This window comes from Lactobacillus sp. ESL0684, from assembly GCF_029392675.1.
GTDB lineage: Bacteria > Bacillota > Bacilli > Lactobacillales > Lactobacillaceae > Lactobacillus.
Map to the genome: position 1 here is coordinate 1145757 of NZ_CP113941.1, position 57671 is coordinate 1203427.

Annotated in this window: 58 protein-coding genes, 1 other RNA gene, 1 pseudogene and 1 CRISPR repeat array (1 of these 61 only partly in view); of the genes and pseudogenes, 17 read left to right on the forward strand and 43 right to left on the reverse strand. The window is 37.4% G+C overall.

What is annotated here, in order from left to right:
• Window positions 1-519, forward strand: the 3' portion of a protein-coding gene (locus OZX56_RS05535) for a serine hydrolase domain-containing protein (RefSeq protein WP_277139194.1). Its footprint begins 489 nt before the window's first position; 519 of the gene's 1008 nt are visible here — the last part of the coding sequence; its start codon lies beyond the left edge, outside the window; its stop codon occupies window positions 517-519.
• Window positions 520-591: 72 nt separating this feature from the next.
• Here the strand turns inward: OZX56_RS05535 and OZX56_RS05540 are convergent, their stop codons facing one another.
• The 3 genes from OZX56_RS05540 to OZX56_RS05550 form a co-directional block, all read right to left on the reverse strand.
• A complete protein-coding gene (locus OZX56_RS05540; RefSeq protein ID WP_277126305.1) occupies window positions 592-768 on the reverse strand; it encodes a hypothetical protein in 177 nt (58 codons plus the stop codon).
• A 285-nt stretch (window positions 769-1053) separates the two neighbouring features.
• On the reverse strand, window positions 1054-2400 hold the full coding sequence (locus OZX56_RS05545; protein ID WP_277139195.1) for a glucose-6-phosphate isomerase: 1347 nt from the start codon (window positions 2398-2400) through the stop codon (window positions 1054-1056).
• A 102-nt stretch (window positions 2401-2502) separates the two neighbouring features.
• The gene (locus OZX56_RS05550) at window positions 2503-3114 is read right to left on the reverse strand and encodes a VanZ family protein (protein WP_277139196.1); all 612 of its coding nucleotides are present in this window, start codon (window positions 3112-3114) and stop codon (window positions 2503-2505) included.
• A 143-nt stretch (window positions 3115-3257) separates the two neighbouring features.
• On the opposite strand from OZX56_RS05550, the gene OZX56_RS05555 reads away from it, so the two are divergent.
• Together OZX56_RS05555 and OZX56_RS05560 are read left to right on the forward strand one after the other, a co-directional pair.
• Entirely contained in the window at window positions 3258-5441 is a 2184-nt protein-coding gene (locus tag OZX56_RS05555; protein WP_277139197.1) for an LTA synthase family protein, read from the forward strand.
• Between the two features lie 59 nt (window positions 5442-5500).
• A complete protein-coding gene (locus OZX56_RS05560) occupies window positions 5501-6361 on the forward strand; it encodes an SPFH domain-containing protein (RefSeq protein WP_277139198.1) in 861 nt (286 codons plus the stop codon).
• A gap of 40 nt (window positions 6362-6401) precedes the next feature.
• Here OZX56_RS05560 and OZX56_RS05565 read toward each other — a convergent pair whose 3' ends face one another.
• The 5 genes from OZX56_RS05565 to glpK form a co-directional block, all read right to left on the reverse strand.
• Window positions 6402-7853: a HAMP domain-containing sensor histidine kinase gene (locus OZX56_RS05565; RefSeq protein ID WP_277139199.1), complete on the reverse strand. Its 1452-nt coding sequence runs from the start codon at window positions 7851-7853 to the stop codon at window positions 6402-6404.
• A complete protein-coding gene (locus tag OZX56_RS05570; RefSeq protein ID WP_277139200.1) occupies window positions 7850-8581 on the reverse strand; it encodes a response regulator transcription factor in 732 nt (243 codons plus the stop codon). Before OZX56_RS05570 ends, OZX56_RS05565 begins: the two co-directional genes overlap by 4 nt.
• Window positions 8578-8973 carry a hypothetical protein gene (locus OZX56_RS05575; protein WP_277126298.1) on the reverse strand — a complete coding sequence of 132 codons (396 nt, stop codon included), beginning with the start codon at window positions 8971-8973 and terminating at the stop codon, window positions 8578-8580. The genes OZX56_RS05570 and OZX56_RS05575 overlap by 4 nt, the downstream gene beginning before the upstream one ends.
• A 187-nt stretch (window positions 8974-9160) precedes the next feature.
• Window positions 9161-10903, reverse strand: coding sequence for an FAD-dependent oxidoreductase (locus tag OZX56_RS05580; RefSeq protein WP_277139201.1), 1743 nt, complete (start codon window positions 10901-10903; stop codon window positions 9161-9163).
• A 32-nt stretch (window positions 10904-10935) separates the two neighbouring features.
• Complete coding sequence (glpK, locus tag OZX56_RS05585) at window positions 10936-12441, reverse strand: glycerol kinase GlpK (protein WP_277139202.1); 1506 nt, start codon at window positions 12439-12441, stop codon at window positions 10936-10938.
• Between the two features lie 149 nt (window positions 12442-12590).
• Here glpK and OZX56_RS05590 point away from each other — a divergent pair, with 149 nt between their 5' ends.
• Window positions 12591-13466, forward strand: coding sequence for a LysR family transcriptional regulator (locus tag OZX56_RS05590; protein ID WP_277139203.1), 876 nt, complete (start codon window positions 12591-12593; stop codon window positions 13464-13466).
• A gap of 56 nt (window positions 13467-13522) precedes the next feature.
• On the opposite strand, the gene OZX56_RS05595 is transcribed toward OZX56_RS05590, so the two are convergent.
• The 11 genes from OZX56_RS05595 to OZX56_RS05645 all read right to left on the reverse strand — a co-directional run bounded on the left by OZX56_RS05595 (window position 13523) and on the right by OZX56_RS05645 (window position 23924).
• The gene (locus OZX56_RS05595) at window positions 13523-15169 is read right to left on the reverse strand and encodes a peptide ABC transporter substrate-binding protein (RefSeq protein ID WP_277139204.1); all 1647 of its coding nucleotides are present in this window, start codon (window positions 15167-15169) and stop codon (window positions 13523-13525) included.
• Between the two features lie 102 nt (window positions 15170-15271).
• Window positions 15272-16514: direct repeats of the CRISPR family, unit length 22 nt; unit sequence CCCCCACATACGTGGGGAATAC.
• A 252-nt stretch (window positions 16515-16766) separates the two neighbouring features.
• Window positions 16767-17133, reverse strand: a transfer-messenger RNA (tmRNA) gene (gene ssrA, locus OZX56_RS05600).
• 61 nt (window positions 17134-17194) lie between these two features.
• A complete protein-coding gene (locus OZX56_RS05605; protein ID WP_277139205.1) occupies window positions 17195-18379 on the reverse strand; it encodes an acetate kinase in 1185 nt (394 codons plus the stop codon).
• 44 nt (window positions 18380-18423) lie between these two features.
• The gene (locus OZX56_RS05610) at window positions 18424-19425 is read right to left on the reverse strand and encodes a class I SAM-dependent methyltransferase (RefSeq protein WP_277139206.1); all 1002 of its coding nucleotides are present in this window, start codon (window positions 19423-19425) and stop codon (window positions 18424-18426) included.
• A 181-nt stretch (window positions 19426-19606) separates the two neighbouring features.
• Entirely contained in the window at window positions 19607-20137 is a 531-nt protein-coding gene (locus OZX56_RS05615; RefSeq protein WP_277139207.1) for a ComGF family competence protein, read from the reverse strand.
• Window positions 20097-20372 (reverse strand): hypothetical protein, encoded by a 276-nt coding sequence (locus OZX56_RS05620; protein WP_277139208.1) that lies wholly within the window; start codon window positions 20370-20372, stop codon window positions 20097-20099. Before OZX56_RS05620 ends, OZX56_RS05615 begins: the two co-directional genes overlap by 41 nt.
• Entirely contained in the window at window positions 20359-20790 is a 432-nt protein-coding gene (locus OZX56_RS05625; RefSeq protein ID WP_277139209.1) for a Prepilin-type cleavage/methylation protein, read from the reverse strand. The genes OZX56_RS05620 and OZX56_RS05625 overlap by 14 nt, the downstream gene beginning before the upstream one ends.
• Window positions 20774-21121, reverse strand: a complete 348-nt coding sequence (gene comGC, locus OZX56_RS05630) for a competence type IV pilus major pilin ComGC (RefSeq protein WP_277139210.1) — start codon at window positions 21119-21121, stop codon at window positions 20774-20776. The genes OZX56_RS05625 and comGC overlap by 17 nt, the downstream gene beginning before the upstream one ends.
• A gap of 13 nt (window positions 21122-21134) precedes the next feature.
• Entirely contained in the window at window positions 21135-22094 is a 960-nt protein-coding gene (locus OZX56_RS05635; RefSeq protein ID WP_277139211.1) for a type II secretion system F family protein, read from the reverse strand.
• 10 nt (window positions 22095-22104) lie between these two features.
• Complete coding sequence (gene comGA, locus OZX56_RS05640; RefSeq protein ID WP_277139212.1) at window positions 22105-23079, reverse strand: competence type IV pilus ATPase ComGA; 975 nt, start codon at window positions 23077-23079, stop codon at window positions 22105-22107.
• Between the two features lie 116 nt (window positions 23080-23195).
• Window positions 23196-23924 (reverse strand): YebC/PmpR family DNA-binding transcriptional regulator, encoded by a 729-nt coding sequence (locus tag OZX56_RS05645; protein WP_277126282.1) that lies wholly within the window; start codon window positions 23922-23924, stop codon window positions 23196-23198.
• Between the two features lie 212 nt (window positions 23925-24136).
• On the opposite strand from OZX56_RS05645, the gene OZX56_RS05650 reads away from it, so the two are divergent.
• From OZX56_RS05650 to OZX56_RS05670, 5 genes are all read left to right on the forward strand, one after another.
• Complete coding sequence (locus OZX56_RS05650) at window positions 24137-25798, forward strand: amino acid permease (protein ID WP_277139213.1); 1662 nt, start codon at window positions 24137-24139, stop codon at window positions 25796-25798.
• A 138-nt stretch (window positions 25799-25936) separates the two neighbouring features.
• Window positions 25937-26500 carry a signal peptidase I gene (gene lepB, locus OZX56_RS05655; RefSeq protein WP_277139214.1) on the forward strand — a complete coding sequence of 188 codons (564 nt, stop codon included), beginning with the start codon at window positions 25937-25939 and terminating at the stop codon, window positions 26498-26500.
• 226 nt (window positions 26501-26726) lie between these two features.
• Entirely contained in the window at window positions 26727-27539 is an 813-nt protein-coding gene (locus tag OZX56_RS05660; protein WP_277139215.1) for a Cof-type HAD-IIB family hydrolase, read from the forward strand.
• Window positions 27540-27574: 35 nt separating this feature from the next.
• Window positions 27575-28276: an ABC transporter ATP-binding protein gene (locus OZX56_RS05665; RefSeq protein ID WP_277139216.1), complete on the forward strand. Its 702-nt coding sequence runs from the start codon at window positions 27575-27577 to the stop codon at window positions 28274-28276.
• 14 nt (window positions 28277-28290) lie between these two features.
• Window positions 28291-31059, forward strand: a complete 2769-nt coding sequence (locus OZX56_RS05670; RefSeq protein WP_277139217.1) for an FtsX-like permease family protein — start codon at window positions 28291-28293, stop codon at window positions 31057-31059.
• Window positions 31060-31090: 31 nt separating this feature from the next.
• Here OZX56_RS05670 and OZX56_RS05675 read toward each other — a convergent pair whose 3' ends face one another.
• Window positions 31091-31657, reverse strand: a complete 567-nt coding sequence (locus tag OZX56_RS05675) for a GrpB family protein (protein ID WP_277139218.1) — start codon at window positions 31655-31657, stop codon at window positions 31091-31093.
• Between the two features lie 213 nt (window positions 31658-31870).
• On the opposite strand from OZX56_RS05675, the gene OZX56_RS05680 reads away from it, so the two are divergent.
• From OZX56_RS05680 to OZX56_RS05690, 3 genes are read left to right on the forward strand one after another with little or no spacing between them, the layout of a single operon-like run.
• On the forward strand, window positions 31871-32635 hold the full coding sequence (locus tag OZX56_RS05680) for an ABC transporter ATP-binding protein (protein WP_277139219.1): 765 nt from the start codon (window positions 31871-31873) through the stop codon (window positions 32633-32635).
• Window positions 32636-32637: 2 nt separating this feature from the next.
• The gene (locus tag OZX56_RS05685) at window positions 32638-33369 is read left to right on the forward strand and encodes a multidrug ABC transporter permease (protein WP_277126274.1); all 732 of its coding nucleotides are present in this window, start codon (window positions 32638-32640) and stop codon (window positions 33367-33369) included.
• Complete coding sequence (locus tag OZX56_RS05690) at window positions 33369-34088, forward strand: antibiotic transporter permease (RefSeq protein WP_277139220.1); 720 nt, start codon at window positions 33369-33371, stop codon at window positions 34086-34088. Before OZX56_RS05685 ends, OZX56_RS05690 begins: the two co-directional genes overlap by 1 nt.
• Before the next feature lie 61 nt (window positions 34089-34149).
• Here OZX56_RS05690 and OZX56_RS05695 read toward each other — a convergent pair whose 3' ends face one another.
• Together OZX56_RS05695 and OZX56_RS05700 are read right to left on the reverse strand one after the other, a co-directional pair.
• Window positions 34150-35193: a zinc-dependent alcohol dehydrogenase family protein gene (locus tag OZX56_RS05695; RefSeq protein ID WP_277139221.1), complete on the reverse strand. Its 1044-nt coding sequence runs from the start codon at window positions 35191-35193 to the stop codon at window positions 34150-34152.
• 36 nt (window positions 35194-35229) lie between these two features.
• Window positions 35230-35955, reverse strand: coding sequence for a carboxymuconolactone decarboxylase family protein (locus OZX56_RS05700; protein WP_277139222.1), 726 nt, complete (start codon window positions 35953-35955; stop codon window positions 35230-35232).
• A gap of 158 nt (window positions 35956-36113) precedes the next feature.
• Here OZX56_RS05700 and OZX56_RS05705 point away from each other — a divergent pair, with 158 nt between their 5' ends.
• From OZX56_RS05705 to OZX56_RS05715, 3 genes and pseudogenes are all read left to right on the forward strand, one after another.
• Complete coding sequence (locus OZX56_RS05705; protein ID WP_277139223.1) at window positions 36114-36476, forward strand: MerR family transcriptional regulator; 363 nt, start codon at window positions 36114-36116, stop codon at window positions 36474-36476.
• Window positions 36477-36629: 153 nt separating this feature from the next.
• Window positions 36630-37775, forward strand: a complete 1146-nt coding sequence (locus OZX56_RS05710) for an IMP dehydrogenase (protein WP_277139224.1) — start codon at window positions 36630-36632, stop codon at window positions 37773-37775.
• Window positions 37765-38231: pseudogene (locus tag OZX56_RS05715) on the forward strand (HIT family protein). Before OZX56_RS05710 ends, OZX56_RS05715 begins: the two are co-directional and overlap by 11 nt.
• Before the next feature lie 43 nt (window positions 38232-38274).
• On the opposite strand, the gene accA reads toward OZX56_RS05715, so the two are convergent.
• The 12 genes from accA to OZX56_RS05775 are packed head-to-tail and all read right to left on the reverse strand — an operon-like array spanning window position 38275 to window position 47715.
• Window positions 38275-39048, reverse strand: coding sequence for a carboxyltransferase subunit alpha (gene accA, locus OZX56_RS05720; RefSeq protein ID WP_277139225.1), 774 nt, complete (start codon window positions 39046-39048; stop codon window positions 38275-38277).
• A complete protein-coding gene (locus tag OZX56_RS05725) occupies window positions 39035-39889 on the reverse strand; it encodes an acetyl-CoA carboxylase carboxyltransferase subunit beta (protein ID WP_277139226.1) in 855 nt (284 codons plus the stop codon). The genes accA and OZX56_RS05725 overlap by 14 nt, the downstream gene beginning before the upstream one ends.
• A complete protein-coding gene (locus OZX56_RS05730; protein ID WP_277139227.1) occupies window positions 39882-41270 on the reverse strand; it encodes an acetyl-CoA carboxylase biotin carboxylase subunit in 1389 nt (462 codons plus the stop codon). Before OZX56_RS05730 ends, OZX56_RS05725 begins: the two co-directional genes overlap by 8 nt.
• A 10-nt stretch (window positions 41271-41280) precedes the next feature.
• Complete coding sequence (fabZ, locus tag OZX56_RS05735; protein WP_277126265.1) at window positions 41281-41727, reverse strand: 3-hydroxyacyl-ACP dehydratase FabZ; 447 nt, start codon at window positions 41725-41727, stop codon at window positions 41281-41283.
• An 11-nt stretch (window positions 41728-41738) separates the two neighbouring features.
• Window positions 41739-42158: a biotin/lipoyl-containing protein gene (locus OZX56_RS05740; protein ID WP_277139228.1), complete on the reverse strand. Its 420-nt coding sequence runs from the start codon at window positions 42156-42158 to the stop codon at window positions 41739-41741.
• The gene (fabF, locus tag OZX56_RS05745) at window positions 42159-43388 is read right to left on the reverse strand and encodes a beta-ketoacyl-ACP synthase II (RefSeq protein WP_277139229.1); all 1230 of its coding nucleotides are present in this window, start codon (window positions 43386-43388) and stop codon (window positions 42159-42161) included.
• Window positions 43389-43397: 9 nt separating this feature from the next.
• Window positions 43398-44129 carry a 3-oxoacyl-[acyl-carrier-protein] reductase gene (gene fabG / locus OZX56_RS05750; protein WP_277139230.1) on the reverse strand — a complete coding sequence of 244 codons (732 nt, stop codon included), beginning with the start codon at window positions 44127-44129 and terminating at the stop codon, window positions 43398-43400.
• A complete protein-coding gene (locus OZX56_RS05755; protein ID WP_277139231.1) occupies window positions 44129-45055 on the reverse strand; it encodes an ACP S-malonyltransferase in 927 nt (308 codons plus the stop codon). The genes fabG and OZX56_RS05755 overlap by 1 nt, the downstream gene beginning before the upstream one ends.
• Before the next feature lie 3 nt (window positions 45056-45058).
• Window positions 45059-46012: an enoyl-[acyl-carrier-protein] reductase FabK gene (fabK, locus tag OZX56_RS05760; RefSeq protein ID WP_277139232.1), complete on the reverse strand. Its 954-nt coding sequence runs from the start codon at window positions 46010-46012 to the stop codon at window positions 45059-45061.
• Window positions 46013-46015: 3 nt separating this feature from the next.
• The gene (locus OZX56_RS05765; RefSeq protein WP_277126259.1) at window positions 46016-46264 is read right to left on the reverse strand and encodes an acyl carrier protein; all 249 of its coding nucleotides are present in this window, start codon (window positions 46262-46264) and stop codon (window positions 46016-46018) included.
• 22 nt (window positions 46265-46286) lie between these two features.
• Window positions 46287-47249 carry a beta-ketoacyl-ACP synthase III gene (locus OZX56_RS05770; RefSeq protein WP_277139233.1) on the reverse strand — a complete coding sequence of 321 codons (963 nt, stop codon included), beginning with the start codon at window positions 47247-47249 and terminating at the stop codon, window positions 46287-46289.
• Window positions 47233-47715, reverse strand: a complete 483-nt coding sequence (locus tag OZX56_RS05775; protein ID WP_277139234.1) for a MarR family transcriptional regulator — start codon at window positions 47713-47715, stop codon at window positions 47233-47235. The genes OZX56_RS05770 and OZX56_RS05775 overlap by 17 nt, the downstream gene beginning before the upstream one ends.
• A 237-nt stretch (window positions 47716-47952) precedes the next feature.
• On the opposite strand from OZX56_RS05775, the gene OZX56_RS05780 reads away from it, so the two are divergent.
• On the forward strand, window positions 47953-48726 hold the full coding sequence (locus OZX56_RS05780) for a biotin--[acetyl-CoA-carboxylase] ligase (protein WP_277126256.1): 774 nt from the start codon (window positions 47953-47955) through the stop codon (window positions 48724-48726).
• A gap of 32 nt (window positions 48727-48758) precedes the next feature.
• Here OZX56_RS05780 and abc-f read toward each other — a convergent pair whose 3' ends face one another.
• The 4 genes from abc-f to OZX56_RS05800 form a co-directional block, all read right to left on the reverse strand.
• On the reverse strand, window positions 48759-50135 hold the full coding sequence (gene abc-f, locus OZX56_RS05785; protein WP_277139235.1) for a ribosomal protection-like ABC-F family protein: 1377 nt from the start codon (window positions 50133-50135) through the stop codon (window positions 48759-48761).
• A gap of 142 nt (window positions 50136-50277) precedes the next feature.
• Window positions 50278-50724, reverse strand: coding sequence for a threonine/serine exporter family protein (locus OZX56_RS05790; RefSeq protein ID WP_277139236.1), 447 nt, complete (start codon window positions 50722-50724; stop codon window positions 50278-50280).
• Window positions 50725-50739: 15 nt separating this feature from the next.
• Window positions 50740-51486: a threonine/serine exporter family protein gene (locus tag OZX56_RS05795; protein ID WP_277126253.1), complete on the reverse strand. Its 747-nt coding sequence runs from the start codon at window positions 51484-51486 to the stop codon at window positions 50740-50742.
• Between the two features lie 139 nt (window positions 51487-51625).
• Entirely contained in the window at window positions 51626-52852 is a 1227-nt protein-coding gene (locus tag OZX56_RS05800) for an ArgE/DapE family deacylase (RefSeq protein ID WP_277139237.1), read from the reverse strand.
• 145 nt (window positions 52853-52997) lie between these two features.
• Here OZX56_RS05800 and OZX56_RS05805 point away from each other — a divergent pair, with 145 nt between their 5' ends.
• Window positions 52998-53576, forward strand: a complete 579-nt coding sequence (locus tag OZX56_RS05805; RefSeq protein WP_277139238.1) for a TetR/AcrR family transcriptional regulator — start codon at window positions 52998-53000, stop codon at window positions 53574-53576.
• Between the two features lie 43 nt (window positions 53577-53619).
• On the opposite strand, the gene OZX56_RS05810 is transcribed toward OZX56_RS05805, so the two are convergent.
• From OZX56_RS05810 to OZX56_RS05830, 5 genes are all read right to left on the reverse strand, one after another.
• Window positions 53620-54045, reverse strand: a complete 426-nt coding sequence (locus OZX56_RS05810; RefSeq protein ID WP_277139239.1) for a MarR family winged helix-turn-helix transcriptional regulator — start codon at window positions 54043-54045, stop codon at window positions 53620-53622.
• A complete protein-coding gene (locus OZX56_RS05815; RefSeq protein ID WP_277139240.1) occupies window positions 54045-55436 on the reverse strand; it encodes a DHA2 family efflux MFS transporter permease subunit in 1392 nt (463 codons plus the stop codon). Before OZX56_RS05815 ends, OZX56_RS05810 begins: the two co-directional genes overlap by 1 nt.
• Before the next feature lie 141 nt (window positions 55437-55577).
• A complete protein-coding gene (locus tag OZX56_RS05820; protein WP_277139241.1) occupies window positions 55578-56291 on the reverse strand; it encodes a hypothetical protein in 714 nt (237 codons plus the stop codon).
• A gap of 34 nt (window positions 56292-56325) precedes the next feature.
• On the reverse strand, window positions 56326-56763 hold the full coding sequence (locus OZX56_RS05825; protein WP_277139242.1) for a CopY/TcrY family copper transport repressor: 438 nt from the start codon (window positions 56761-56763) through the stop codon (window positions 56326-56328).
• A 23-nt stretch (window positions 56764-56786) separates the two neighbouring features.
• A complete protein-coding gene (locus OZX56_RS05830) occupies window positions 56787-57605 on the reverse strand; it encodes a Cof-type HAD-IIB family hydrolase (RefSeq protein WP_277139243.1) in 819 nt (272 codons plus the stop codon).
• Window positions 57606-57671 lie beyond the last annotated feature (66 nt).

Below are 57671 nucleotides of genomic sequence, written 5' to 3' on the forward strand. Positions count from 1 at the left end.
ATCCAAGATGTCGCAATGAAAGAGATATTTGCACCAATGGGTTTGAAACATACTACTTTTTCACCCATTAAAAAAGATTGTGTCCCAACTACTAGCAACGATCAAATATTGCAAGGAATTGCTCACGATCCTAAGGCACGTCAATTAGGAAAGGACTGTGGATCTGCCGGACTTTTTGCTAATCTTCCAGACCTAATCACTATCAGTAACGGCTATCTGGGAATTGACCGCAATATTCTGCCTTTTGGACAAAATACAGTCAGCCAGTTATTTGAAAATAAAAATCCAATTGGACTAAAAGCTCGATCTTGGGGCTGGGACTTACGCTTTGATCCGCAAGACCATTATCCACTCATTTTGCATACAGGCTACACTGGCACCTTAATGCTGCTCGATCGAGTTAAAAAAACAGGCTTGATAATCCTAACTAACCGTGTTCATCCAACTGGTCATAATCAGATCTTTTTAACTATTCGAGAAAAAATCATCCAAAGTTTTTTAAAAGAAAACGACCAATAAGGTTAAATCAATAAATTTTTGCAAATAAAAAAGCTACTAAAACTAGTCAAAGAAACTTTAGTAGCTTTAAATTTAGCATTTTTTGTGACTTGGTAAAAAATGATAGACCAAATCCACAACAGCTTGTGAAAGCATCCCACCAGCCATCCAATACATTGCTGGCATCATTTTACCCGTAAAAGTAAAATAAGCGGTTATTCCGTAAATGATTACCCATAAAATTTTGAAAAATAAGTTATCACACATCATCGTAAAAAACTCCTTTTGATTTGCTAGTTCAATTATACTGTTTTTTTGCCTAAATGAAAGCGATTATGATGTTCTTTAACTTCGATTTGTCAATCACCAAAATCTGCGTCTTATTTATCCTGCATGGTTGTCAAATGTTTACAAGCGTAAGCTCCAGAAAAATAAATTTAGAATTTTCTAAGTAGCAATTGCAAATTTATAAAATCAGCTTACAATGTAATTTAATTATTTTATCTCAAACAAAAACAGAGCATCACTATTAAGCTCTACTCCGTTTTAATTTAATTATTCCTGCTCAAAACGTGCAGTTAAATTGTCATGTAATTCTTCATAACCAGGTTTATTCAATAAGCCAAACATATTGCGCTTGTATTCTTCAACTCCTGGCTGGTTAAATGGGTTAATGCCGTTAAGATATCCTGAAATCGCAATTGCCAGCTCAAAGAAGTAAATGAGATACCCCAAAGTATGTTCAGTTTGATCAGGAATGTTAACTGTCATTACGGGAACCCCGCCATCTGTATGCGCCAAAACCACACCTTCATATGCACGATCGTTAACGTAATTTAAACTCTTCCCTGACAAGAAATTCAACTGATCCAAATTATTTTCATCATCTGGAATTTCAACATCATTAGATGGATTTTCTACTCTAATCACTGTCTCAAATAAGTTACGCAGGCCTTCTTGAATATATTGCCCTAATGAATGCAAATCTGTAGTAAAGTTGGCACTTGCTGGCCAAATACCTTTATTATCCTTACCTTCAGACTCACCCATTAACTGTTTGCACCATTCAGCAAACATTCTCAAAGTTGGTTCATAATTTTCAACAATTTCAGTCGTGTAACCTTTACGATAAAGAATATTACGCAAAGCTGCATATTGATATGGCGTTGATTTACTTAAATCAGTATCACTATAATCACTACGTGCATCAGCAGCACCCTGCATTAATTGATCAATATCTGCACCAGAAGCTGCAATTGGCAATAAACCAACAGCAGACAACACACTATAACGCCCACCAATATCATCAGGTACAACAAATTCAGCATAGCCTTCTGCATCAGCTTCAGTCTTAAGTGCACCTTTAGCACGGTCAGTTGTTGCATAAATTCGCTTTTTGGCAGCTTCCTTGCCATACTTTTTAATTAGCTTTTCTTTAAAAATTCTAAAAGCAACTGCAGGTTCAGTAGTAGTTCCTGATTTAGAAATAATATTAATACTGAAGTCTTTATCGCCTAGCCATGCCATTAAATCGTGCAGATATGAACCTGAAAGTGAATTACCACAAAAAACGATTGTCGGATAATTTTCTTTAGACTTACCATAAAAAGCACTATTTAAAAATTCAATTGCAGCTTGGGCGCCAAGATATGAGCCACCGATGCCAATACAAATTAATACTTCTGAATCACTTTGAATCTGTTTAGCAGCTTGCTTGATTCTCGCAAATTCCTCTCGGTCATAATTAACTGGCAAGTCAACCCAACCTAAAAAATCGCTACCGGCTCCAGTTCCAGTTCTTAACTCTTTATCTGCTGCATCAACTAATGCTTGCATCTCACCAAGCTCATTTTCATGAATAAATGGTGTTAGTTTAGTATTGTCAAAATTAATTAAACTCATAAATTTGCTTCCTTACTGTATATAATATTTACTTCACAAGAACATTTTAGCAATCTTATTTTGTAAATTCCAGTGCTTTTTCCTAGTTTTAAAAAGTTTGCCTTAATTAGACCGAAAGCGATTAACTAACCAATAAAATAGATAACCAATTATTGCCCCACAACTATTAAAAAAAACATCATCAATATCACTAACACCAGTCTGTAATAAAAACTGCATCCCTTCGATAAAAACTGATAAAATAATTCCAGCTAGTATAACTCGCCAAAAAGATTGCTTCTTTGAAAAAACAAACGGCGCCAAAAAACCAAATGGAATAAAGCATAAGATATTACCTAATGAATTGTAAAAAAAATCCAATTGACTACTGGCATAAAACAATTTCCATGTTTCCTTTAAAAAGGTTAAATTAATCTCATTCAACGGACGACTAAAATCAAACGATAATTGCCAAGGAAAATAAGTGTTGCGGAAAGTAGTTACCATTAGTAATAAAATTAGATAAAAACTAAATAGCCAGACCCCAGCTTCTGATTTGATTGTCCGGCGTCTTCTTACTGCCAATAGCCAAACCAATCGCAATAAAGCAAACAATAAAAAGTAAAATAGAGTCTTATCAATCGCTAGCATCGTCAATTTGACTAAGGCAAAATGGTTAAGTTTAGTAGCAAAATTTTGAGCAAGTAAATTATAAAGTGGTCCTAAAAAAATCATATCTCAATCAATTCCTAAAATAGAGTACAGCTCATTATACAAAACTTTGGTATGATAAATCTTAAAAAAAGACTAACAATATCGAAAAAAATGACTAAAGCTAACTAAACTATTAAAATTAAAACTATTAAGGAGAGTTCATTTTGCAAAAAAAGCGATTAATCAATTTTATTCAAACCAGAACTGGATTTTTCATCTTACTAGTTAGTTTATTTACTCTGAAATATATCTTTGCCGCTTATCATGACTTCAATTTAGGAATCAACGATCCTTACCAGCACTTCATTATGTGGCTTAGCCCAATTGGAACAGCCACTCTTTTGTTCAGTATCGGGTTTTACTTTCCTAAGCCCCTAGTATCATACGGCGTTATGCTGCTAATGGATTTTGCTAACACCGGTCTGCTCTTTGCTAATGTTCTATATTATCGACAGTTCTCCGATTTTATTACTGTTAAAACTATCGCTAATGCTGGCAAAGTAGCACCAGGCCTAGGTAAAAGTGCCGTTGCCTTATTGCAACCAAGTGACCTTTTACTTTGGCTCGATCTAATTATCATTTTGATCTTGTTGTGCAGTCATAAGCTCCAAGTAGATCAACATTCTTATGGGTTACTAACACCTTTTGCTGCAAGCACTGTTGGTGTCCTAATACTAGTTACTAATATTTTCTTAGCAGAAACCTCCAGACCGCGCCTATTGGGGACTACTTTTGATCGTTCTTATGTCGTAAAATACTTGGGAATCGATACCTATACTGTTTATGATGCTGTGAAAAATGAGCAAACTGAACAAACAAATCGCAATGCAAATGCGGCTGACTTGAATAAAGTTCTAACGTTTACCAAGCAAAGCAAACTGCCAATTAATTCACAGTATTTTGGTAAGGAAAAGGGCAAAAACGTAATTGTTATCCACCTCGAGAGTTTTCAGCAATTTCTGATTAACTTAAAGATTAATGGCAAGCCTGTGACACCATTTCTTAACTCACTTTACAATAATCAGCATACAATTAGTTTTGCCAATTTCTATCATCAGGTTGGTGTCGGACGGACAAGTGATGCCGAAAATATGCTTGAAACTGGTACTTATGGTATTTCTGACGGCTCACTTTTCACTTCTCTTGGCAGTAGCAATGTTTTTCAAGCAGCTCCACAAATTTTACACGAAAATGGTAACTATACTTCTGCAGTTTTTCACGGTAATGCTAGTACTTTTTGGAATCGCGATGATGTCTACAAAAACATGGGCTATAATTATTTCTTTGATCAAAAATACTTCAGTAACGCCAAAAGCGATACTCTAGGTTATGGCATTAAGGATAAGCTGATGTTTGATGAAAGTATCAAATACCTTGAACGCATGCAACAACCCTTTTATAGTAAATTCATTACACTCACCAACCATACCCCATTTGATATGGACAAAGAGGACCTTGATCCAGCTTTTCAGACTACCGATACCAGTGATAAATCAATCAATAATTACTTTGAAACAGCTCATTATCTTGATCAAGCAGTCAAAGAGTTCTTCGATTACCTTACTAAATCTGGATTAATTAAAAACACTATGGTAATTATCTATGGCGATCATTACGGACTAAGTAATTCAGAAAATCAGACGCTAGCCCCCATTATTGGAGAAAGTGCTGATACCTGGAATAGTTATAATGATGTCCAAATGCAGCGCGTCCCCTTCATGATCCATGCACCTAACCTAAAAGGTCAAATAAAAAAAGAAGTAGCTGGAGAAATCGATGTCTTACCAACGCTTCTTCATTTATTAGGGATTTCTAACCAAAATTACATCCAATTCGGCAGTGACTTATTTTCTAAACAATACCAACCTTGGCTTGTCTTCAGAAATGGAACTGTGGTCAGTCAAAAATATGTCATCATTGGCGGAAAAGGTAAAAAAGGTGATGTCTATGATCGTAAAACCGGCAAACAAATTATTAATTTTACCAAACAAGAAAAAATTGAAATTAATGCTTTAGCTAAAAAGGCTAAAAAGTCACTCAAATACTCTGATTTGTTAAATAATCATAACTTGTTGCGTTTCTATACTCCAGTTGGTTTTAAACCAGTAAATCCTGAACAATTTGATTATCTGACAAACTATCAGCAGATGGAAGATATCATTACTAAATTAAAGACGAATTCAACTGCCTTAATTAGTCGTCATCACGGCACCACTACTAAACTGTACAAAACTGATGCTCCCCAACTCAAAAATCGTTCAGATGATATTACCAAAATTCCAGCAGATGTGAAAAATAATCAGTTAAGTCAGCAAAAAAAGGCTAAAAATAAAGATAGTAAAAAATAATAAAAAGATTATAATTAATAGTAAAAATTATAGTATTAGGATATTGAAGGAGAACTATAATGCTTAAAGCTATTATAATAATTTTATTAATTTGTGTGTTGCTATCTGGCTTTCGAGTTGTTCCACAAAACAATGAGGGACTGATTGAAACGCTTGGCAAGTATTCTAGAACCGTTAAGGCTGGCTTTGTTTTCATCATTCCATTAGTCCAACATATTCGCCGTGTATCTTTGGCAATGTTTCCAGCAGAAATATCCAAATATTCAATTATCACTAAAGACAATGCAGAAATCACAACTAGTCTAACTTTAAATTACCTAGTTACTGATTCATATAAATACTTTTACAATAACACTGATTCTGTTAAATCGATGGTTGAATTAATTAGAGGTCACTTGCGTGATATTATTGGGCGGATGGATCTTAATGATGCCTTGGGCTCAACTAGCGAGATCAACGCCCAGTTGTCAGATGCAATTGGTGATTTGACTGACATTTATGGGATTCGTGTTGTTAGGGTCAATATTGATGAGCTCTTGCCAAGTACTGAAATTCAAAAGGCAATGGACAAACAACTAACTGCTGATCGTGAAAAGATTGCTGCGATTGAAAAAGCTGAAGGTGAAGCAAAAAACATTGAACTGACTACTAAAGCTAAAAATGAGGCGCTAGTTGCCACAGCTAAAGCTAATGCCGAAGCGGTCAAAACTAGAGCAGACGCAGAAGCTTACCGAATTGCTAAACTGCAAGCAAGTTTAGCCGATGCAAGCGATGGTTATTTTAAGAATCAAAGTTTAGATAGTTTCAATAACTTGGCCACAGGGCCAAATAATTTAATTGTTGTTGATAAAGACGATATTACCAATCTAGGCAAGATCCCAGCTACCGCAAAGGTATGGCAACAAACAGAAGATAAATAGAATTTAAAGAAGCACCACCAAACTAACTGGTAGTGCTTCTTTATTTACTAATAACTTCTTCATAACCCTGATCATAAATCGTTATCACAAACGTTGACCCTTGATTTGGTACCGAATTAACTCTAATTTTACCGCCATGCTGTTTAACCAATGAAGCAACGATTGCTAGACCTAACCCTGACTCTCCCTTACCAAGTCTTGCTCTAGAAGGATCAGCCTTAAAGAAACGCTCAAAAATATATTGCATCTGCTCTTGACTCATACCAATTCCATTATCCGTAACGACGATTTCACTCCCATGTTCAATCCTGCGACCAGTAATCGTAATCTGACCATTAGTAGTAAATTGGATAGCATTTTGGACTAAATTAACAACAATTTGGGTAAAGCGATCACGATCAGCATAAATCAGCAATTTTTGCGGTGATATTACCTGCAACTGATCGTTTGCTTTAACTGCATTTTGTTTGAGTTGAATCTTAACGTCCTCTAGCACCTTAGTTGCATTAAACTGAGTCTTAGTAAGATTAACCTTGTTATTACGAATCTTCTCGTAATCAAGATTTTCATTAACTAGTCGAATCAAACGTTTAGTTTCCCTACTCATCAATGCAATCGATTTTGGCTTCGATTCTTCAGGAATCGCATCATACTGTAAGCCTTCCAAAATACCATTAATCGTTGTAAGTGGAGTCCTCATTTCATGGGCAGCATCAGCCATAAACTGATCTCGGCGCTTTTCTTGTTGTCTAACTTCTTCGTTAGATTTTTTTAGCGTACGCACCATTTGGTTAAAACTAGCAGCTAATTGGTCTATTTCATCATTTCCCTGATATTTAATCTGAACATCAAAGTCGCCAGCTTGCACCTTTTTAGTTGCCCGTGATAATCGTTTAATTTTGCTAGTTGAATAATATGACAAAACTAGACTCAAAATTAATCCAACAATCAAGGCAATAATTAGTGCATTAAATAAATTATGCTTAGCAGTGACAATTGAGCGCTCCACATTCTTGACTCGTGAACCTAGCCAAATCGACCCAATCAGCTTATTTTTATTTGTCCATGGAACTAATACACCGGTATATGCATCCTTAGTATGTCCAAAATAGGCCTTCGAATCATTATTATTTTTTACCCGAATTTCACGTCCCTGGTTCAAAATAGAAAAAACTGACTGGGGTAAACGGAATTTTTGTTCATTTTTAGGATAAATTTGCTTACCAGCTGCATCAAAAATTCTCAAATGCAAGTCATCACTACGTAAAACAAATTGTAATTGATTTAGGAATTCTGAATTAAGCGTGACCGTTCCATTTTTTTGATTAGCAACAGCCAAATCACTTAAAGAAGCAGCATAATCATCCATGCGCTGGTAGTTTTGGGTATAAGCTTGATCTGTAACATACGTGATTTCCGCATAACCAATAATCGCAACCGTAGTAAAAATTATTAGTAAAAAGCTAAGCAGATGTTGATAAATTAACTTCATTTGTCTGCCTGTGAATCATCAAACTTATAGCCAACACCCCAAACTGTTTGAATTACGTTAGCACCAACCTTTTCTAATTTTTGCCGTAATTTTTTAATATGTGCATCAACAGTTCTTTCTTCACCAAAATAATCGTAGCCCCAAACGGACTCTAATAATTGTTCACGCGAAAAGACTTGCTTTGGCTTTTGAGCCATCGTATACAACAAGTCAAATTCTTTCGGTGTAATATTATCTACTAATTGACCATCAAACAGTACTTCGCGCCTAGTTTTGGAAATTTGTACATGATTGGTAGTAAGATCAAAAGATTCAGGTTTGTCACTTGCCTGTACCAGCTTTTGATTATCCTCAATCATAATTCGGCGTAATAGTGCCTTAATTCGAGCAATCAGTGCCAATGGACTAAAAGGTTTAGAAACATAGTCATCCGCTCCTACACCCAATCCTAAAATTTGATCAGCCTCACTATCACGGGCTGTTAACATGATAATAGGAACAGTTGGTGAAATCACGCGAACTTCCTTAGCAACTTGAATCCCATCCTTTTTAGGCAAATTCAGATCTAAAGTAATTAAGTCATATTGGTCTGGGTGTTTGGTGAACTTAGCAATTGCCTCCTCGCCATCAACAGCTACTTCTTGGCTCCAACCCTCTTTTTTAAAGAACATACCCATCATTTCAGCAACTGAGGCATCATCTTCAACCATTAAAATTTTAAGCTTCATTTTCGATCCTTAAGTCCTTTAGTTTTTTCGTGTTTTACTTGATCGGGTTCCACATAATCTGGTGGTAATTCATGACGTTTTTGCAAAAATGCTTTTAAACTTTTTTCCGTTGCCACAATTGGAAATAAAATAAAAAAGTAAAACGTCAATAACCACAGCAAAAAATACCGATCCCATTGCAAAAGATGGATCACTACTCCAATTCCAAGTTGAAGTAGTCCAAAAATAATGCAAAATTGACTTGCTCGTTTTTGGGCAAACTGAAAACTAGCTTGATTAACTTGAGCCAAGTATGAAGAGTAACCATAAAGTGGATTAGCCTGCTTAGCTGGTGCAATTAACCACAAAAGTCCCACACCTAAAATTAGCAAACCACAAGCAATGTATATCATCCTTTCCCCTTTCTATTTCTTCGCTTAACAAAAATAGTTATTACTTTCTTAATTTTAAACTTTTCACAAGCAAAATAAAAATTGTATTGATAATTTAACAAATTAATTAGTAAAAAGTAAAGGACTAACCTCCAAAAATCAATTGGAAGTTAGTCCCTTAAAAATTAATAGTGTTAAGCATGCTACTTTAATTAGTATTCTTTAACCTTTCAAGCCGAGAATCTGCAATTACTTGTTCTAGTTCTTGTGTGCAATAATCCAGTTGCTGCTGATCCCAACCATAATAATTAGCCATGCGGTTAACAACACCCACTTTAACTTTATCTAAAGTATCATTCTTAAATAAGACATGATATGTGCGCCGCAATAAATAATCAACTGGTGTGAGCGTCATTTCTTCTGCTAAGGAATAATCCAGTGCTGCAGTCTGTCCCAAAGTAAGTCCTGGTTCTGGAGTAATTTGCTTAGCACGGTCATAAATTTTGGCTGCTTCTGAACCAAACAGGCTAGCAATTTCTTGAGCATCAGCTGGTGAAATACCAACTGCCTCTCCGGCTTGCGCAATTTTTGCTAGTTCTGCCTCTGCATTATCTGAATCAAAATCGCCACCCGCGACTTTGACTTTAGCTGAATCTGGTAAAACAAAAGCTTCTCCAAAATCATCATGCAGTTTTTGAGCAATCTTTTCCATTGCTCCATTAGCCATAATCCGGTAGTCAGTTAGCTTGCCACCTGCAAGCGTAATAAGTCCATCATCGGCAGTTGTCAATGAACTTCCTCGAGAAACAGCAGAAGGCGCCGAGGTACTATCTGAAACGCTGGCACCAGTCACTGCATCAGCAGCCGCATTACCAGCATCTTCTACGCCGATTAATGGCCGTACACCTGCCCAACTAGCTTCAACGTCAGCCAGTGTTAAATGTGCTGTAGGATATTTTCGATTGATGATCTTTAGTAGGTAATCAACATCACTTTGTTCAACAACTGGATGATTATAATCACCATGAAAATCAGTATCTGTAGTACCAATATAGGTTTTCCCTTCTCTTGGAATGGTAAAAATCATTCTGCCATCTGCGGTGCCTGAACCAAAATAGGTTGGTTGTGGAACCTTTAGCCGTGATTGATCAACTACCAAATGAACCCCTTTAGTTGGACGCAAACGGGCTTCCTTATAAGTTAACTGATCTGTCTGTCTGACTTCATCTGACCACGGACCAGCGGCATTAATAACAACTTTAGCATGAATGTCAAATTCTGTTCCATCTAGCAAATCTTTAACTCTTACGCCATTAACCTGTTTGGCTTCATTATGTAAAATTTTAATTGCTTTTAGCCTACTAACCGCTAAACAGCCAAGTTCGTGGGCCTTTTTGACATTTTCCAAAACTAGCCGAGAGTCATTATTTTGATAGTCTAAATAAACCCCTGCGCCTTCTAAGTTAACTGGATTTAGTTGCGGTTCACGTTTTAACGTTTCTGCTTTATCAATCGTATAATTGGCATATTTAGTTAATGGGGAGTCTCCTTCGATACCAGCTAAGTGATCATATAAATCCATAGCGACCTTAACCGAAAACATTGTAAATGTAGTATCTGGCTCATCATAAATTGGTAAAATCATTGGATCTGGTTGAGTCATGTGCGGTGCAATATGGTGAATGACCGCCCGTTCTTTAACCGTATCAGACACCACTTGTACATCAAAAGTTTTGAGATAGCGTATCCCGCCATGAACTAGTCTAGTTGAACGCGATGAAGTTCCGGCGCCAAAGTCCTGCATATCAATTAATCCAGTTTTCATTTTGGCGCTGCTAGCTTGCAAGGCAATTCCTGCACCAGTAATGCCACCACCAATAACTAATAAATCTAAGTCGATATTTTTTAGCTGCTCAATTTCTTTTTTTCTAGTTTTAAGTGAAAATTCCATTAGTTATCCTCCATTAAAAATTATTATTACCATTAAAGGGCATGATATGAAAAACTTTGAGCCGCCTTTACAGCAGATTGCCAGCCTTTGTATAAGTTTTCCCGTTCAGCTGGTTTCATCTGCGGCTTAAAGACCTTACCTACCTTTTGAATACCTTTTAACTCATCGAGGCTATGCCAAAAACCAATTCCTAAACCAGCTAAAAAGGCAGCACCCAAAGCCGTAGTTTCCAAATTTTCAACTCGTTCAATTTCTATTCCTAAAATATCAGCTTGGAATTGCATTAAATAATCATTATTAGCAGCACCACCATCGACCTTAAGTTTTGGAATAGCAATTTCAGTATCTTGATGCATGGTATCAATTACATCACGACTTTGATATGCCAGTGATTGCAGTGTAGCCTTAATAAAGTCATCACGTGAAGAGCCACGAGTTAAGCCAAAGACTGCTCCGCGCACCTCTGAATCCCAGTATGGCGCACCCAAACCAGTAAAAGCAGGAACCACAAAAACTTCATTGTGATCGCTTGAATTACGAGCAGCAGTTTCCGATTCTGTAGCGTCGCTAATAATTTTCATTTGATCACGCAACCATTGGATAGCCGATCCAGCAACGTAAATACTGCCTTCTAGAGCATAATTTACCTGACCATTAATACCATAAGCAACCGTTGTTAATAGATTATTGGCAGAAAATTCTGGCTCATGTCCCGTATTCATGACTGTAAAAGCACCGGTACCATAAGTGTTTTTAACCATTCCTGGTTCAAAGGCTAACTGACCAAATAACGCAGCTTGTTGGTCTCCAGCCATCCCTGCTATCGGCACCTCACTACCATAAAAATGATAATCTGCTGTTTTACCATATACCTCCGAATTGGTTTTAACTTTTGGTAACATCTGTCGCGGAATATTAAGTAACTTAAGAATGTCATCATCCCAATCAAGTTTTTTAATATTAAACAGCATCGTCCTGCTAGCATTTGAATAATCAGTTACATGAACCTTTCCACCAGTTAGTTTCCAAACCAGCCAGGTATCAATTGTGCCAAATAGCAATTCACCATTTTCTGCTCTCTGCTGAGCACCAGGTACATGATCCAAAATCCAGCGAATTTTTGTAGCTGAAAAATATGCATCAGGAATTAAACCAGTCTTTTGATGAATCATTTCCTGATTTCCATCGGCAATTAATTGATCAGCTAACTTGGAAGTTTGCCTTGATTGCCAAACAATTGCATGATGAATTGGTAACCCCGTCTTTTTGTCCCAAACAACCGTCGTTTCACGCTGATTAGTAATGCCAATACCTGCAATTTGATCAGGTTTGATTTCAGAGTTGATGAACGAATTGGCAATTGTCGACAAAACTGAATTCCAAATTTCATTGGCATCATGCTCAACCCAGCCAGGTTTAGGAAAATATTGTCGAAATTCTTTACGTGATTCAATTACTTTTTTACCATTGTGATCAAAGATGATTGCACGTGTACTGGTTGTGCCCTCATCAATTGCCAAGATATATTTTTGTACCATCTGGAATCACTCCTTTTAATATCAATAATCTTAAGTTTTAAGTAAAAATTCCTTGCTTGCAACTTTAACTCTATACTATCTTTTAAGTAAGCGCTAACATAGAATGATAATAACTTATTACCTAAAGTTATAAGCTCAAGGAGAAACTTATGAAATACAATTTATTGGCTTTTAAATATTTTATTGATGTAGTGGAAACACAAGGATTCACGCCTGCAGCTAAACGTAATTTTGTGTCGCAAACAGCAATTAGTAAGGCTATCAAAAATTTGGAAAATGAGCTCCAACTTAATTTAATCGATCGCTCAACTTCTCATTTTCAGGTTACTCCTGCTGGTATTAACCTATATCATTACTCAATTGCCTTGCTCAAGCATTATGATAACTTTAACGAAAAAGTTAGCAAGCTAGATGATAGTTACCAAACTCTAAAAATCCACTATTTACGTGGATTTAGCCATTGGGCACTCGAGTTATCAAAGAAATTAAGATTAATAAATCCACAGTTACAATTGGAACTTGATACCGAAAAGTTTTCTAGTAGTATAACTAAATTAGCGGCAAATGACTATGATATTTTAGTGGGCTTCTCAACTGCCGTCAGCAAAATTAAGGATATCAGAATTAAGAAGATTGGTACTGCTAACTTTGGGGTACTGCTTCATCAGTCTACTTTTCATAATCAGACGATAAATAAAGAAACTGTAGCTAAACAGTCGCTTTTTTTACAAAAATGGTCAGCTACCGATGGTAACGACGTTCAGACTAAAATTCAAATTATTTTGCAAAAATTGCAGATAAGCTATCAAAAAGTAATTTATCTCGACAGCTTTGACGCTGCGCTAACAAACGTCTACTTAAATCATGGTCTAGCACTTTATCCAAAAGAATTACCACTTAATATCCCCTATACTGACACACTTGGCTATTTACCAGAAATTCCTGCCTTGCAATACGATGTAGTAGCAATCTATAAGGAACCGGCAATCGGCAATATTTTAAACAAAGCTCTGTCGGCAAGTTGATTTTTGAGCATAAAAAATCACTTTGGTTACAGCCAAAGTGATTTAGATGATGATTATTAATCTGTCAATCTCAGGGTAGCCAAATTGTAATTTCCATTAGGTGAAATTATCAAGTTTTTAACTCGAGATTTAGTTAAATGGGCTTCTCCGAGCTGGTATAGCGGACTTACACCTTGCTCTTCATTTAAAATATTTTGAGCATTCTTCAAATCTTGCCAGCGCCTGTTGGCATTATTGGCATCTTCTTTCATACTCCTTGCAACTAACTGATCAAATTTTTTATTAGTCCATTTACCCCAATTGTAACTTGCTTTAGAAGTCATTAACGTTAGAAAATTAATTGGGTCTGGAAAATCTGCCGTCCACGTTGTCACTACTAAGTCAAAATCACCACTACCAGAGCGACTAATTCGACTTTTGAATGGCACATTATTTAACGTGATTTTCATTCCTGGTAATTTTTCTAATTGATTTTGGATAAATTCACATTGCTTCTTGGAAACATCAGTATCGTCACCTAATAAGACTAAATTAAACTTTTTACCTTGATTACCTGTTTCAGCTAAGCCTTGTTGCCAAAGCTTTTTAGCCTTTTTGGGATCATACTTGACATATTTAGCCGCACTAGGTTTAACTTCATCCACAAAATCCTTGGTTTTATCAGCTGGATCAAAAGACATATTCTGCGGTACCAGGCTACTAAGCGGCTTACTACCATCACCTAGAACTTTTTTTGTTAATTGAACTCGATCAATTGATAATGAAATTGCTTGCCTAATCTTTTTATTTCTAAATAATGCCTGCCGCTTTAGGTTAGGTGCCAAATAAAAAATAGAATTCATTTTACGAGAATTATAATCTTTATCGCCTCGCATTTGCTTAGCATTATCACCACTAATAGTCACATCATCTAACTTATTTGATTGATATAAATTTAAAGCAGTAGTTGGATCCTTAACTACCTGATATTGCAGCTTTTTAACTTTAACATTTTTGGCATTCCAATAATTATTATTCTTTATTTCGGTCCAAGTATTATCTGGACTGTCCCAATTAACCAATTTATACGGTCCATTAAAAACTGACGCTTTGGAATTTGTGCCAAACTTTTTACCCCATTTTTTCACAACTTTCTTATTTTGTGGAAAATAAAATTCACCGGTCATTAATTTATTAAAATATGGAATAGGTTTTTCCAAAGTAACCTGCAAAGTATATTTGTCTAAAGCTTTTACTCCTAACGAATTGACTGGTTCTTTACCAGCAGTGATTGCTTCTGCGTTAGCAATCCCTTCATAAATATAGGCATACTGTGATTTAGTCTTAGGATCAACTGTTCGACGCCATGCAAAGACAAAATCAGCAGCTGTCAATTCATCGCCATTGCTCCATTTTGAATGTCGCAAAGGAAAAGTATAGGTCAAGCCGTTGTTAGTCGGTTTAACAATTTTAGTGGCAAGTGCTGGCTTAAGCGTTTTGCCCTCATAACGATATAAACCTTCCATTGTATTTGTTGCAGCCTGACTGCCAATCACATCAGTATTGAGCGACGGATCCATTGTCGCAATGATATCCTTAACCATAAATTTCGCAGTACTATTAACTTTTTTAGGTTGCGAACTATTATTAGTGCCACACCCCACCAAAGTTACCATACTTAATAAACTGGTTATTCCAACTATTACCAATCGTTTTACCTTCATTATCAAACTCCCTATTTTGAGACTGTAAAAGTGTTTTCGTAATTTTACATCGTTTAATATTAAAAGTAAATATATTTTTTATTAAATATAAATAAAAAAGACCCCACATTCGCGTGGGGAATACTGGATACCGATTTTGTCTTCTTTGACAACCGCGGGATCACCCCCACATACGTGGGGAATACGGGTACCAATTCGGTAATCCATTAGATTTTCAAGGATCACCCCCACATACGTGGGGAATACTATAGCCACCAGTTTGTATATGTTCTTGGCTCAGGATCACCCCCACATACGTGGGGAATACGGGTACCAATTCGGTAATCCATTAGATTTTCAAGGATCACCCCCACATACGTGGGGAATACTATAGCCACCAGTTTGTATATGTTCTTGGCTCAGGATCACCCCCACATACGTGGGGAATACGGGTACCAATTCGGTAATCCATTAGATTTTCAAGGATCACCCCCACATACGTGGGGAATACTATTTTTTTTCAGCTTTTAAAGGACTACCTTCAGGATCACCCCCACATACGTGGGGAATACATCCATGTATTAGCTCCACTACAAACCTAGCAGGGATCACCCCCACATACGTGGGGAATACCTTTACAAAATTCTGATAATCGCCATTTACCCAGGATCACCCCCACATACGTGGGGAATACGGCAATCCTTATAATTTTAAGCGTATTGTCCAAGGATCACCCCCACATACGTGGGGAATACTTTCGAAACACGGGAATTACATCAGATTATGAGGGATCACCCCCACATACGTGGGGAATACGATTTTGTTCGGTTTTAGTCCAACTTTGTTCGAGGATCACCCCCACATACGTGGGGAATACCATAGTCTTTTGGGTCAAAGCGAAGCACATTAAGGATCACCCCCCACATACGTGGGGAATACTATGGTTGCAAACTCGAGTTCAGCTGCAAGAAGGATCACCCCCCACATACGTGGGGAATACAATGTGGTAAAATTATCATTAGTTATAGATGGAGATCACCCCCCACATACGTGGGGAATACAAACAGCCATGCAACGCTCCTGCATATCAAAAAATCACCCCCCCACATACGTGGGGAATACGAATCGTGATCAGGTTGGTTATTTATGGGTAAGATCCCCCCCCACATACGTGGGGAATACTTCGCCGGTCGCCTGTAGGGACAGAGTTCCTGAATCACCCCCCCACATACGTGGGGAATACCGTTCGCGTCTTTGTTCAGCTTCTTGTTGTTGAAATCACCCCCCCACATACGTGGGGAATACGCAATTTCATGCTGATTATTGATTAATCCTTTAATCACCCCCCCACATACGTGGGGAATACAGTAAAAAATCACTGATACATCAACATTCAAAAATTAAAAAGATTGAAAAATCATTAGTTCATATTTGTAAACCATATTATATTAGTTAAAATATTTCTAATCAAGCAAGTTTTTAATTTATTAAATACCACTGAAATACAATAAATTTTTCCATATCAAATATTAAAAATATCGAAGACTGGATAATAAGTTTGTATCAAAAGCAATCAAAAAGCCTACCAAATATTAATTTGATAAGCTTTTCAGTTTGTTAATGGAGATGAGGGGAATTGAACCCCTGTCCAAACGCATTCCATCACTGACCTCTACGATCATAGTTATATTATTTGAACTTCACTAGTCCAAAACGCCATATAACAGAGCTAGGATGGACTAGCTAATCTGCTCAGACTCTTTTTAACTATTCAGATGAGGTAGTTAAACGTAACTCATTGATTTGATACCCAATACTAGACATGAGCAATCCAATACCAGGCAAGGCATAACTGCTAAACTAAGCAGCTAATGCGTATGAATTTTCTTTATTTGCAGTTAAAGTTCTGTAACGTTTTAATGTAGCCGTAACCTACAAATCGCAGTCAATGCGAATCTACGCCTGTCGAATCCCAAAACATCCCCGTTTTGACTTCTTAATTATAGCATAAACTACACTTAACATACGAATTAAAAACCTAAAAAACTAGTTCAAATTAGCTAAACGAACAACATCACGTTCAATCATTAATTCCTCATCTGTTGGTATAATCATTGCCTTAACTTTTGAATCAGGCTTAGAAATAAACTTTTCACCATTTGACTTGTTGGCTTCAAAATCAGGTTCCAATCCAACATATTCGAATGATTTCATAACATTTTCACGTACACTACTATCATGTTCACCAATACCAGCCGTAAAGATAATTGCATCTACGCCATTCATTTCAGCAATATACGAACCAACATACTGTACTACGCGATTAACAAAGATATTACGAGCTAGACTAGCTTTTTTATCAGGATTAGTTTCTAAGTCACGCATATCTGAAGAAATTCCAGAAATTCCTACCAAGCCTGATTCATCATTCAAAATATCAATCATTTGATTAATATCAAGATTTTCTTTGTTCATAATATATTGCAAAACAGACGGATCAACATCACCTGAACGTGTACCCATCGTCACACCAGCAAGTGGTGTAAAGCCCATTGAAGTATCAAAAGATTTACCATCTTTAACAGCCGTAACAGAGGCTCCAGATCCCAAGTGACAAACTACCAGCTTTAAATTCTTAGCATCTTTATTTAATAATTCAGCTGCTCTAGCAACAATATATCTAACTGAGGTACCATGAGCACCATATTTACGGACACCATACTTTTCATAGTATTTATTAGGAATAGAATACATATAATGAACTGGATCCAGACTCTGATGAAACGAAGTATCAAATACACCAACTTCTGGTACATTAGGCAATAATTTCATAAATGCCTCAATGCCTTTAGCTTCAGCCGGATTATGCAAAGGAGCATACTCTTTTAAATCATAAATTTTCTGCAATTTTTTTTGATCAATAATTGCAGAATCTGCAAAATCTTCACCACCAGCAACAATTCGATGACCAACACCAACTATCTCATTGAGATCATCAATTACTTGGTATTTCTTTAAAGAATCTAATAATAAGTTAACTGCTGTTTCCTGATCAGGTATAGCAACTTCTTCAGTGTGCTTCTCTGCGTTAGCTAATTCAATTTCAAAAGAAGAGCCATCGATACCAACTCGATCAGCAATTCCTTCAGCTAAAACTTTCTCTTCAGGTAGCGCAAACAGCTTATATTTAAAAGAAGAGCTACCTGAGTTAATTGCTAAAACTTTTTTCATAAATAAAATTCCTCCGCACAAATAACTTTTAAATTTTTCACAAATTAATCAATGTTTTTATTATACCACTCATTTAGCTTAACATTAAGTTTAACCAGTGCTTCCTCTTGCTTAGTTGAGTCCAACTTTGTGAGAAATACTTCACTATTAGTTGCTTCTTGTCCATGATTTTGGAAAACTAAAATTGATTTTTGATTAAATTTATTTTTAAACATTTTATCAGGCAACTCGATTATCGAACGTATAAAAACTTTTTTTGTTAACCAAGGCATAAAATCTGCCCCAACCTTGCCCGCAAGAATTGATTGTGGAACTACTATAAAAGCATAACCAGCTGGCTTAAGATTTTTAATTATTTGCTCAATAAATAATAAGTGAGCAAATGAATGTCCTTGCTGGGCCTTAGTGGCAAATTTTTTAGCATTTTCGTCAACCGGATAATAACCAATGGGCAAATCACTGACTACCACATCTGGACTATCAATTAGCCAAGGATTTAACGCATCCTGGCAATATAAGTCAATTTTAAGGTCATTTAAATGTGCACCAATATCTGCAAAACTTAAAATTTCTTCATCGTTATCAATACCTGTTAATTTGAATTGAAAACTTGAATGATTGACACCCTTAAGTTGATTAATTACCGAATACAATAAATCGCCAGTTCCAATTGCTGGATCAACAACTGTAAGTTGCTTGTTTGGCAGTAATTTTTGCATCATCAACGCTATTACCGTCGAAATTAGCGGCGGTGTTGGCATTTGATTGGTATCTATGCTGTCTTCAGTTTCCGCTTTTAACGTTAATAAAGTAAAAAGTTGCACCTTAGTAGCTCGCGAGAGTTGTCCATATCTTAGCTCTGCATATTTCTGACTTAATATGGCTACAGACTCTTTGTCTGGTGCACCCATTTCAACCTTGATTTTGCCGCTCTCGAGATTATCAAACGTTTCAATTAGTGCATCACTATATGAAACGTTCAACTTTTCCTGTAAAAACTCAACACAATCCGTAAATTTATTAAAAAGATCTTCGATTTTATCCATTATATTCCCCTATCTCTTAGATATTTTAATAGAAATAGGGTAATGCATGCAAGGAAATCATTCGTTAATCAAATATTCAATCAACAATAAGTTATTTTCCATACTATCTCGATAAACTGTTTGATAAAACTGAATAAAAACTATACATGTCGCTAACACTAATACACTGCTTAATAAGGCACTAGCTTTTACTTTTAGGGATTTTAATTTGTGCATTTCTTGTCTTCTTTTTTATTGGTGGTTGCTCTAATTCAAATACTAATTCGGAATAACGATTATCTGTTTCCGTAACCTTTATCAAAATTTGCTTACTAGTATGCGTGAAAATCGCACGCTTGACATTTAGTAACAGCGGCATATGACCACCTTCAGGAGTAGTCATGCGCAACATATTTTTATAAAAGTTCAAAAGATAGGTTTTCTTCTGACCAGATTTTTCTACTTTAACTATGCCGACCTGCCTAGAATTAGAACCACCTTCAAAAATATAAGCAGTTTCGGTTTCATTATCATGAAAAAAACGATCAAATTGAACATAAGCAAACGCGATATCGTCTGTTCGATGACCAGCACGATCAGCCGTTGTAACACTCTTTAACAGGTTCTGTAAAATAGTCACCACCAGTAAAGTAACAAATATGGCAAATATTGCTTCAGAAAGCATAAAACCCTTATTTTTTAATTTGATAAATTTTTTTATTTGTTGCGTCATAAACACTTTGATTACCTGCTAATTCATAAACACAATCATGAACTTCAATTTTAGTTAAACTGGCTTTCTTTAATACATGCCAAGCATAAACACGATCGGTTTTTAACTCCAGCTTGCGTTCTGTTGCTCGACTTTGCCCAACAATCAATGCGATCGAGGTTACCCCTAAGATTGCAATAATTAATGCAATCATACTTTCAGCCAGCAAAAAGCCCTTGAGTTTAATCTTTACCATCAATCACTCTTCCCCACATCATTTGTAATTTGATTTTTTGTGAACTTTTATGGTTACTTATAGTGATTGTTTGTGGTGAAATTGATCCCTTTGCTGATATCTTTAAGCTAGTCAAGTTATAAACTTCAATTTGTGAATCTAGCTTTATTTGACGTGAATAATTTTTGCCAATCAAAGCTATTCTTTTAGAAACTGGATAATAATTAATCATTATTGCTTGATGTCTAATCGTACAGACTCTGGCAGCTTGCTCAATTGAGCTTTTAACTTCCTTAGTGGTATTATTTAAAATCAACTGATCTTGATATGTTCCTAATTGAACAACCCCTAACATAATTAGACTAATCGAGATCACCAGTGTGACCATCATTTCAACCAAGCTAAAACCAGTTAATTTGATTTTACTTATTATTTTCAACCACACCATTAACTACCTTATAATTCTTGGACTTTTCTAACTGGTTCTTGGTCAGATATCCATCATCAAACATATTCTGAAAATTCAATTCCTTACCTTTTCGGGAACTATCTTCTTCATATAATTCCGTTTGTGTCTGTAATGTCGTCTTAAAGGCATCATCAGTCTTATCACTAGCATTTTGCTTTTGCTTAGTTAGATTGGGGGCAATAATCAAAATCAACAAGACGATTATAGCAATAACAACTACCATTTCAATCAAGGTAAAGCCTTGAGGTTTGCGTGTCTTAGCAATAATATTTAATAAATAATTTTTCGCTTTTTTCTTCATCTTGGTTAACTCCTTAAATTTGCTGCATCATCGAATACATCGGCAGCAATAATTTTAAATACATCCCGATAATACATAACCCAATCAAAATAAAACAAAAGGGTTGTACGTTGATAATCGTTTTCTCAATTCTATTAGTTAATTCCGTAAATAAGCTCTGGCCTAATAACAAACATCTGCTACTTAAATCGCCCTTTTTAGACCCTGTTTGCAGCAATAATATTAATTCATCCGGCAAAAATATTTCTTGTTTAATAATTTGCGATAAACTTTTTCCACGTTCTAGCTGCTTTCCAACTTTTACTCCAACAAATTGCTGCAAAGATCCCTTAGTTTGCCTAGAAGCATATTCACACATTTTTTGTAAGGAAAAGCCACTAGCGATCAACAAGCCAACATCATAAACCAATAAATAATTAACATATACTTTAATAACTGGTCCAATAATCGGATAGTGCGACAGTTTTTTTAATGAGTGGTAGTCTTGCTTTTTTAGTAATGCCAATATCTGCGTCAAAAAATACAAAAACAATATGCTCAAAGCTAATATTCCTAGTAATAATAAATCGCCTGTATATTCATTAGTATCTGTAAACTGATCAGATACAAAAGTTTGCATAAAGACTAATAACGCCACCATCATAATTACCAACATAAAGGGATATGACATTTCTGCTTTTAATTTTTTGATTTGCTCATTCTTTAAGCGATTTAAGGTTGCTAGTTGCTTTAAACAGTTTAACAAGTTACCTTGCTCTAAAGCCAAATCAATTTGTGTCACAGTAGTTTTAGAAAAACCGAGTTTAAGCATTTCGTTGCCCAATTGCCCTCCTTGCTGCATTGCTAGATTCAATTTAGTCAAGGTCTTACTTCGCTTAACCCATAATATTGAAATTAGTTCCAAGCTAGTATTCAACGAAAAGCCATTCGCCAAACAATTTTGTAAATAATCAAGAAAAGTCAGTTGTTCCATACTAGATAGCTTATCCTGCTTGAAACTGCTCACATATTTGCGCACTAATCTCGCCTCTTTTCTTTAACTCAGTTAAATTCTGACTCCAAGCAACAAAATTACCTCTTTGACTTTGTAAAATATTTCTCCGTAATACTGATCCAGCTGCAATATCCATTAAGCATGAATAACCGGCTTGCGTTGGCAGCAAACGTTGATAAGTCACCGCTGTTAAACAATTAACCAATTCATTGCGATCAACTTGTAAACTTTCTAGACGAGAAATTGTTTGTAAAGTGCTCTTCGCGTGAACAGTAGCTAACACCAAATGTCCACTCAAAGCCGCATCAACTGCTAGTCTTGCTGTAGTGGCATTACGAATTTCTCCAATAATTAAAATATCTGGTCGATGCCTTAGCGCTGCTTCCAACAAACGTGTGTAACTAATCTCTGCTTCCAAATTAACTTGTGTTTGCAAGAAGCTGGATTCCTGAATCTCAACTGGATCTTCAATTGTCATCACCATTTGGTTTTGTCCCACATACTTAGCAAGTTTGTACATTGTCGTTGTTTTACCAGATCCTGTTGGGCCGCTGGTAATAACTAAACCGCGCTTATGTGTTAAAGAGCGCAACTGGTCAATTTGTTCAGGCAAAAAATATTGTCCAGTATTAACTTGATAAATAATTCGAATCACTAACGATTCTTTATCAGTAAAATCGCCCACACTAGATAAACGCAAGTAAAAATTTACGTCATTAACTTGATAAGTTAATGCCCCTACTTGAGGCCTACGATGCTCGGCAATATCCATTTGTGCAGCATATTTTAAAAAGTTAATAATTTCCTTACCTTCGTTTTCGGTAAAATTTGCTTGGTTAGTAAACCCTTTTAATGTACGTAAGTTAACCAATAACTGGTTATCGTCTGGCAAAAAGAAAATATCACTAGCATGCTTAGAAATTGCTGTTTCAATCAAATTACCTACCACTTCTTTAATCCGCATACATACCTCCTTTACATTTGTCAACAAAAATATATACGCAAAAATAGTAGTATTTTTTTGGCAAAACAAAAAATCACCCAAAATAATTTGAGTGATTTCTAAATTAACTTATTTAATTAGTCTTCGTCAGCTGCCGCAGTATAAACATTTTGGACATCATCATCGTCTTCTAATGCATCAACTAAATTAGCAAACTGTTCCTTCTTATCAGCTGGAACTGGGGTAGTATTTTCTGGAATCATCGTCAACTCAGCGTTAGCAAACTGATAACCTGCTTTAGCGAGTGCATCACGCACCTGAGCAAATTGCTTAGGGTCAGTATAGATCTCAAAAGCATCGTCACTAGTTTGCAAATCATCGCCACCTGCATCCATTACATCAAGTAACATCTGATCTTCATCAGCATCAGTAGTCGAACGGTCAATTACTAAATAACCTTTACGATCAAACATATAGGCAACAGAACCAGTAGCACCAAGTGAGCCACCATTACGTGTAAAAGCCACCCGCACTGCCGAAGCAGTCCGATTTTTGTTATCAGTTAAAGCTTCTACAAAAACTGCTACGCCGCCCGGTGCGTAACCTTCATAAGAAATTTCATCGTAATGCTCATCTGAATTACCATCAGCTTTTTTAATTGCACGATCAATATTAGCCTTAGGCATATTATTAGAACGAGCCTTATCAATTACCATCCGCAAGTTAGGATTCCCTGAGGGGTCAGGACCACCATTCTTTGCAGCCATATATATTTCACGAGATAGTTTTTGGAAAATTTTACCTCTCTTAGCGTCTTGCGCATTCTTGCGGCCCTGAATATTGTGCCATTTTGAATGTCCTGACATAAGAATCCTTCTTTCTTTTTTATAATATTAACGATAATAATCTTACAACATGACCACAGAAAATTCAATACTAGCAACATTTTAAGCAAATTTTTCTTAATTTTGAACTAGTATACAAGTTTTTCAGCTAGATAACTCCAATTTACTCTAGTCAGCCAATCAATTAATGAGTAAAATAGAAACGTTGATTATTTTTAAAGGAGAGAAAATAAGTGGATGAAATAAATGCAAAACCGAAATATATTTCGTGGCCAGTCTTGACCTTAATGGCCTTTTGTACAGTTATTGGTCTTGACGATATTATGTATAATTTTCAGAACCAAGGTATGCCTGTTGTTACTTCATGGATTATTATGTGTATTTTTTACGTAATTCCATATTCATTAATGGTTGGACAACTAGGTTCTGTCTTCAGTAAAGAAGGTGGTGGCCTATCTTCATGGGTGCGTGGTACTGATGGCGAATTTCTAGGCTACTTTACTGCTTGGACCTATTGGGCAGCTTCTATTCCTTATGCAGTCGATTCTGCTAATGAATTAATCGTCGATATTGGCTGGGCATTAACTGGCTCGGAAAAATTTCAAAGTCAAATTTCTAACACTAAGTTTGCTTTAATGACTTTTGCCTTATTCATTATCTTCATTATTGTCGAACATTACTTTTCGCGTTCAATGGAATTCCTATCTACCATTGGTGGTGGCTTAATGCTCGTTATGACCTTAATGTTTGTTTTCTTAGCATTTTTAGGCCTAGCAAAATCAGGTGGTCATATGGCAACTCATCCATTTACTTGGAAAACCCTGATTCCTAAATTTGATATGCACTATTGGACAACCATCGCCATGTTAATCTATGCCCTTAACGGTTGTGAATTGGTTGCCCCCTATGTCACCCAAATGAAAAAGCCAAAATCTGATTTCCCTAAAGCTATGATAGCTTTAGCTACAATGACCATTTTCTTAACCGTTTTTGGATCGTTTGCCTTAGGAATCTATATTGATGCTTACCATATTCCTAACGATTTAAAAATGAATGGTGCCTATTACGTCTTTGACATGGTCGGACACCAATACGGCTTGGGTAAAGGCTTGCTCTACTTTTGGGCTTGGACTTCTGTTTTTTATAACGCTGCGTTATTAGCCGTTTTACTTGATGCCATGACCAGAATGTTAATTTCTGATACTGGTGATAAATATATGCCGCGCTTTTTACGTAAAAAGGACAAGAACGATTTACCAGTTAATGGTTATATTCTAACTGTTTCACTTTCTGCATTTATCATGCTGTTGGGAATCTTTTTGCCAGATATGAATGACATCTTTAACTGGTTACTAAACCTTAATGGTATTATCTCACCTGGTGTTACTTGTTGGATTTTCTACTCTTTCATGCGGATTCGCAAAAATCCAGAAAAATTCCCATCTAATTACACATTCATTAAAAATGATAAGTTAGCGTATCTAGTTGGTTTACTTTTACTAATAGTCACTGCAGTGGCCACTGTTTTAGGAATTGCCCCTCAAGATGTTAAGCAATTCAGTGGTTATTGGTGGTACGAATTAATCATTAATATTGTTGCCGTAGTTGTTTTAATCGGTTTAGGAGCAATCTTACCAGGAATCAGACGCCGTGAAGAAGAGTATGGAATTGCCTTTAGCAGAGACCAGTGGCTAAGTATGTCTGTACTAATTATTGGTTCTGTAATTCTAGATCTTTATCTTGGTGCTCAAAAGCAGCTCTTTGACATCTCAGCTATTAATCTTGGTCAGATGAAGTTAGGACTCAATATTATCTTAATCATTATTGAAGTCGCAGTTGCTATCTTTATTTGCTGGCAAATCGGCAAAAGAAAACCTAATCAAGTTAAAAATTAATCATTAGCATAGCTCTTATTTTCTTGGTAAACCAAATACAAGTAGGAACGTCAACTCTTTTTATCTAATGATTTTTATTTACATGTATCTAAAATCGACTATAATTAAGTTAATTAAGCTAAAAGGAGCGTAACTTATATGAAAAGCCAACAAAATGAAGAAGAAAGTTGGAGTAAATTTTTCTTAGAAACCATCATCATGATAGCTGCTATTCTTGGTACTTTCTATTTGTTAATTACCTTTGTAATTTCAAACGATCGAGTATCTGGGATCTCTATGCAACCAACATTTGAAAATAATGAACGTCTAATTTCATTTCGGAACTTTAAACCCAAGCGAAATGATATTGTAGTGTTGCATCCTCCAAAAACTGCTCAAGACAATTCTAAAGATTTTTATATTAAGCGAATTATCGGATTACCCGGTGATAAAATCGTTTCAAAAAATGACAAAATGTACGTTAATGGTAAGTTACTATCGGAACCTTATCTAGAAAATCACTATAAAAAAGCTGATAATGATGCTGGGCATACTTACACTACAAATTTTAGCTATAAAGTTCCTAAAGATGCTTATTGGGTAATGGGTGATCACCGCGATGTGTCAAGGGATTCACGCTTTTTTGGTCCAGTAAAACGAGACTCTATAATTGGCAAAGCAGCAGTTAGATATTGGCCACTTAATAAAATCCAAGCATTTTAAATCAGCTTTTAAAAACACTGCTGATGTCATAATCGCTATCTTTATTTGCTGGCAAATTGGCAAAAGAAAACCTAGCCAAGTTAAAAATTAATTGTTATTTTTTAAAAAGCAGGTACACTACTTGATGTGCCTGTTTTTTGTATGGCAAAATCAACACATAACTAGAATTAAAATATTCTTGCAAGTATTATATAATATACTCAAATAGAAAATTAAGGAGAATTAAATGACATCTATCCCTTTTAAAGCAGTAGCAGTTGATATGGACGGAACTTTTGTTAATGACGACAAAGAGTTTGACCGCAACCGCTTTGATCAAGTGTTAACTGCTTTACGTAAACACCATGTTCACTTCATCGCTGCTAGCGGTCGCCCGTTATCACGACTACGCAAGGATTTTCATGGTTTCTTAGACCGAATTGATATCGTAGCAGATAACGGAGCAATTTTGACTCAAGATAATAAAATTATTGCGCGTCATGTTTTCACCTACCAAACTGGTATCAAATTAATTAATTTTGTTCAAACCAATTATCCCGAAACCCAAATTGCCGCAAGTGGTCTTAATGGTTCATACATTAGCAAAAAGGCACGCACTCAATTTAAAAATTCAATGCGCTTCTTTTATCCTGATGTCAGTGAAATTGCCAGTTTAGAGGAAATTCCTACTTGGGAAAATTTGACTAAATTAACCCTTAACTGTTCTGCCGAGTTAGCTAACGAATTAGAGAAAAAATTCAATCAAAATAGTCCTGAGCGTATTCACTGTACAAGTAGCGGCTTTAACAATATTGACGTCATGCCTAGCAGAGTAAACAAAGGGCAAGGAATTAAATATTTCTTACGCTATTTTAACCTCACCCCAGCAGACTTAATTGCTTTTGGTGACGGCATGAATGATCAAGAAATGATTGAACTTGCAGGTTTCAGCTATGCTATGAAAAATGGTGATCCTAAGTTAAAAACAATCGCTAAATATGAAGCACCTAGCAATAACGAAATGGGTGTATTGCAGGTTTTAGAGAGCTACCTAAATTGATAGTGACTTAGCATTTAGATAAGGAGGATATTTAGATGAGTTATATCGAAGTAAAGCACAATTATAAACGTTATCGAACTGGAAAAACCGAAGTTTTAGCTAATAATGACGTTAATTTTACGATCGAAAAAGGTGAATTAGCAATCATTCTTGGAGCATCTGGTGCTGGTAAGTCAACAATTCTCAATATCTTAGGAGGAATGGATACTAACAGTGACGGCAAAGTAATTATTGATGGCAAAAATATTGCCAACTATAATAAACGTCAACTTACGACTTATCGGCGTAATGATATTGGTTTTGTTTTTCAATTTTATAACTTAATCCAAAATTTAACAGCCAAAGAAAATGTTGAATTAGCCTCTGAAATTGTCCCTGACGCCTTAGATCCAGTCCAAACATTGATTGATGTCGGACTTAAGCAAAGAATTAATAATTTTCCAGCTGAATTATCCGGTGGTGAACAGCAACGGGTGGCAATTGCCCGCGCGATTGCAAAAAATCCAAAAATTCTACTCTGTGATGAACCAACTGGTGCTCTTGATTACGAAACTGGCAAGAGTGTATTACAGACCATTGCCAATATGAGCCGTAAAGATGGTGCGACTGTTGTTATCGTGACACATAACAGTACCATTGCACCAATTGCTGATCGGGTAATTCACTTTCACGATGGACAAGTTACCAAAATTACTCAAAATAGACATCCCGAAGATATTGCAAACATTAGATGGTAAAGAGGGCTTTTTTGATGAATAAGATAATTTGGCAAGATATCTGGCAATCAATTAAACATACTAAAGGACAATTTTTATCAATTTTTGGCTTAATGCTGATTGGTGCTTTTGCCCTAGTCGGCCTGATGGTTACTGGGCCAGATATGCGTGATACCGGTAATCACTATGCACAAAAACTCAATACACCTGATTTATCCGTCATGAGTAATTATGGACTTGATAAACAAGATGCTAAAAAAATCCGCCAAACTAAAGGTCTTAAAGATGTTGAGTTCGGTTATATGACCGATACCGTGGTCAAAAATAGTACTAAAAGTTTCCGAATTTTTTCTAAGCCTAAAAAAATTGGCAAATACGAATTACGCAAAGGTCGTTTACCAAAACATAATAATGAAATTGCCCTAGCTGCTCAGTTTTCCAAAAAATATCATCTTGGGCAAACAATTGTTTTTACTGAAAAAAAGAGTGCTTTAGGAACCACACTGTTAAAACGGCATCAATTCAAAATAGTTGGTTTTATCTATTCTGGGCAAATCCTATCAAATGTTAATCTGGGTCAAAGTACTAACGGTACTGGCGAACTCAACGGTTATGGGATCGTCAATCCCCAAAACTTCGACCATACGGTTTACACAGTAGCTAATCTAACTTACAAAAATCTGCATGGCCTTGATTCTTATAGCAAAAATTATTCTGAAAAACTCCGTCGTCATAAAAAAGCATTGACTAAAACACTCAAGTCCAATGCTGGAGCTCGCAAACAGCGGATTATTGCGACTGCGAAAAAACAGCTACAACCGAGTGAACAAAAACTGTCTCAGACAAAGCAAAAGTTAAATTCAGCCAAAAAACAATTGATCGATAATCAGAATGAATTAACAACTCAAAAGGAGCAATTAACCGCGCAAGCTCGGCAGAATCCAAATCCATCTCCAGAAGAGCAATTATCTGCCAAACAAGCTCAAGCCAAAATAACTGTGGCTGAAAAACAATTGCAAGCTAAGCAAGCAGAATTCACTGCCAAAAGTAAAACCGCAGTTCAAAAAATTACTGCAGGACAAACTAAAATTGCTAAAGCCAAAAAGCAGCTTAAACAACTGAAAAAGCCCAGTTATAGCGTCAATAATCGTCGAGAAATTCCTGGTGGTGATGGTAACTTGGTTCATACCACAGTCGCACAGGTGGTGGATGATCTAGCCAAAGTCTTCCCCATTTTCCTTTACTTTGTAGCTGCGTTAGTTACGTTTACTACGATGAACCGCTTCATTGATGAGGAAAGAATCAATTCTGGTACTTTAAAGGCTCTAGGTTATGATGATCATACCATTATTAGTAAGTTCGTTTTCTACGGCTTTTCAGCTGGGACTCTGGGTACTTTGGTTGGCATTTTCTTAGGACATACATTAATGCCTCAAATTGTTTATCATGCTTATTACCAATCGATTACTCTGCCGCCGATTGAAACCCACTTTTATTGGCCAATCAGCTTGATTGCCCTCATTTTAGCTTGGATAAGTTCTGTTCTACCAGCATATTTAACCGCAAAAAATGAATTTCGAGAACAACCAGCAGCATTACTATTACCAAAGCCACCAGCAGCTGGCTCTAAAATCTTGTTAGAAAAAATTCCCTTTATTTGGCATCGACTTAACTTTACGCATAAAGTCACTGCTCGGAATATTTTTCGCTATAAAAAACGGATGCTAATGACCATCTTTGGCGTTTGTGGTGCTGCTACGCTACTTTTTGCTGGTTTTGCAGTCAAAAATTCGATTAGTAACATGAATGAACGGCAATTTTCACAGTTGCTTCATTATGATTTGATTGTCGCTCACAGTTCCAGCAATACTAAGGCAATTAAAGCTAAGTTGCAGCAAAAAGCGATTAAATCGGAAACTCCAGTTTACTATGAGTCAATGAATAAAACTACTGGTAAAAATGGTGATAATCAAAGCATTACTTTAATTGTTCCGCAAAAGCAGCAGAGCTTTTCTAAATACGTTACCCTTAATCAGCGCTCAACCAACCAGAAAATCAAACTCTCTAATCGGGGTGTGATTATTTCAGAGCGTCTAGCTGATTTATTGGGAGCTAAAAAAGGTAGTCAAATTACCCTAAATAGTGCCACTGGTCATCAACAAAAAATGACGGTTGCTGGAATTACCGAAATGTACACCGGACACTTTGTCTTTATGAATCAACGGCAATATCAGCAAGTCTTTAATCATAAATATCACCCCAATGCCAATCTAGTTATCTTAAAAAATAGTGACCAAGCAAATACTCGCAAAGAAGCAGCGCAATTCATGAAATTAAGCGGTATTAGCGGCGTTGTCCAAAATACTGCTATCAGCCAGGAACTCGACGTAGTTGTACAATCACTCAACCTAATTATGATAGTCTTAATCGTTGTGGCCGGCCTACTAGCAGTTGTCATTTTATACAACCTAACTAATATTAATATTGCCGAGCGCATTCGCGAGTTGTCAACAATTAAAGTATTAGGCTTTTATGAAAAAGAAGTTACACTATATATCTACCGAGAAACAATTTTACTAACTGGAATAGGAATTTTAGTGGGTTATCTGACAGGTGATTTACTCTATCGCTACATCTTGTATGTAGTTCCACCCGATAATGTAATGTTCAACCCAGCACTAACCGCGTCAAGTTTTCTTTGGCCTCTAGGAGTCATCGGGATTGTGACTATCGTATTAGGCTATGTTGTTAATCGCAAATTAAGTAATTTAGACATGCTTGAAGCTTTAAAATCCGTCGATTAAAACTAAAAAGGTAGCATTTCAATTTGAAGTGCTACCTTTTTTGTGCAAAATAAGCATTAGCATGTTGCTTAATTTCGTCAATCACTGGCCCCTTAGCATCAGCATAATCTTGAACTGTTGACCAATTTTGCTTAGCCAGGTCGGCTTTTGTTTGCTGATATTTTAAGCGATCAACCTCATTAATTCTGAGCCAATCTCGGAAGTTAACTAAGTCTTTTGCTTCTTTACTGTTGGGACTATAAACATGCAAATGTAGACGTTCGCCAACATCAATCAGCATCCGATGTTCTTCAAAGTCTGGCTCGCGTATCCGCAAGCTAAAGCCTGCTTCTTCCAGCTGTGGCAAGTAACTTTGCTCCTTAGCTGAATCAGGAACTAGCAGTAAAATATCAACAATTGGCTTAGCACATAATCCCGGAATTGCCGTCGAACCAACATGTTCGATTTTTAGGGCTGTTTTACCTAAGGCCCGCTTAATTTTAGTTTTTTGAGCTTCAAAAAACGTTGCCCAATTTGGATCATAATCGACTAATTTAATAGGCTTATTTTTGGCTACCTTGCCAATAGTTACCCTTTGTAAATGCTCAAGTGATGTCATTTAACAGTCCCCCCTACTTCGACAATCTTAAATGTTATTATAGCAAAATTTCTGAAATAAGAATGGGACTAAAATGATTTTTATGCTATACTACCTCACATAGCCTTAATGTTAAACTATCAAATAGGTCTTCAAAATTAAACAGTAAAAATGATTATCACATCCTTCCTTTTTAGTGATAGCCAATTTTAACTTAATTTATGGAGCATATTTTTGAAAAACATTTTATCAATTGAACACTTAAAAAAGACCTACGAAAAACGCGGACAAAATTTCACTGCGTTAGTCGATGTTTCGTTTACAATCGGTCAAGGAGAAATAGTATCTTTATTAGGGCCAAATGGTGCAGGTAAAACTACTATTGTCTCAATTATTGGCGGCTACTTGCTGCCAACTGCTGGTAAAGTCATCATGAATGGTCATGACATTACCACCACCAGAAAAAGACCCAGAATGGGCGTTTCTTTTGGCGGGGAATTAGGATTTTACCGTAGTGCAACTGCTAAACAAAACCTATCTTTTTTTGCTGATTTAGCTAAAGTCCCATATAGAAAACAAACAGCAGAAATTACTCGGGTACTATCAATAGTTGACTTAGCAGGCGTTGCCAATAAAAAAATAAGTGCCTTTTCTAAAGGCATGATTCAAAGGCTACATATTGCTCGTGCTCTGCTTGGCAATCCTAGTTTGCTGCTCCTTGACGAACCAACTAGCGGTTTGGATGTTGAAATTGCTAGTAGCATTCGCAACACGGTAAAGCAGCTAGCCGATAGCGGCATCAGTATCTTGCTTACCAGTCATACAATGACTGAAGTTGAGCAATTAGCCAATAATATTATTTTATTGGGGGCTGGCAAAGTATTTGCCAGTGGCAGCGTCACTGAAATTGTTAAGCAAGCAAATAGCCAAAGTTCTGACCATCCCAATACCTTGGAAGAATCTTACTTAGCATTGGCACCAAAACTGCGGAGGAAATAACAATGAGATTTATCCGTTTGTTTTATTTCCATGTCAAAGATTACTTGTCAGATCAGTACTTCGTCTGGTTAACAATTACCAGTACAGTATCGATCTTCTTAGTCCAATACACTGTCGCTTATGCCAGTCATACTCTTACTAATCCTATGCTTTGGCGACAAAGCGGGATTTTCGGACTATGGACTTCGTGTACCACTGTTGCTGGCTGCATTAATTTTGAACAGGCAAAAGGCACATTGCCCTACCTATTGAACAATCAATACGATGAACGTCTGTCACTAATTACGTTATTGCTACCTGCTTCTAGTTATGGACTGTGTAGTTTTCCGATTGCCTTTATTTTAGCCAAAATTTTTGGCGTGGCAACTGGACAAGTTACCGGACAGTTTGTCTTAAGCTGCTTACTATTATGGCTGGCAGCAAGCTTGATGGGAATCTTAATTGCCTCTTGCTTAACCCTAACTAGCGATGCGATGGTTTACGAAACGCTAATTGGTACACCAATTTTATTGTTAGCTGGGTTATTCGGTAACAGCGCAATTCTAACACCATTAACTAACATTTCTAAGTGGTTGATTCCATTAACTACACCCGTTGCCAATATTACCAGGCAGCAAAGCCTTGACTGGCCTGCCTACTTATGCAGTCTGTGTCTTTGGATGATTCTGATTAATTTAGTAGTTAAAAAGATTAACTTTTTAGCTCGTAAGAAAGGAGCTCTGAAGATAATCTAATGCTGACTACGCAATTTTCTTCACTATCATTTTTACATAATTGGCGTACTAAATTAGTTTATTTCTTTATTACACCAATAATTGATTTATTCTTACTAGTCTTAATTAATGCCCAGTATACTGATAAACTCGACTGGAGTGTGGCAGTTGCTTCGATCGCAATTGACGCTGCTAGTCTAGCAATGCAAACAATGGGGCAACTATTAATTAAAGATGCCGATTTACAAATCGATTACGAATTAATCGCTAAACGACCTTTTAGTTGGCGCTATTGGACTATCAAGACGCTAGTTGCTCTAGTTATTGGGATAAGTCTTGCATTAATTAACCTTGGTTTGCTCTTTTGCTTTGGTGCGCCAATTGTACTAATCAAACGAGCAATAATTTTATTGCCGCTGCTTTGTCTTTACGGAGCAATTCTGGGCTTCGTTGCCTGGGCAGGATCATGGCGAATGAATGACCCCTACTTTTTAATAAATATTTTTAGCTCAATCATGCAATTAGTAGCAGGGGTACTGGTAATTATTTCAGCTTATCCCACATGGCTAAATAAAATCGCGCTGCTTTTTCCTTTCTATGAACCAATTAATTTTATCAAATTTGGCCACGCCAATTTGACCACCAGCATATTTGTTACTTTAATTTGGTTAATAATCGGAATTATTGCTTATACCAGCCAAATCAAGTTTGTCTTGCAAACTCGTAGTCACCATTATTAATAAGCTCACACAGCTAGCAAAAAGGCTCCTGAAATATCTTCAGGAACCTTTTTTATGATATTTAACAATCTGCAACCTTTACCAATGACTTGATTGCCAAGCGCTTGTCCATCGCTTCATATGCTGCTTGAATTTGATCAAGAGTAAATACTTTAGTAAAGACCTTACCAGGATTTATTTTCCCCGTTAATACAGCATCAAGTAAAATCTTACGGTCATGTGTAGTTACCGCTGCAATTCCACCACGCAACCCGACATTATTATTAAAAAGTTTAGCTGTATCAAGGTTCGTAACCTGTGGCAAACCAACTCGCCCTACAATTGCTCCAGCACGACAAACTTGGCTGGCAGTTTCAATTGCCAAGTCAGTTCCAACACATTCTAGCGCAGCATCAACTCCTGTGCCATTAGTCAGAGTCATGACCTTAGCAACTCCTGCTTCTCCTCTTTCACAAACGATGTCGGTTGCACCAAACTCTTTAGCTAATCGCTGACGATCTTCATGTCTGCTCATTGCAATAATTCGTTTAGCACCGCGCAATTTTGCTGAAATTACACCACATAATCCTACAGCGCCATCACCAACCACAGCCACTGTATCACCAGGCTGCACTTGCGCGCTATAAGCAGCATGATAACCCGTAGCCATCACATCGGCTAAAGTTAGTAAAGAATTCAATTGCTCTTGTGAATAATCCTTAGGCTTTCCTGGGATTTTTACTAGGCCCCAATTAGCATTGTAATAACGCAAATACTCACCTTGGTAGCCACCATTTGGCCCAGCTTCCTGATTTAAACAATTACCATCAAACCCGGCCAAGCAATTAGCACAATATCCGCAACCATGAGTAAAGGGCACAATTACAAAATCTCCCACCTTAACTTGCTTAACCTCGTTTCCAAGCTCAGTGACAACTCCAATTGCCTCATGTCCAATCAAGGATTTCTTTTTACGACTAGAAAGGCCGCGGTACCACCACAAATCTGAACCACAAACACAAGTCTGAACAATTTTAATAATTGCATCAGTTGGCTTTTTAATAGTTGGTTTAGGTACTTCTTCAAGCCCAATCTTGCCAGGTTCAACAAAAACAGCTGCTCTCATAATAATGCTCCTATAAAAATTATTAATTTATATTTTCTAGTTTAACTTATTATAGTCAGCTTCAGCTACTGCTTCAAGCCACTCAGTTGAGCCAGTTGTGATCGCTAAGTGACTGAACCAAGAATCTTTAGCAGCACCATGCCAATGCTTGGTGCCATCATGAACAACCACCACGTCGCCTGGCTTTAATTCTTGAGGCTGCTTACCCCATTCTTGATACCAACCACGACCACCAGTTGCCAATAAAATCTGGCTACCATCATGATGAATATGCCAATTATTGTGACAACCAGGTTGAAAGGTCACATTATTAACCGGCACCTTGACATCTTCGCCATTGGGTAAAACCAAGGTTTCATTATAGCTTTTACCAGTAAAATACTGCGCATAGTCATCATTACTTGGACCCGTCGCAAACACCCCTGGCTGCTTAGGCTGATCAGTCTCTGACCAAATTTCTTTTGCCCGCTTAAAGGTTGACCAAGCCTTAGGCCAACCAACATAAAACGCCAAGTGTGTAATTTCAGCAACAATCTCTTCTTTGGTAATGCCATTTTGCAATCCAACTTTTAAATGATCACCAATTTGTTCAGTATTGCCCATTGCCATTAACGCTGCAATAGTAATTAATGACCGATCATGGGCTGATAACTCAGACTCTTTGTCCCAGACTTCACCAAATAAAACATCATCGTTTAAGGCAGCAAATTGCGGGGCAAAATTACCCAAATTTTTGCGACCAGCTGTTTGTTTTTTAACCATTTACAAATCCTCCTTAATCAATTATTGTTAGTATATTACTTAAAGCCCACTTTAAGTCAATCCATTAATTACAGAATGAGAGAATAACCGTGGTAACAAATAAAAAACAATATAGCATCGGAGAGTTTAGCAAGTTGTTCAAGCTTAATTCCTCAACCATGCGTTTCTATGAAACACAAGGCTTAATTAAACCGCACCGAAATAGTTCTGGTCGCCGCTTCTATACTGAAGACGATGTTGACTGGATGAAGTTTTTGCTTCATTTAAAGGGTACTGGTATGGCAATTGCCGACTTAAAAACCTACGTTAATTTACGCAGCCAAGGGGATGAGACCATCCCAGCTCGATTAGCATTATTAAAAAAGACCAAGCAAGGCTTCCTTAAGCAATTCGAGCAAGTCCAACATCACTTACAAATCCTAAACGATAAGATTAATTGGTACGAAGAAAAACAGGCAGGTCTTGCAGGTGAACAAGAAGGGTTTGCCGCATATCTGAAAAAATTGGGACATAGCGTTTAAAAAAATAACTATTATGCCAGCCAGTATTATTAACAATGCCTTTTTTAAAAAGCTACTTCTTTGTAGCTCAATTTTTGCTTGACCCCACCTTAAATCACTAGTAAAGTGTAATAAAATTATTTTCTATTTTTATAAGCAAGGAGTGTAGAATTAATGTCAAATTGGACAACTAAATTTGCTAAAAAAGGGCTAACTTTTGATGACGTCTTGTTAATCCCAGCGCAGAGTCATGTCTTACCTAATGAAGTTGACTTGAAGACTGAATTGGCACCAAATTTAAAACTGAATATTCCCTTGATCAGCGCGGGAATGGATACTGTCACTGAAGGCGCTATGGCCATTGCCATGGCACTACAAGGTGGATTAGGTGTCATCCACAAAAATATGTCAATTACTGCCCAAGCCAGTGAAATTGCCAATGTTAAAAGCGTAGTTGTTCCCAAAAGCATTACTAAAGCCGCAGTTGACGTCCACCACCACCTATTAGTTGCTGGCGCAATCGGCGTCACCAGCGATACGTTGGAACGAGCACAAGCACTCCTTAAAAGCGGTACTGATGCCATTGTAATTGATACGGCACATGGTCATTCAGCTGGTGTTCTAAGAAAAATCAAGGAAATCCGCAGCCATTTCCCTAAGATTACGTTAATTGCTGGTAACGTTGCTACCGGCGAAGCAACTCGCAGTCTATTTGATGCTGGCGTCGATGTAGTCAAGGTTGGCATTGGTCCAGGCTCCATTTGTACAACTCGGGTCGTTGCAGGCGTCGGTGTACCGCAAATTACTGCTATCTATGACGCGGCTACTGTTGCACGCGAATACCATAAGCCAATTATTGCTGATGGCGGCATTAAATATTCTGGAGACATTGTTAAAGCTATCGCGGCTGGTGGCAACGCCGTTATGCTGGGAAGTATGCTTTCTGGTACGACTGAAGCTCCTGGTGAAATCTTTGAAGACAACGGGATCAAATATAAGACTTATCGTGGCATGGGGTCTGTTGGCGCGATGGCACAAGCCCATGGGTCATCTGATCGTTATTTTCAAGGCGGTGTCAACGAAGCTAATAAACTAGTCCCTGAAGGTGTCGAAGCAAGAGTTGAATATAAAGGTGATGTTGCCGATATTATTACCCAAATTAATGGTGGTCTGCGCTCAGGCATGGGCTATGTTGGTGCTGCAACCATTGCAGAGTTAATCGAGAAAGCACAGTTCGTCCAAATCACTAACGCTGGTTTACGGGAATCCCATCCTCACGATGTGCAAATTACCAAAAAGGCACCTAATTATGACAGATAGTAATCCAAATTGTGAAATTTGTCAGCGAATTGCGTTAATTAAAAACAACAAAACCCCTACTTTGTCTAAGAACTAGCAACTGGTTATGTTGTTTTAGGCGATAACCAATATTTCAAGGGTTATACTTTATTTTTAAGTAAGCAACATGTTACAGAGCTATACTATTTACCTAGTGAAAAGCAAGACTTATTTTTACATGAAATGAGTCTTGTTAATGAGGCTGTAGCTGAGGCTTTTCAAGCTGACAAAATGAACTGTGAACTATTAGGTAACGGTGAATCACACTTGCACTGGCATCTTTTCCCGCGTAAACAACATGATACTCCTATTGCCGGACCAGTTTGGTGGTTAGATAAAGAGATAATGTATGCAGATAGCACTCGCCCCAATCAAATTGAACTAGCTAGTCTAAAAGACCAGCTCAAACAAGAACTAAACAAGTCATTAGCTAAATAAAGCAAAAAAAGAGAACCTATTCGAACAGGTTCTCTTTTTTAATTTAAAATTTACGATAACGTGCTTGCCGCTGCTCCAATAATTCAACTAATGACAACTGATCAAAATCTTCTAGTTGCTTAGCAATCAATTGTTTTAATTCTGCAGCAGCATTAGCCAAGACCCGTTCAGGCAAAACTTGTTCCACAATTTCGTGTTCTTTAAGCCATGCTGGTTCAATATGCATTACATCAGCTGCCTTTTGCGCCTGCTGACCATCTTTATACATAATCGACGCAAAGCCTTCAGGAGATACGGCAGTATACATACTATGTTCAAGCATCCACACCCGATCGCTACAAGCCAGTGCCAAGGCGCCCCCAGATCCAGCTTCACCAATAATTATTGTCAATAGTGGCACTGTTAATTGCAGCATCTCACTAATATTTTTAGCTAAAATCTGACCCTGACCACTAGCTTCAGCAGTAGCTCCAGGATAAGCACCAGGGGTATTAATTAAAGTGATAATTGGCAGCTTCAATGCTTGCGCTGTTTTCATTACTCGCAGTGCCTTACGATAGCCTTGCGGAGTAGGACTGCCAAAATTGGTCGCCATTCTGGTATCTAAATCCCGGCCTTTATTAGTAGCAATTACTGCCACAGCACGCCCATTAATGGTAGCGAGTCCGGCAATAATTGCAGGATCGTCTGCCGCCACACGATCACCATGCATCTCAAAAAAATCAGGACACAATTGCTTAACCAAAGCCATCATATCCGTTTTGTCAGTACTACGTGCTCCTGCCATAATTTCTGCAATTTTTTTATTTTTTGACATCTTTGCTACCCCACTTTTGACTAGCAAAAATCGCTAACAATTGCGTTAACGTCGCTACTTGCTCATTGCGTGGAACTATTGCATCAACAAAACCATTTTGATAAGCATTTTCGGCACTTTGAAAGTCTTTTGGTAATTCTTTATGAATTGTCTGTTCAATTACCCTACGACCAGCAAACGCAATCATTGCTTTAGGCTCAGCCAAAATAATATCGGCTTGCGAAGCAAAGCTAGCCGTTACCCCGCCAGTAGTCGGATCCATAATAACAACAATATAGGCTAGCCCAGCATCGCGATGTCCATTAACCGCTTGAGAAACTTTGGCCATCTGCATTAAGGAATGAATTCCTTCTTGCATGCGAGCTCCACCAGAAGCAGTAAACATAATCACCGGTAATGCTTTAGCCGTTGCTTTTTCAAATAAGCGGGTAATTTTTTCACCCGTCGCAGTTCCTAAACTCCCCATAATAAAGGTTGGATCCATAATGCCAAGTCCAGCTTGATAATCACCAAATTGGGCTTGACCAGTTAGAACTGCCTCTTGCAATTGACTCTTTTTTTGTGCTTGCGCTAACTTTGTCTGATAATTAGGAAAATCAAGCGGATCACTACTGACTACTTCAGCATCCCATTCAGTAAAATTATCCGTTAACATTTTTAACCGCTCTTTAGCCGATACGCGAAAGCCGTAACCACAATTGGGACAAGTTTGATATTTGCCAGCCTGAGGCGCATAAAATTCACTTCCGCATTGCTTACAAGACCGATAAATCCCCTCGGGAACTTGATCTTGGTATGCTTTAAGTGCTTTTGTAGGATGTGAAGTAAATTTGTTAATCATATTTTACCTCCTCTTTAGATTGATTATCTTTGATATATTGAGGTAAAAATTCTTCATCCAAATAAGTAATCAGATAGTCACCACGATTAAAGGTACTATCCTGAAGCAACTTAAGCAAAAAATTGCGATTAGTAGTCAGGCCTTGCAGGTTAAACTCAGTTAAAGCATCTAACAAGCGATTAATAGCAACATTGCGATTATCAGCATGGGCAATTATCTTAATAATCATCGAATCATAAAATGGTGAAACTGTATCACCGCTGTTAACGCCGCTTTCAATCCTGATTCCTAAGCCACCGGGTAACGCCATTTGCTTAATCACACCAGCTTGCGGCCTAAAGTTTTTAACCGGATCTTCAGCATTAATTCTAGCTTCAATTGCTGCACCATGAACTTTGACTTGGTCTTGAGTAATCTTTAAGTCTTGACCAGCAGCAATTTCTAGTTGGGCCTTAACTAAGTCAAACTCTGCAACTTCCTCGGTAATTGAATGCTCAACTTGAATTCTAGTATTCATTTCCATGAAATAGAAGTGATGCTCAGGATCCATTAAAAATTCAATTGTGCCAACATTTTCGTATTTAATTGCCTTAATTGCTTTTACCGCAATTGTTTGTAAATATGTTCTTTCTTCAGCAGTAATTTGACTACACGGGGTTTCTTCGATTACCTTTTGATGATTACGTTGCATTGAACAATCACGTTCAGGCAATGCCACGACGTGTCCAGACTGATCTGCTAGAATCTGCACTTCAATGTGTTTTGCTGGAGAAATAATTTTTTCCAGATACATTCGATCATCACCAAATGATAACTTGGCTTCTTTTTGCGCTGCCAAAAAAGCTGCGGTTAAGTCCTCAGCCTGATCAACTTGCCTAATTCCTTTTCCACCGCCGCCAGAAACAGCCTTAAGCATTACTGGAAAGCCAACTTGATTGGCGATAACTAATGCTGTTTCTGCATCTTTAACAAAACCCTTACTTCCAGGTATCACTGGTACATGATTTTGCCGCATAGTCTCTCGAGCATTAGCCTTGTTGCCCATCAGCGTAATAGTTTTAGCTGATGGACCAATAAACTTAAGTTGACAATCTGTACACAGCTGTGCAAATTCAGCACTTTCAGACAAAAAGCCGTAACCAGGATGAATTGCTTGTGCCCCAGTTAATAAGGCAGCACTAACAATATTTTCCATATTAAGATACGAATCAGCCGGCTGCGGTCCGCCAATACAAATTGCTTCGTCAGCTTCTTTGACATGCTGGGCGTCTTTATCAGCAGTTGAATAAACCGCGACCGACTTAATTCCTAACTCACGTAAGGCACGGATTACGCGAATCGCAATCTCACCGCGATTAGCAATTAATACTTTTTCAAACATTCTATCCGTCCTATTGAATTGCAAAAGTTAATTCGGCATTGCAAGCCAACTTTTGACCAAGATAAGCCTTAGCTTTACCAACTCCTGCATTACCACGTAACTTCTCTAATTGAACTTCTAAACGTAAACTATCACCAGGTTTGGCCATTTGCCGAAATCTAGCATTTTTAATACCGCCAAAATATGCAGTTTTACCAGCAAATTCAGGTAAAGTTAATAAGGCAATAGCACCTGTCTGAGCTAAAGCTTCAACCATTAATACGCCCGGCATTACCGGGTTATCAGGAAAATGTCCTTGAAAAAAACTTTCGTTAATCGTCAAATTTTTGCGTGCGATTGCATATTGACCAGCTTGGTAATCTAATACTTGATCAATTAGTAACATTGGAAACCGATGCGGCAAAATCTGCTCAATCTGCATGATGTCTAAAGTTTGTGGTTCTACTTGTTCTTCCATTTTTTTACTTTCTATTCTGGTGTAACCGCAAACAACGGTTGGTCAAATTCAACGACTTCCTCATTAGAAACTAAAATTTCACTAATCGTGCCACTCAGCTCACTTTTCACTTCAGTCATCATCTTCATTGCTTCAATTACACAAACCACTTCACCAGCTTCAACATGATCACCGATCTTTTTATACGGTGCTTCATCTGGGTTAGCTTGTAAATATACAATTCCAACTAGCGGTGCTTTGATTTGCGGTTGATTAACAGCGATTTCCGGTTTAGCTTCAGCAACTGGTTGAGCTACTTGTTCAGTTATGCTTGGTTGAGCTAACTTTTCTTTATCAATATCTAGATGTCCACCATCAAAATCCAGATTTAGCTTGGTAATATTACTTTGATTAACTTGGTCAATTAATTTTTGAATTTCTTCAAAGGTCATTTAATCATCCCACCTTTTTAGCGCAAGTACCGCATTATGTCCACCAAAACCAAACGAGTTACTGATAGCATAAGTAACTTGTGTCTGATTATTTTCCGTAGTAACTAAATTAAGCGCACATTCTGGATCCGGCTCAGTTAAACCAACATTTACTGGCAATTGTCCAGTTGTTAAAGCCAAAATAGTGGCGACTGCTTCAATTGCACCAGCAGCACCTAGTAAATGCCCAGTCATACTTTTAGTGCTAGAAACCAGTACGTTACTATCCTGACCAAAAACTTTTTTAATCGCTGTAGTTTCAGCCGAATCGTTACCCTTAGTAGCAGTACCATGAGCGTTAATATAACCTATCTCACTAGAAGTAACTCCAGCTTCACCAATTGCTAACTCCATTGCCCGAGCCGCTTGGGTACCAGTAGGATCTGGTGAAGTAATATGATAAGCATCAGATGTTGCACCATAACCAACAATTTCGCCTAAAATTTTGGCACCACGGTTTTGTGCGTGTTCAAGCGACTCCAGGACTAAAGCACCGGCGCCTTCACCCATCACAAAACCACTTCGATTACGATCAAATGGTAAACTAGCTTTTGTTTTATCAGTAGCAGTTGATAACGTAGATAAAGCAGCAAAACCTGCAATCCCATCTTCATTAATTGCGGCTTCTGAACCACCCGTTACCATAACTTCGCTTCGCCCTTCTTTAATTTGACGATAAGCTTCACCAATCGCATTATTACTTGAGGCACAAGCGGTTACCACAGTCGTACTAATTCCATTAGCATGATACCGCAGTGATAGATTACCAGCCGCCATATTCGCAATTGAAACTGGGATAAACATCGGTGATACTCGATCTGCCCCTTTTTCACGAATCTTGATGGTCTGTTGCTCAATCGTAGTTAGACCGCCGATACCAGTACCCCAAATTACGCCAAAATTATTGCTATCAGTATTGTCTTCATTAATACCAGCTTGGCTAACTGCTTCGTCACTAGCATAAACCGCATACTGCGTAAATAGATCCATTCGCTTAGTATCTTTTTTACTTAAATGCTTCAAGGGATCAAAGTCTACCAATTCTCCAGCTAAAGTTACACCAGTTTTACTAGCATCAAAGGAAATCGGACTAAAACCAACTTTTTGTGTATTTAAACCAGCAGCAAAACTAGCTACGTCATTACCTATCGGAGTTAACGCGCCCATGCCCGTAATCACAACTCTTGTCATTTTTTCTCCTTACTGCATGGTCAAGCCGCCATCGACTGTAATGACCTGACCAGTTATATAGTCATTTTGTGCCAAAAAAATTGCTGTCTGTGCCACTTCAGCAATATTACCAAAACGCTTAAGTGGAATTTGCTTAGCAATTTCTGCTTGCCGCTTTTCACTTAATTGCTCAGTCATTTGGGTGGCAATCATCCCCGGAGCAATCGCATTACAACGTAAGTTCCTTAAAGCTGCCTCTTTTGCAACAGACTTAGTCAGACCAATCACACCAGCCTTGCTAGCTGCATAATTAGCTTGCCCAATATTGCCAGTTAAACCGACTACACTAGCCATATTAATAAAGCAACCTGATCGCTGCTTATACATTGGTCTTAATGCTTGCCTAATTACATTGAAAGTACCAACTAAATTTGTCTTAACCACTTCTGTAAAATCAGTTTCTGACATGCGATTAAGCAGCCCATCTCTGACAATACCAGCATTATTGACAACCACATCTAATTGACCAAATTTAGTAAAAATTTGCTCAATCAGCGCCTTAACTTGCACCTCATCAGTTACATCAGCACTTAAGTCAATTACTTCGGTTTGCTCGGCAAATTCAGCGACAATCTCTTGAGCAATCGGCTTGCGAGCATTTAACACAATTTTGGCACCTTCTTTAGCAAAGGCATGGGCAACTTCTAAGCCAATTCCTCTTGAACTACCGGTAACAAGCACAACTTTATCTTTTAAATCCATTAATTAGCCTCCAAAAAAGCAATTGTTGCTTGCAAAGCATGATAGCTATCAACTCGATAAGTTGGTAATTGCCGCTTAATTTTACGGGCAAAGGAAATCAGCGTCTTGCCAGGTCCGACCTCAATTACAGCATCTAATTTAGCTATGTGTTCAGTTAATGTCTTGGCAAAATAAGTTGTCGAAATCAATTGGTTGGTCAAATTTTCAACCATTATTTCAGGAACAAACTCTGCTTGAGTTGTCGTACTATAAACTGGAAAAGCACCTTTGGTCCAAGTAACTTTCGCTAATTCTTTTTTCAATTCAACTTGTGCTGGCTGCATTAGTGGAGTATGAAAAGCCCCACTAACCTGCAAGGGCAGCACTTTAGCACCACTAGCTTGTAATTGCTTAGTCGCCGCATCTACTGCTGCAATTTCGCCACCAATTACTATCTGCTGAGGTGTATTAACATTAGCTACACCAATTGCGCCCGAACTTTCAGCTGCTTGACAAGCTAACTGTACATCAGCTAAATCAGCTTTTATAATTGCTACCATCTTACTGGGAGTTTGCTCGCTCGCTTGCTGCATCAACTCGCCACGTTTTTTAATCAATCTAAGTGCATCAGCAAAAGTTAACTCATTACTAGCTGCTAATGCGCTATATTCGCCCAAACTCAAGCCAATACCAAATTTGGCTGGTGGTAAATAATCTACTAACAACTGGTACAAACCATAACTAACGGCCAAAATCGCCGGCTGACAATATTTGGTCTCATTTAAGGCTGCAGCTTTTGCTGGATCAAATAATAATGCAGGTAAATCAAAGCCTAAAATATCAGCTGCCTGATCAATTACTTGCCGATATCTGGGCACCTGATCATATAAGTCCTGGGTCATGCCTGTTTGCTGGGATCCTTGACCACTGAATAACAAACCAATCATGATTTAATACTTACCATTCAACAATTCATCGGCTTGAGTTGCCACTTCAGCTAAAATTTCAGCAGCAGGTTGTTCACGCTTAACTAACCCCGAAATTTCACCAGCCATAAAAGAACCATTTTCCTGATCGCCATCTAGCACTGCTTTACGCAAGCTGCCACTACCCATTTCTTCTAATTCAGCATAATCAGGTTCATCTTTTAAGGCCTCGGCTTTTTCTATTTTTAGATATTTTTTAGCCATTTTGTTTTTCAAAACTCGCGAAGGATGACCAGCAAATTCACCAGTAACTATGGTACTAGCATCTTTAGCCTTCAAAACCGCCTTTTTATAATTAGGATGAACCTTCGATTCAGTCGCTACTAAAAAGCGTGTTCCCATTTGAACACCCTCTGCACCTAACATGAAACTAGCTGCTAGACCGCGTCCATCACCAATTCCGCCCGCAGCAATCACTGGAAGATTAACTGCATCGACAACTTGAGGAACTAATGCCATCGTAGTGAGCTTGCCAACATGACCGCCAGATTCCATACCTTCTGCAATTACACCGTCAACGCCAACTCGTTCCATCATTTTTGCTAGACCAGCTGAACCAACAACTGGAATTACTTTAATGCCAGCAGCTTTAAAGTCAGCGACATAATCAGAGGGATTACCTGCACCAGTAGTTACCACCGTAATCGCATCTTTATTAGCTAAAATCACGTCAACAACTTCTTTGACGTAAGGTGATAACAGCATGACATTCACCCCAAATGGGTGATTAGTTAACTTTTTGGCAGTAGCAATTTCCTCAGCAACTACAGATCTAGGTGCATTGCCTGCACCAATAATCCCTAGGCCGCCAGCATTTGATACCGCAGCAGCTAATTTACCATCAGCTACCCAAGCCATTCCGCCTTGAAAAATTGGGTACTTAAGTCCCAAACTTTTCATTAATGGACTTAATTTCATTAGTTAGCCTTCTTTCGCAGCTAATTGCTTTTTAACGAAATTGACAAGATCTTGAACAGTTTCAATTCCCTCTTCACTTTCAATCTTGATATCAAATTCATCTTCTAATTCGTTAATTACTTCAAAAATATCCAAGCTATCAGCATCTAAGTCATCCTTAATATTTGCCTCTAAGGTAACTGCTGCTTCATCTTCACCAGTTTGGTCAACGATAATTTCTTTTACTTTGTTATAAACTTCTTGATCTGTCATTATTTAAAACTCCTTAAATTCTCTAATAAATAATTGCGATACTGCCAACTGTCAGTCCGCCGCCAAAGCCACTTAAAATCAGTTTCTGGCCGCGTTTAATTCGCTTATCACTAACTGCTTCATCTAGCAGAATGGGAATGCTGGCTGCTGAGGTATTACCAAAGCAGGCAACATTTTGCAAAAATTTTTGTTCATCTTGATGCAAGTGCCGCGCAATCGAGGTTAAAATACGACCATTTGCTTGGTGCAATAAGTACCACTTAACCTCATCGGGTTGCCAATTGGCTTTAGCCAAAACTCGCACAATCGAGGTTGGAACTTCATGAGTCGCGAAATGATAAACGCCGCGACCATCCATTTCAAAATACTTTTGATGTATCGCAGTTTTATCTTGAGTAAAAGCCGAATTAACCGCTTGATAACCTGCCGTTAATTGACTTCCACTATCACCAAAAGTAGCTAAATCTTCCGCCACCAAATTGTCACTGTCATTTTCAACTAAAACTCCGCCAGCGCCATCACCAAACAAGACTGCAGTCGAGCGTTCTTGCCAATCAACTAATTTTGACAGAACTTCTGCGCCAATTACCAAGCCACGTTGATAATGGGTAAGCAATTTATCAGCAATCGATATGGCATAAATGAAACCTGAACAAGCTGCATTAATATCAAAAGCAAATGCATTTTCTGCACCAATTTTTCCTTGGACAATCGCAGCAGTTGCAGGCGTCTGATAATCTGGCGACATAGTTGCCACGATAATAAAATCAAGCTGATCTGCCGAACAATTTGCTTTTGTTAACAGCAGTTTAGCAACTTTTGCGGCTAAATCAGAAGTTTGTTCAGTTGTAGCAATGTGGCGCTGCTTAATTCCAGTACGGCTAACAATCCAGTCATCCGACGTATCCATTAACTGTGTTAAATCATCATTAGTGACTACCTTGGCAGGTACATAATGCGCCGTTTGTTTAATCTTTAGGCCCATTCTTTTTATTTTCCTTACTTTCAAAATGTGGTGGAAATTCCAAAAAAGCTCTTAAATTTAACAAAGCATGCTCAATTATTTCAACCTGCTCATCGTTAAAGCCAGCCACAAATTTTTTAACCATGTAACGATGAAATGAATCTTGGGCACGATAGACTAATCGGCCACGGTGAGTTAAACCTAACCGCACTACGCGGCGATCATCTTCACCATAAATTCGGATCACATAGCCTTTGCGTACTAAATTATTAATCGTAGTCGTCACCGAGCCAGCTGTAATCATTAGATCTTTAGCAAGCTGCGAACTGGTCTTATGATCATACATTGTAATTGCAGCAATCGCGTGAACTTCTTTAATTGAAATATCTTTAAATTCACTTTTCCGCAATTCTTTTTCTTCAACGTGCATGATATCGTTGTAAACCGTGGTTAATAAATCATTAATCTTCTTCAGATCCGCTTCCATCGCAACTTCCTCTCTATCTCTATGACATTTTTTGTGTAATTAATCTATTTCAATTAATCATCACATGATACTTTGGATATCAAAGTATTTATTTCGAGTATGATATTGCATTACGGACAAATTGTCAATTTTATTACTGAATTTTATGCAGATTTGTGTTAATATCAAGGCTAATTAAGTTATAGTCCGTCTGAAATGATTTGAATATCAAACTATTTAAAATAAGAAGTAATTATCATGAAACATGAACACAATCTTGTTAAAGAACAACAGTTACAAAAATTGCTGGCTAACTTGCCAATTACTCTGACTTGGTACAAGCGAATTTCGTCAACCAATACTTCTGCTAAACAAATTGCTGATAGAATATCTGACCCTGGTTTCATGTTAATAGGCAGCGATGAGCAAACGGCCGGTTATGGTAAAAAGGATCGCAAGTTTATTTCTAGCGCAGGAGGAGTCTATCTCTCACTAATCTGTCCAATTGATAACTTATCCAGACACAATCAAGGTCTGTTAACGACCGGGATTGCTTGGTGCTTGCATGAAGCTATCTTAGAACTATTTCACTTAGATACTGAGATTAAGTGGGTAAACGATTTATTATTTAAGCAAAAAAAGATAGCCGGTATTTTAGTTGAACAGGTAAAACCCCAGTTAGCAGTCATCGGAATTGGTTGTAATTTACATCAAGCAACTCCAGACCTTGAGTTAGCTAATGCTGCTAATTTACTAGTAAATCCACCAACTGATGCCCTATTTTGCCAATTTGTTAATAATCTAATCCAAAAGATTGTGCAAATATTACCCAATTTTGCTGAAGGTAAGTTTTTGACAGATTATAAAAAACGACTAACTATGCTTGGCCATGATATAACCGTGCAAATAGGGCATAAAAAGTTAACCGGCCGCGCGATTGATCTTGACCAAAACGCTAATTTGATTTTACAAATTGGAGCAACCCACTATACTCTCAATAGCGGTGAAGTAACTAAAGTTAGACCAAATTAAATAACCAACCAAATTACTTGGTTGGTTATTTTTTAATTAATTATAATTTTATTATTTGCAATATGCCAAATAGTAGTAGCCACATTTTGCACTAATGCTTGATCATGAGAGATCAATAATACTGCCCCAGAAAACTGCTGCATAAACTGCTCTAAAGCTTGAATTGAAGCCAAATCAAGATAGTTAGTTGGCTCATCTAACAATAAAAAATTAAGCTCGCTTAGTAAAACTTTAGCGAGCGCTACCTTAGTCTGCTGACCATCGCTTAACTCATCAACTGGCTGATTAAACAGTTCCCGCTCAATTCCCATTGAGGCTAATAAAGTTAAAGCTTCGGATTCAGCCACATTTGCTGTCGTCATCACATTTTGCTTAACTGTTCTAGACCAAATCAAGTTCTTAATCTGCTGACTAAAATAACCAATCTTAGCTGCTGGACTGAGACTAACTGCATCACTATGCAACATTTGCGTAATAAATGTCGTTTTACCACTGCCATTATCTCCTATTAGGGCAATCTTATCACTTGCCCGAATGCTAGCCGTAAATGGTTGCCAGAGCGTTTGGCCATAAAAATCACCGCGATATTTATTAAATTTTACTAATACCTGATTCTTCAAATTATTAGTAACTTGATGATCAATCTTAATTTGTTTAGTTTTTCGCGGTTGCTTGACTGCTTGCAATTTAGTTATTTGTTGCTTAAGTGCTTTAGCAGAGCGATCTAACTTCTTTTGTTTATTCGCATAATAATTTTTTACATTCTTAGCCTCATTTTTGCCAACACCCTTAGGTGCCTTAGTCGCCCTATTAGCTTGGTTTTGTTTAGTAGTGAGCGCTGCCTGTAACTTTTTCTTTTCCTTAGTTTGATTTTCCCATAATTTGACCTGATTTTGCCGCTGACGAGTCTGCATTTGGACAAAGGAGTCATAATTACCAACATATTCAGTTATTTTTTGTTGTTCAATTGACCATATTTTGGTACAAATCGCATTGAGTAAATATCGATCATGCGAAACTAAAATGATCGTTCCTCGATAACGTTTAAGTAGGTTAATTAATAGTTCAACATGCTGGCTGTCAAGATTATTAGTGGGCTCATCAAGCAGCAATAGCTTGTTAGCTACTAAAATTTGATTGCGTTCAAGCTGCCATTGCTGCTGTCCACCACTAAGTGCTAAGTTTGAATCTACACTCGCCGCAATGTAATTCGCGCTTTGCTTAACGATGATTTGTCCTTGGTCAAGTGGTAACTCATGAGCAATTAGTCTAAGCAAGGTAGTTTTGCCAGCTCCATTATTGCCAACAATACCAACACGATCATGTTCATTAACAATTAAGTGGGTAGCAGAAAAAAGCGTCCGCGCATTGACCTGCTGACTTATTTTTTGGATATCAATTATTTGCATAGTAATCCCATCATTTTTATTAAGTTAAAATATTAAATTGTTGTTATTTTTACTTAAAATTCTTCATTGGATCTACCTGCGATATTTATGACAATTAAATTAATTTAATCATAAACTATTTAACCCTAAAAGTAAAGACAGTTTAACTTAGACTGTGTCGCCTATTCTTAATTAACTCTAACACCACTTGTGAAAAAACATAACCTAAAGCAATTGCCCCAGCTACCATGCAAACGTGAATCGTTTTTTGTAAAGCAACCATCGGCGAATGATCAATTACGGCAGCGATTGCCTGATACCCACTTACTCCAGGCACCAGCGGTACCAAGCCAATCACAAACATTGTACTGGGCATTTTCTTTTTAGCAGCGAGCAAAATTCCTAAACTCCCAACCACAAAGGCCGCAACAAAATTCGCCAAAATTGCGCCAAAATCAAAGTTAACCATAAACCAGTAAACTAACCAACCAACACCAGCAATTAATCCTGCCGCATTCAGCGCATCTTTAGGTAAATTAATAAATACCCCAAACATGATAGTCCCTAAATAGCTGAATAGCGCCTGAATAATAAAATGATAAAAGCTCATTATCTATTCCTTTCATTATGCATAATGCAAAACTACCCCAATGCCAAATGCTAAGGCACAAAGTGTAATAATACTTTCCATTAAACGTTCAAGACCCGATAATAAATTACCTTCAAAAATATCACGGACAGCCGTGATCATGGGAATACCAGGAACCGGCGGCATAACCGCCCCAATAATAATATTTTGTACATTGAAACCTAAATGCAACCTTACCCCAATTACGGCACATACCCCAATGCATAGCGCACCAACAAATTCACTAATAAACCGAATTCGGACGTGAGTTGATAGATACAGCGTTACCCAATAGCCTATTGCTGAAGTCATAAAAGCTAAAGGGAAATCGCGCCAATCATAGGTTTGTGTAAAAATATACATAAACAATGCGCCTTCCATTCCAGCAGCTAAAGTCTGTAACCAAATTGGAAATTGTGGACCAGAAGCTTGAACTCCCAATAATTCTCGCTCTAATTGATCTAAACTAATTTTGCCAGCTGTATAATGCCTCGATAATTGATTAACCTTGCTAATACGCGCCATATTAATACTACGTTTTTCAACCTGAACAAATCGACTATAAGAGGTGCGAGGCAAACTAACCAAAACTCCAGTTAAACTGATAAATGCTTCCGGGTTCTCGTTTGTAGCACACTTGATTATTCGCTTGGTAGTATCCTCAACCCGCCAAATTTCTGAACCTGATTCAATCAGCAATTTAGCTGCCAAGACACCTACATTAATTGCTTGTTTTCTTAACATGACACTTCCCACCCTTATAAAGAAAATTCTAACTAAAATTATACTTAACTTCCACCTTATTTAGTTAAAACGAGCAAACTATTTTTGGGCAAAAAAAGACGTTAAGCAGTTTGCCTAACGTCAATTTTAATCCCGAGCTTTACTTACCATAGTTTTGAAAGATTTGCTTATAAATTTCAATAAAATCAAGATACATTTGCTCAGAAACATATTCGTTATCTTGGTGTGGTGTATTGCTACCTGGACCATAGACTAGATAGGCAAAACCGGTCTGGTTATTAATCAAGAATTTTGATGCATCAGTACCTCCTGAGACACCTTCATTTAAGATCATCCCCGGCTCATATGTTTGCCCTAATAAACTCGCTTCTTGCTGCATTGCTTCGAGCTCTGCAGCCGATTGCTTTTGTTGTTGCACATAAGATTTAGCTGCTGCATGAACCACTTGGACTAATTTGGCATTTGGATCGCCAACAATCGGTACAATATTCATCCCAACAGACATTTCAATTTGGCCTTGATGATCAGCATTATATTGCTCAACCACGCTCTGCAATTCAGCAATAATGGTTTCATTGGTTAATTCTGGAATTGTACGAATATTAAGTTCTGCGTTAGCAGTCCCAGGAATGGCATTAACCTGATTACCGCCATGGATAACATCAATATTAAAAACTGTATCACCTAAAACTTCATTATGCTTATCTTCACTAAGCTCATGCATGCGCTGCTTAATTTGATTCAGCAATTCTAACATATTTTCTACGGCATTAATGCCCAGGAATGGCATTGAACTATGTGCAGTCTTACCCTTAGCCAGTAAGTTAATATTAATTTCACCCTTGCTAGCATAAACTGACCGATTATACCCAGATGGTTCGCCAATTAACAAGGCATCTGCGTCGTCAAGATAACCTGCTTGTTGCAATTGCTCTGCTCCCGGCTGACCAACTTCTTCGCCAGCAGTTGCAAGTAAATGAATTGTCCCAGGAATTTCGACTTGCTTTTCTTTAAGTTCAATTAAAGCAATCACCATTGCAGCCAGACCTGCCTTCATATCAGTAGTCCCGCGACCATAAAGTAGATCGCCCTTTTTACTGATCTTGAATGGATCGCTGTTCCACTTATCTTCATTGACATCGACTGTATCCATATGACCAGAAATTACCAAGACTGGCTTACCAGAACCGACTTCAGCTACTAAATTTGCCCGATTAGTTGCACCCTTTAATGGTAAAATCTCGTTCTTGATTCCAGCATTATCTAACAACTTCTTGAGGTAATTGGCAACTGGTAACTCGTCCCCATTAACCGAATGAAGTTCAACCAAGTCTGACAAAATTTGCATTCTTTGTTCTTTTTCCATCTAAATGCCTCCTATATTCGTCTACTAGGCATTATATAGCATATCTTGACTAATGCCAATTTAGTTTCTTTACCAATCGGCTAATTAGTTGGTATAATGACTCATTGAATATGCTAATATATAAAATAAAACTAAGGGGAATTAGATGCGTTCTAATTATATGGACAAAAAAATTGTTAATACTTTCGCTAAATTAACTAGTGTTTACGGTTACAAGGGCACAACTACTAAAAAGATCGCTACTGAAGCTGGGATTAATGAAAGTACTATTTTTCGCCATTTTGCTGATAAAAAGAGTATTTTAAATGCACTAATTGATCAATGTGAAAATGAAATTAATGAATATGAAGTCAATTTTGAATTAAGTGGTGATCCACAAAAGGATATCCAAAATGCCGTTAATCTTTCACAACACTTTTTAGAGAAGCATCGCAGCATTTTCTTTATTTCACTCCACGAAAACCAAGATTATCCAGAATTACTTAATGCCAGTCAAAATATTATCATTATGGAAAAATACCTCTATCGTAAACTATTTCAGGAAATGATAAAGGCTAGCGAAATTCCAGCTGACACTAATGTTAATTTGGAAGTCAGTAACCTGTTATTAATGAATCTAGGTCAAGTTGTCTTTAAATTCGCTTACAGCAAATTACCACAAAACATATCTGATCAGGATTATCTTGATAATAATATTGCAAAATTCGCAGAACATTTAAAATAGATAATAAAAGCAGCTACATCGACTCGGTGTAGCTGCTTTTATCTTACTTATTTAATGCTTGTTCTAGTTTAACTAGATCTGCCATCAATTCCTGTTTAGCCTGTCTGCCCAAAATTTGCTCGGTTTCTTGTTCTGAAGCTATAAAATATTGAGTAACTTGTTCGTCAAGCTGTTCTGCTTTTTGTGTGAGTTCAAGCTCCTTTAGGCGTGCATCCACTGAACTAGTCTTTCTAACAATTAACCCTTTTTGAACCATTAAATTTAGAATATTAGTTGCTGTTGACTTCCTAATATTAAATTCATGTTCGACATCTTTTTGGTAAAGTGGCTTTTTCTGTCTAAAAGAAGCCAAATATTCAATTATTAGCATTTGAGTACCAGTTAAGCCGATACTTTTAGCATAGTGATCAAGATTACGACTATACACATTTTGCAATCTCTGTAACAGCAGACCTAGTCTTCTTTGCATTATTTCTTTACCTCATTAGTAGCGCGATAAAGTAAGTATACACCAATAATAACGAGAATAATTAAAAAGATTAGCCCACTTTGAGCACCACTAATAAACTTAGCGGCAGCATTTGGCGCGTGACTAGCTTGCTCTACTGCTTGAACAATCGCTGAGACAATTGCGGTGCCAACTGCACCAGCAAATTGTTGTGCCATATTAAATAGCCCATTGCCATCAGCATTCTCTTTTTCAGTCAAGGCACCCAAAGAACTAGTCATCGTGTTACCCATCACTAGTCCGATACCAACCATGACAATGCTATAAAATAACATAATTTTGCCCGCTGAAAGATTTGCTGAAAAGCCGCAGAAAAGTAACCCGCCAAGTATTTCTAAGATACCTCCCAGCATAATTGGCTTACGCGCGCCATAATTATCCAATAAACGTCCAGCTATTGGTGAAAGAATTGCACCTAAGAGAGCACCTATCAACATCAATAGACCTGCTGTCAAGGCTGTCTGCTGATTAGCGATTTGCGCATAATTAGGTAAAATAAATGATAGCCCCAAAGTGTTAATTTGAAATAGAAAATACGCACATAGGCCATACGTAAATTTGCTTTGCTTAAACACTTGCAAGTTAATTAAGGGCTTGTCTGCAACAAGAGAATGCTTAATAAAAATAGTCAGTGCAACTATTCCCAAAATTAATGGTATCCAAAAGCTCAGCGGTTTACGCAGAATTGTCGATAAATTGCTAAACGCTAAGATAACCCCAATAAACGTAACTGCAATACTTAGAAAACCAACCCAATCCAAACTTGGCTTTTCTAGGTCATACGGATCTTTGGTAATAAAGATTAAGCCAAGAATTAAAGAAATCACCATGATCGGAATCACTAAAATAAAAATAAACCGCCAGCCTAACTTATTAACTATAAGTCCGCCAAAACTTGGTCCTAAAGCTGGGGCAACAGCTGTAATCATCGTGCCAATTCCCATAATTAACCCAATTTTTTCAAATGGCGTTCTTTCCAGAATTAGATTAAACATCAGTGGAATCGCAATGCCTGCAGCAATTCCCTGTACAACTCGGCCAAGAACTAATAATTCAAAATGATTGGCACTTGCATCAATTATTAATCCTAAAATAAATAGAGTTGCAGCCACAATAAATAATTTACGCGAACTGAAATTCTTCTTCAAATAAACTGACAGTGGCATAACAATCGAGGCAACCAGTAAATAGCCCGTTGTCATCCACTGAACTGTGGCCATATTAACCTGAAATTCATGCATTAACGTTGGAAAAGTCACATTTCCCGCCGTTTCAATTAATACACCACAAAATGACATTAATCCTGCTGCCAGAATAGAACAGATTAACTTTATATCTAACTTCCTTTGCATCTATTTTTCCTCCTATTAGTTAGCTTGCTAACTAAATATCTATACTAGTAGTATGTAAATAAAAATGCAAGTTGTATTCGTTATCAAAATAAAACAGGCTAGTTACACTCATCGTAACTAGCCTGCTTCATCTTAAAATAATTAAGCACGCTTTTTGGTTAACTTCAAACAGATTGGCCAGATAAGACCAGCAACAATTCCGATTAACAAGCCCCACCATAATTGTTGTGAATTGACAAAATTGATTCCATGATACAATTGCTTTTGCAAGACAGTTACTAACTGATTGGCATAAAACTGCAAAAATCCAAAGGAACCAATTGCTGCTAATAAGGTAACTATCGACGCAAAATATCGACCAAACACTGCCAATAGTGCAGCCAAAGTAAAGACCAAGACCATTGCAAAGGCGAAATATTGAAAAACACTAATTACTTGATCAACTTGCTCAGCATTTTCCTTTAATTCATGGTTAAGCTTATGTAGAATCACTTCACTAACAGCTTCTTGTACCTGATTGTTTTCCGGTAAAGCCAAATCATGAGCAGTTAGTTCACCATTTTGTTTATAAGTCACGCCTAAGTCATACAAACTATTGTACGAAAAATCTCGTTGATACTTCTTAGGTAAGGCTTCAAGCACCTTATCCTCTAAGCCAAACTTTTGAGCCAACTCTAAAGAAGCTTTTAATTTTGGATCATTTTCTGCATCAACTGACTTATGTAGCACTTCCTTAGCCATATCACGAGTGTTGGCAACATTTAATTGCAATGGGCTAGTCAAAAGTAGGTAGCCTGACAGACAAATTAAAACTGTAAACACTAATCGCAAAAGAATTGTGCTAATTTTTTTCATTCTAATACCTCCTAGTGTAAATCTTACTCTTTCCCTAACAATCATGTTGCTCGGAAGCTAAGCAATTACAATCAACTCTGTCTGGAGCCTGTTGCTCTTTTTGCGTCAATTGCTTTTCAAGTTTTTCAATATCAGATTTTGACAACGGAACATCCTTAATTAGTTCTAGCAGCATTTGCCCTTTGTGCATATCGCACATATGCCCCATCATCTGGCGAGTTGCCTCAAGCATCATTTGATTTTCACTAACTGTTGCTGAATAAACGAATCTACGACCATCCTTACGTGTCTTTAACAGCCCTTTTTTAACAAGACGACCCATCAAAGTCTTGATGGTTGATTCAGACCAAGCTTTTTTAGTCTGTAATTCTGCAATTACTTGTCCAGTATGAATTTCACCGAGTGTCCAAACAATTCGCATAACTTCCCATTCGGCTTCAGAAATATTATGTACGTTATTTTTTGTAACCATTTACTTAGCCTAACTTCATTTTACTACAGAACGAACTTTTTGAGTGCCTTGGCAATTCCGTTATGGTCGTTATCATCTGTTACATAATCGGCACTATCCTTAATGGCCTCAATTGCATTGCCCATCGCAATTTTCTTAAAATCCGGATTAGCAAACATTGAGACATCATTACCTTGATCGCCAAACACCATTACTTGATTGGGGGCAATTTGTAAACGAGCCGCTAGCTGTAATAAGGCATTGCCTTTAGAAGCATTCTTAAGGTTAAGCTCAATAATTTCAGGAAAACTCCGGACAACATCATACTTTGCAAAAACCCAATCTGGCAGATTTTGCCAGAGCTTATCCATCTCTTGCAAATCATCAATCATCGTTAAGCCAACCTTATTAAATGAAAAATCCTGTGGAATTTCTTCAACCGGTCGAACTTTAATCATGTTATTGGTAGTCGCAGCGTTCAAGGCTAGGCTAGCTGCCAAGTCACGATCACAACACCAAAAACAATCGGGCGTTTCAAAATGAAGATTAACATGAGCCAATCTTTGCAAACGAATCATGTTAGTAAAATCATGATAATTCATCTTCTGATCCATCACAACTTTGCCAGCTAAGTTTTGGATTACGGCACCATTAAATACAATATTGTATTGGTCTGCCTTTCCTGCCAAACTAAGCTGCTCGCTATACCGCATTACACCAGATAACGGTCTGCCAGTAGCCAAAACAACTTTTATGCCCTGCTCATTTGCTTGCTTGAGCAATTTTTCAGTTTCCGGCAAAATCTCATTGTTACTAGTCAACAATGTCCCATCTAAGTCGACTGCAATTAATTTAATCCCCATAGCTTAACCTCCCACTATTTTATTATCAACTCCTTTATTATACAAAAAGTCGCAATTACTTACGAC

Excerpts from the sequence above, each read along its gene's own strand:
- OZX56_RS05540 (WP_277126305.1), bottom strand. The coding sequence starts at position 768 with ATGATGTGTGATAACTTATTTTTCAAAATTTTATGGGTAATCATTTAC.
- OZX56_RS05545 (WP_277139195.1), bottom strand. The coding sequence starts at position 2,400 with ATGAGTTTAATTAATTTTGACAATACTAAACTAACACCATTTATTCAT.
- OZX56_RS05550 (WP_277139196.1), bottom strand. The coding sequence starts at position 3,114 with ATGATTTTTTTAGGACCACTTTATAATTTACTTGCTCAAAATTTTGCT.
- OZX56_RS05560 (WP_277139198.1), top strand. The coding sequence starts at position 5,501 with ATGCTTAAAGCTATTATAATAATTTTATTAATTTGTGTGTTGCTATCT.
- OZX56_RS05565 (WP_277139199.1), bottom strand. The coding sequence starts at position 7,853 with ATGAAGTTAATTTATCAACATCTGCTTAGCTTTTTACTAATAATTTTT.
- OZX56_RS05570 (WP_277139200.1), bottom strand. The coding sequence starts at position 8,581 with ATGAAGCTTAAAATTTTAATGGTTGAAGATGATGCCTCAGTTGCTGAA.
- OZX56_RS05575 (WP_277126298.1), bottom strand. The coding sequence starts at position 8,973 with ATGATATACATTGCTTGTGGTTTGCTAATTTTAGGTGTGGGACTTTTG.
- OZX56_RS05580 (WP_277139201.1), bottom strand. The coding sequence starts at position 10,903 with ATGGAATTTTCACTTAAAACTAGAAAAAAAGAAATTGAGCAGCTAAAA.
- glpK (WP_277139202.1), bottom strand. The coding sequence starts at position 12,441 with ATGGTACAAAAATATATCTTGGCAATTGATGAGGGCACAACCAGTACA.
- OZX56_RS05590 (WP_277139203.1), top strand. The coding sequence starts at position 12,591 with ATGAAATACAATTTATTGGCTTTTAAATATTTTATTGATGTAGTGGAA.
- OZX56_RS05595 (WP_277139204.1), bottom strand. The coding sequence starts at position 15,169 with ATGAAGGTAAAACGATTGGTAATAGTTGGAATAACCAGTTTATTAAGT.
- OZX56_RS05605 (WP_277139205.1), bottom strand. The coding sequence starts at position 18,379 with ATGAAAAAAGTTTTAGCAATTAACTCAGGTAGCTCTTCTTTTAAATAT.
- OZX56_RS05610 (WP_277139206.1), bottom strand. The coding sequence starts at position 19,425 with ATGGATAAAATCGAAGATCTTTTTAATAAATTTACGGATTGTGTTGAG.
- OZX56_RS05615 (WP_277139207.1), bottom strand. The coding sequence starts at position 20,137 with ATGACGCAACAAATAAAAAAATTTATCAAATTAAAAAATAAGGGTTTT.
- OZX56_RS05620 (WP_277139208.1), bottom strand. The coding sequence starts at position 20,372 with ATGGTAAAGATTAAACTCAAGGGCTTTTTGCTGGCTGAAAGTATGATT.
- comGC (WP_277139210.1), bottom strand. The coding sequence starts at position 21,121 with ATGAAGAAAAAAGCGAAAAATTATTTATTAAATATTATTGCTAAGACA.
- OZX56_RS05635 (WP_277139211.1), bottom strand. The coding sequence starts at position 22,094 with ATGGAACAACTGACTTTTCTTGATTATTTACAAAATTGTTTGGCGAAT.
- comGA (WP_277139212.1), bottom strand. The coding sequence starts at position 23,079 with ATGCGGATTAAAGAAGTGGTAGGTAATTTGATTGAAACAGCAATTTCT.
- OZX56_RS05645 (WP_277126282.1), bottom strand. The coding sequence starts at position 23,924 with ATGTCAGGACATTCAAAATGGCACAATATTCAGGGCCGCAAGAATGCG.
- lepB (WP_277139214.1), top strand. The coding sequence starts at position 25,937 with ATGAAAAGCCAACAAAATGAAGAAGAAAGTTGGAGTAAATTTTTCTTA.
- OZX56_RS05660 (WP_277139215.1), top strand. The coding sequence starts at position 26,727 with ATGACATCTATCCCTTTTAAAGCAGTAGCAGTTGATATGGACGGAACT.
- OZX56_RS05665 (WP_277139216.1), top strand. The coding sequence starts at position 27,575 with ATGAGTTATATCGAAGTAAAGCACAATTATAAACGTTATCGAACTGGA.
- OZX56_RS05670 (WP_277139217.1), top strand. The coding sequence starts at position 28,291 with ATGAATAAGATAATTTGGCAAGATATCTGGCAATCAATTAAACATACT.
- OZX56_RS05675 (WP_277139218.1), bottom strand. The coding sequence starts at position 31,657 with ATGACATCACTTGAGCATTTACAAAGGGTAACTATTGGCAAGGTAGCC.
- OZX56_RS05685 (WP_277126274.1), top strand. The coding sequence starts at position 32,638 with ATGAGATTTATCCGTTTGTTTTATTTCCATGTCAAAGATTACTTGTCA.
- OZX56_RS05690 (WP_277139220.1), top strand. The coding sequence starts at position 33,369 with ATGCTGACTACGCAATTTTCTTCACTATCATTTTTACATAATTGGCGT.
- OZX56_RS05695 (WP_277139221.1), bottom strand. The coding sequence starts at position 35,193 with ATGAGAGCAGCTGTTTTTGTTGAACCTGGCAAGATTGGGCTTGAAGAA.
- OZX56_RS05700 (WP_277139222.1), bottom strand. The coding sequence starts at position 35,955 with ATGGTTAAAAAACAAACAGCTGGTCGCAAAAATTTGGGTAATTTTGCC.
- OZX56_RS05705 (WP_277139223.1), top strand. The coding sequence starts at position 36,114 with ATGCGTTTCTATGAAACACAAGGCTTAATTAAACCGCACCGAAATAGT.
- OZX56_RS05710 (WP_277139224.1), top strand. The coding sequence starts at position 36,630 with ATGTCAAATTGGACAACTAAATTTGCTAAAAAAGGGCTAACTTTTGAT.
- accA (WP_277139225.1), bottom strand. The coding sequence starts at position 39,048 with ATGTCAAAAAATAAAAAAATTGCAGAAATTATGGCAGGAGCACGTAGT.
- OZX56_RS05725 (WP_277139226.1), bottom strand. The coding sequence starts at position 39,889 with ATGATTAACAAATTTACTTCACATCCTACAAAAGCACTTAAAGCATAC.
- OZX56_RS05730 (WP_277139227.1), bottom strand. The coding sequence starts at position 41,270 with ATGTTTGAAAAAGTATTAATTGCTAATCGCGGTGAGATTGCGATTCGC.
- fabZ (WP_277126265.1), bottom strand. The coding sequence starts at position 41,727 with ATGGAAGAACAAGTAGAACCACAAACTTTAGACATCATGCAGATTGAG.
- OZX56_RS05740 (WP_277139228.1), bottom strand. The coding sequence starts at position 42,158 with ATGACCTTTGAAGAAATTCAAAAATTAATTGACCAAGTTAATCAAAGT.
- fabF (WP_277139229.1), bottom strand. The coding sequence starts at position 43,388 with ATGACAAGAGTTGTGATTACGGGCATGGGCGCGTTAACTCCGATAGGT.
- fabG (WP_277139230.1), bottom strand. The coding sequence starts at position 44,129 with ATGGATTTAAAAGATAAAGTTGTGCTTGTTACCGGTAGTTCAAGAGGA.
- OZX56_RS05755 (WP_277139231.1), bottom strand. The coding sequence starts at position 45,055 with ATGATTGGTTTGTTATTCAGTGGTCAAGGATCCCAGCAAACAGGCATG.
- fabK (WP_277139232.1), bottom strand. The coding sequence starts at position 46,012 with ATGAAATTAAGTCCATTAATGAAAAGTTTGGGACTTAAGTACCCAATT.
- OZX56_RS05765 (WP_277126259.1), bottom strand. The coding sequence starts at position 46,264 with ATGACAGATCAAGAAGTTTATAACAAAGTAAAAGAAATTATCGTTGAC.
- OZX56_RS05770 (WP_277139233.1), bottom strand. The coding sequence starts at position 47,249 with ATGGGCCTAAAGATTAAACAAACGGCGCATTATGTACCTGCCAAGGTA.
- OZX56_RS05775 (WP_277139234.1), bottom strand. The coding sequence starts at position 47,715 with ATGGAAGCGGATCTGAAGAAGATTAATGATTTATTAACCACGGTTTAC.
- OZX56_RS05780 (WP_277126256.1), top strand. The coding sequence starts at position 47,953 with ATGAAACATGAACACAATCTTGTTAAAGAACAACAGTTACAAAAATTG.
- abc-f (WP_277139235.1), bottom strand. The coding sequence starts at position 50,135 with ATGCAAATAATTGATATCCAAAAAATAAGTCAGCAGGTCAATGCGCGG.
- OZX56_RS05790 (WP_277139236.1), bottom strand. The coding sequence starts at position 50,724 with ATGAGCTTTTATCATTTTATTATTCAGGCGCTATTCAGCTATTTAGGG.
- OZX56_RS05795 (WP_277126253.1), bottom strand. The coding sequence starts at position 51,486 with ATGTTAAGAAAACAAGCAATTAATGTAGGTGTCTTGGCAGCTAAATTG.
- OZX56_RS05800 (WP_277139237.1), bottom strand. The coding sequence starts at position 52,852 with ATGGAAAAAGAACAAAGAATGCAAATTTTGTCAGACTTGGTTGAACTT.
- OZX56_RS05805 (WP_277139238.1), top strand. The coding sequence starts at position 52,998 with ATGCGTTCTAATTATATGGACAAAAAAATTGTTAATACTTTCGCTAAA.
- OZX56_RS05810 (WP_277139239.1), bottom strand. The coding sequence starts at position 54,045 with ATGCAAAGAAGACTAGGTCTGCTGTTACAGAGATTGCAAAATGTGTAT.
- OZX56_RS05815 (WP_277139240.1), bottom strand. The coding sequence starts at position 55,436 with ATGCAAAGGAAGTTAGATATAAAGTTAATCTGTTCTATTCTGGCAGCA.
- OZX56_RS05820 (WP_277139241.1), bottom strand. The coding sequence starts at position 56,291 with ATGAAAAAAATTAGCACAATTCTTTTGCGATTAGTGTTTACAGTTTTA.
- OZX56_RS05825 (WP_277139242.1), bottom strand. The coding sequence starts at position 56,763 with ATGGTTACAAAAAATAACGTACATAATATTTCTGAAGCCGAATGGGAA.
- OZX56_RS05830 (WP_277139243.1), bottom strand. The coding sequence starts at position 57,605 with ATGGGGATTAAATTAATTGCAGTCGACTTAGATGGGACATTGTTGACT.